The following is a 54,884-nucleotide window of genomic DNA, read 5'->3' on the forward strand; positions in this document are numbered from 1 at the left end:
CCGTGACCGGCCGCCCAGTCCAGCACCGGCCCCGACCGCGCCGTGCTCTTCGCGGTGTGGGTGCTGGTGTTGGCACTCATGGTCAGACGTTCCAGCCCTTCTCGGCCTCCGGCCCGTTGCGGGGCTCCTCGTGGCGGGCGATGTCCTGCTCGTGGACCCGGCGGAACGTCGGTCCCAGGTCCTCGGCGGTGGCCACGGCCGCGAGCAGGGCCTCGTAGATCTGCTGGAACCCGTCGGCCACCTCCTTCTCCAGCGCGAACTCGGAGTCGGAGCGCTCGGCCAGGATGCGCATGACGTTGGCCAGGGACTGCAGCGCGGTCGGGAGGGCCTCGACCATGGCGAGGATCTCCATGCAGCCGTCAGGGTCGTAGGAGGAGGCGGCCTGCTCCATCTCCGCCGCGTGCTCTTCGAAGTTGAACCCGGACACAAAACCCTCCTCGGAGGTAGGGGTGGTGGTGCGGGGAACGGGATGCTCGGGCCGGGCGGCGGTGTCGCCGATCTCCTCGACGTCCGCCTCGGCGTCGATGGCGGCCTCTTCCTCAGCCAGGGCCCTACGGATCGCGGCATCGCGCTGCTCACGCTGAGCGCGGGCGTCCCCGACCAGGCGCCGATACAGGCGGCGGCCCAGGTACATCAGCCACGGCAGGTCGAACTTCCGGCCCAGCGGGGTGGTGAACAGGCTCAGCAGCCCGATGGGCAGGACCAGCAGCGCGGCCAGCAGCCGACGCCGGTGGAACCGGGCCGCGCTACGCCGCAGCGCGGCGCGGGCCCGGCGCCGGGCCGGGGCCTTGCGCACCGCCGCCTGCTTCGCCGCGACCTGGCCCTCGGTACGCCGGTCCCACGCCGCACGCGCCCGCCGCAACAGCCCGTCGCGCAACCGCCCGGCCCGAGCCCGCAACCGGGCCAGCGCACCGCCCGGCGCGCCCTTGGCGGCGGCGCGAGCAGCAGTACGGCGGGCGGCATCAGCACGGCGCGCATCACCGCGGGCACGACGGGCCGCCGCGCCCTGCCGCCGCGCCTCACGACGCGACGGCGCAGCCCGCCGAGCCGCAGCCCGCGCGGCACGGACCTGCCCGACACGACCACCCAACCCACCGACCCGACCGGCGCGACCGGCGCGACGATCCGAACGCGCACCGACCAGGCCGCCCGAGCGCGGCGTCGATGCCGCCCCCGGCCGCGCCCCGCCGCCGCCCTTGACCAGGGACACACCCCGCCCTGTCGACGCACGACGGGCCGCGCTCCTTCCGCGGCCGACAGGTGTGGTCCCGGCCGTTTGCGCGGCGGCCGAGCGGCGGCTGGCCGCAGCCCGTACCGCGCCGCTCAGACCCGTAGCTCCCAGCGCTGAGCGAGCGGCCGAGCGGCCACGGCCGGAACGGCCGCCCAGGCGCCGCCCGGAACCAGCCCCTGCAGGCGCCCCACCGGACCGGGCACGGCGCTGGACAGGGATAGACCCTGCTCCCGCCCGTCCCCGCCTACCGGCGGTCGCGGCTCGTGCTGTGCGGGACGAGTACCCGTTGCTGCCCTTGGCCGCCTGCCCACGCGGCTGGCGCTGCGGACGGCTTGCTCGTGTAGCCCCGACGGCCGCAACAGCGGCCGTGCTGGCCGCGGCGAGGGCCGCGGCCACCGGCCCACCGATCAGGGCCGCACTACCCACCAGCGCCACCGTGCTGTTGGCCGCGGACAGCGCAAGGGGGACGGCGGGGATACCGCCGGGGGTGTGCTGCAGCTCCGGGCCGCGGTCGGGCTCCGGCGGCGGAGGTGCAGGGTCGGGAACGGCCAACGGTGGCACTGTCGGTTCGGAGACGATATCCGTCATGCTGGGGGCCTCCTTTCAAGGGAGAGGCGCCCCCGGCAGCTTTCTCAGGGCCATGCCGGGGGCGCCGTACGGGAGTTCAGAGCTGGTTGGGCTCCAGCGAGAAGAAGAGGACCGGGGCCTGGGCGTACTCGTGGTGTCGCTGGGCCGCCTGCTTGATGAGCTCCTGCAGGAGTCCGAGCCGGGTGGCTCCGGCGTGCCACATCACGACCCCGGCCCAAGTAGCGGTCCCGGCCCGCGGGGTGGGCCCGGCCAGGGTCAGGACGTACATGTACACCCCCTCCACCCCGGCGGGATTACTCGTGGTCACGGGTTCCTCCGGCGGTCAGTGGTGCATGCGGTCGTGGGTGGGGTGGGCAGCGGCGATCTCCTGCCACCGACGGCTCTCGCCCGGGTCGGTGCCGGTCACCCGGACACGGAAGGAGCAACCGGCCGCGCGACAGCGGTGGGTGGTGCCGCACAGCAGCTCGATGACCCAGCGCACCGCCGTGTAGGAGGTGGCGAAGACGGCCAGGCAGCACGCCAGCGCCGTCAAGAACGGCACGTGGGCGTCGGCCAGGTCCTGCGCGAACTGGGCGGCGGTGGCGCCGCCGGCGGTCCCGGCGATGGGGAAGGCGAAGCGACGCAAGTTCGACAGGGGGTACATGTCATCCCCCTCCGATCTGAGCCCATATGACGGTGGTCACGATGACCTCCTCTTCGAGTCGACTGGCGCGGAACCGGCCCGGCGCCCGCTCCTCGGTGGAGCGGGCGCCGAAGCCGGGGGGAAGTGATGGGGCGACGAGGTCAAGCCACCGCCACCTCGTCGGCAGCTCGGTCGCAAGGAGCGCCGTTGTCGGATGCCGGCGTGGTGTCGGTCAGGTGCTTGTAGACCTTGTGGACATAGGAGGTGGACCGGGTGGATTTCCTGGCGGCCACCGCGATCGTCTCCCCCCGCTCCCAGCAGGCACGGATCACGCGCAGGGCGTCTTCCGCGTCCAGCCGCGGCGCCTCCGGCGGCTCACCGTGGGCGTCGGTGGAGTGCGGGGGGACGGTGAGGGGATACACCTGGCGGCCACCACAGATGACCAGCCGTTCCCGGTACAGCGCGAGCTGTTTTGCCGGGGCCGGGACGGGCGGCGCGGCGGAGGTGGACGGTGGTGGAGCGGGACGGTGGACGCCGGTGTCGTCCACCACGGGGGTGTCGGTGTTCACCTGGTCGCGGAGGTAGGCGATTCGCGCCAGGATCGCACGCCGGTAATGGGTGATGGCTTCGGCGAGAACGATCAACAGGACCGGGGGGACGGAGTGGAGGACAAGTCCCGCGGGGTCGACGTGCCGGGGGACACCGAAGCCGCTTCCGGCCGGCCACAGAGACGACCAGCAGTTCATCAGCCACGTGCCGCCGCCGGCGAACCACCGCAGACCGCAGGCCCACCCTGAGGGGGTGACCCCGTGCTCCATCAGCCGCCCGTCAACGATCAGGACGGCTCCCAGGGCAACGGCCACCATGGGATCGAGCAACCAGGCGATCCACGGGGAGATGTGGTGATCGCTGGCAAATGCCGTCACGTTCGTCGCCGTGAACGCCAAAGCCACCACCGCGACCGCAACGAGCACCCGCGTCAGACCCAGCTGCAGGCGCTCCAGGGCCTCGATCTGCTGGTCGACGGTGCGGTACCGGTACGTCACGGCACCGCCTCCCGCCCAGACGGCGGGGCCATCACGCTGCCGCCACCCATTCCTCGCAGGGGACAGCGACCGTGCTCATGTCGGCGAAGACGGCGGCCTGCCGGCCGGTGAGGTGGCCGTGCTCGTCGAGGGCGGCCGCCAGCGGCAGGAGCCGGTCCCACAGGTGGGATAGGGCCGAGTCGGCCACCGCCTGCACCCGGTGATACTGCACACCGGTGGGCCCGGACGACGTGCCGTAGTGCAGCTCCCGGTCGCAGTGCTCCTTGAGCGCCTCGGCGGCCTGCTGCCGGTCGCTGCCCGCGCCGCGTTCGGCAGCCCAGGCACGCTCCGGGGTCCACAGGCCCTGCTCGCGCATCCACCGGTCCTGGGCCCGCTCCCCGGCCGCCAGCATCGCCAGGTAGGCCATGTAGGACACGGTCCACTTGCCCGTTCCCGGCTTGACCCAGGCCGCAGGCCCGTCACCGGGCTCCTTGCCCAGGTGGTTGGTCACCTGCATCTCCGCCACCGGCATGCCGAAGGCGAAGTGGAGCACGGCGTGCCCCGCCTCGTGCACGGCGATGAAGCGGCGCAAGGTCGCATCATCGAAGGCCAGGTAGTCGTAGGTGCCCAGACCGTTCTGGCCCCAGCCCGCCGGTTCCGGCTGACGGGTGTAGATCAGCTGGCCGTTGGGCTGGTCGGAGTTGATGTGCCACGTGCTCATCGGGAACCTCCCGGGAAAGCAGCACCCGGGCGGCCGGTGCGGCGCCCGTTGGTGGACGTCATGACGGGGGTGGGGGTCTCGGCGATCCGCCAGCCGCCACCGGCGCGCTTGGCCTCGTACATCGCCTCATCCGCACGCCGCAGCGCGCGCTCCAGCGGCACCGCGGGCAGCGCCTCCGCGAAGTACGCACCGATGGACGCCCTCACCTGCAGCGCGTAGCCGCAGTAAGAGACCGGCCGGCACAACGACCGGTGCAACCCGCGCAAGGCGGCCACCAGGTCGTCGGGGCAGCGGATGACGGCAGCGAACTCGTCTCCGCCCAAGCGCCCGGCGTGCCCCCCGCGCTGGTCGGCCCACCCGGCCAGGCGCGCGGCGCTGGTGGCCAGAGCGCAGTCCCCGGCGCTGTGGCCGTAGGTGTCGTTGAGCTCCTTGAACCGGTCCAGGTCCACCAGCACCACGACCGCGTCCGGCTGGCGCGTCATCTTGAGGGCGATGCGCTGGAACACCTCGCGACCGGGCAGTCCGGTGAGGGGGTCGCGGCGGGCCCGCTCGATCCGGCGGTGCAAGATCGCGGTGTGCAGCGACCAGCCGGCCACCGGCACCACCGCGGCCAGGGCGGTGAAGACCTCGTTCACGGCTCCACCTCCCCGCCGCCGACGCCGACCTCGGAGGAGGCGGGGTGGGTGTAGTCGTCCCGCACGAGGTGGGGGTCGAGGTCGAGGAACTGGTGCCGCTGTTCCGCGAGCTCCGGCCGGGCCTGGCACGCTCGCAGGTCGGCCAGCAGCAGGGCCAGCCAAATGGGCGGCGTCTCGGGAAGGTGAGTGGTCATGCGCCCACCTCCATGGCCGCGGCAGCCTGGTTGGCCAACGCCACTCGCGCGTCGAGCAGCCGCCGGCGGGCCCGGCGCAGCCGCCGGACGTCCAGCGGCCCCGCGGGGCGGTCGAGCAGCGGGATCGAGGCGTCGAGTACCTCGACCTCGGCGAGGATGACGGGCAGCTCCGCCTCGATGGCGTCGAGCTCCGCGTCGGTCGGCTCCAGGTCCGGTAAGACCCTGGGCTGATCGGGCAAGATGAACTGCATGGGTCGTGCTCCCTTCAGCAGGAACGGCCCGACAGCGGCCCCGGTGTTGCACCACCGGGGCCGCGCCGCATCGTGAACCGGGGGAACTCTGGCTTCCCTCAACCCCGCTCGTCCGACCGAAGTCGATCGGTCTGGACGAGCGGAGGAGGCAACCGGCCGCAGCGCGACGCTGCGGAAGAGAGTGCAGGGGCTTCACCAGACACTGGCCGTTGCCGTGGCCAGCCGGTCCCGAGCCCGGGATCGGGTGCGTCATCGTCACTGCTCTGACGCCAGCAGGCGGCGGCCCCTCGGGGCCTTTGGCGTGCCGCTGGACGACTTCACCCGGTCGTCACGGGGGCGATCTGTCTCATCTCGCCACATGCATGGGGCCCCGCTGTACTTCCCGCACCCGGAATGGGTGGCACCTGCCAAGTGCGTAGGGGGAAGGGACGTTCATCGCGGTGGTTTGCCCCCAGGCCCTCGCCGTAGGCACCTACCGTGACCGCCGCTTCCGCGTCAGCCCCGCATGATCGCTATTGAGTTCTCAAGGAACGGTCGCTTCCTTCGCGCCGTTTCACGGGCCCTCCGGGCGCAAGCGGTCTCGCACACCGCCGAAGCGATGCATGTATTACATGTCTCTCACCATGACAGTCGGCTTCCGCGTCGTCAACCCCTTGGTTTCTGTTGCGGGACCCGCTGCCCTGGATCAGGAGCACGACCAGCATGGCAACGCCGCGCGGGACGTTTGACTCCGCACGTGTACGACTTGCACACGACTCGCTACAGTCGAAGTCGTCCCCAGGACGTCCCAGGGGTGGAGGACGCATGGCGAACGAACGCCTGCGTGGGGCGATCGTGGCAGCTGGCCTCACGTACGAGCAGGTAGCAGCACGACTTGGCGTTTCACCGAAGACGGTGGAGCGCTGGATCTCCGAACCGAAGCGCAAGCCCTACCGGCGGTTCCAGTACGCCTTGGCCTCCATGGTGAGGCGGGATGTGTCATACCTCTGGCCGGACGAACGGACGTCCGAGGAGGTGACTGAGTCCAGCGACTCGGAGGTCTTGAAGATCTATCCGCATCGCTCCGTCGTCCCGCCGGAAGCATGGACGAAGCTCTACGCGGACGCGACGACGCACTTCGACGTGCTCGTGTACTCGGGGTTCTGGCTCACGGAAGACCCCAGGTTCCACCGACTGGTGCGCGACAAGTCAGCCGCCGGCGTTCCCGTGCGCTTCCTGATGGGCGACCCCAACAGTGAAGCCGTTGCAGTTCGGGGGGACGACGAAGGCATAGGGTCTGCCATGGCAGCCAAGATCCGGAACGCGTTACTCAACTACGCTCCACTCTTCCACCTGCCCAAGGTGGAGTTCCGGCTCCACGGAACGACGCTTTACAACTCGATCTATCGCTCGGACGACGAGCTCCTGGCCAACGGCCACGTCTACGGGATGGGCGCCTACATGGCGCCCGTTCTTCATCTCCAGCGCGTCCCCGGGGGCGAGCTCTTCGACACGTACGCCGAGAGCTTCGAGCGGGTATGGGAGTCCGCTCGTACGATCACGTCACCCACAGACTACGAAGGTGCAAGCGCATGAGCCGTATCGACTACTTCCGCGACCCGAACGCCCCCCGAGCCAACTCTGTGGTGCCATCCGTGACCGCCGTGGTACGAGACGGCGAGGGCAACATCCTGCTCATCCACAAGACCGACAACAACCTCTGGGCGCTGCCCGGTGGCGGCCACGATGTAGGGGAAAGCATCGCTCAGACCGTCGTCCGGGAGGTCGAGGAAGAGACCGGAATCTCCGTTGTCGTCGAGGACATCGTCGGGCTTTACACGGACCCGGAGCACGTCATGGCGTACGACGACGGAGAGGTCCGGCAGCAGTTCTCCATCTGCTTCCATGCCCGCCCGGTAGGCGGGGAGTTGCGCACCAGCTCGGAGTCGAAGGAGGTCCGATGGGTTTCCCCTTCGGACCTCGACAAGCTCGACATACACCCGTCGATGCGGTTGCGGATCTCGCACGGACTCGACGAGTCGCGACGGACCCCCTATATCGGCTAGCCGACCGATTCCTGTGCAGTCAACCGCTCCTCCACGCGGTGAACCGCTGCATGGATCTCCGGGGCGGCGCGCTGGATGAACCGCCCGACGATGGTGTCCGGCCCATACCGGTCCACGATCTCGGCGACGCGCGCCTCGGACGAGGTGGGGGTGCCATCCGGCGTTGTCGTCATGTCGCAGAACAGGAGCGCGTCGACCAAGTCGGCCCGCTCAACTTCGAACTCGGCCTCTAGTTCTTCGCGAAGCCCACGCTCCTCGGCCTCCAAGAGCGCGCAGGAGTGGTGCGCCACGAGGCGGACCACTCGCTCGTCCATGCCTTCGACGCCTCGGAGGAAGCGGGCTCCGTCGAGGGGGTGGAAGCCCGTGGAGGCGACCTGCGGCGAGTAGCCGATGTCGTGCAGGATCGCAGCGGCCTCCATGAGGGCGGCGTCATCTCCGAGCACCCCCGCCAGTGAACGGGCCCGTTCGGCCACGCCCTGCGAGTGTGCCCAGCGCCGCGGAAGCGGCTCGGACAGGAGCGATTCGGCGAGGCGGTGAGCCTGCTCGGTAAGACCCATGGTTCCCAAGGTTAGGGGGTGCTCAGTTCGTCGGGCAGGGCTCGCACCTGCCGTCGGCGGTTTGCACCCATCTCGATGAGCCCGCGCCCTTCGAGCTGCGCAATGGCGGACCGCACAGCTGTACGCGATACCCCGAAGCGCTGGCACAGCTCGTTCTCCGAGGGAAAGAGGTCTCCCACCGCCACCCCGTCGGCGCGCAGCAGGTCCACCACCTTGTCGACCAGCGGCCGCCGGTCCCCCGTGCCCGTCACATACCAGCCGGCGCCCTGCACGGATTCGATCACGCCCTCGGACTTCAGGGCCCGCAGGGCCCGCCCAACGGTCGACCGACCCACCCCGTAGAGGCCCATGAGCTCAGCCTCCGAGGGCAGGACCTCACTGATCTTCCCCGCCTTGATCTGCTGACGGAGGGACTCTGTGATCTGCAGGTACGTGCCTCGCGGGCTGGCCTGCTGCACCGGGCTCCCCTTCCTGGATCCGAGGCTCGCTCATGCCTCAGCTGAGTCCAGCTTCGCATAGGCGTCCCTCAGGAGTCCGGGGCAGGGAAGACCCCCACGGTTGACGCAACCATCGGGGCTCCCAGCGGGTGACGGCTGATCGCGACCTGATGGCACTGGGGGGCGGGCTCTTGCCTTCCTCAGTACCTCCTCGCGTCCGAGAGGGAGGCCGCAGCACTCCGGATGTTGTCGGCTGCGTCGTTGAGGGAAGCTGGCAGGTCTGCCACGCGCATCAAGGCCCGAGTGGCGGAGGCTAGCAAGTGGACGTTGTCTTGCAGGTGCGCGAGGTCGTCTCCCGCGTCCATCAGCAGCGGCGCGTTGTCCTGCAGATGCGCCAGGTTTCGGCTGGCCTCGTAAACCATCCAGGCCGTGTCCTCTGAAACACCAGGCGCACGTCCCTGCATGCGCTCAAGGTCCGACTTGAGGACCTTGAGGAGGGACGACAACTCCGGCACCCGGTCCGCGAGAGTGCCCAGTACCGGAGCAAGCCGATCGACGTACTGTTCCTGCGCTTCTTGGATCATCGCGACCAGTCGGGCCTCGGTCAGGCCGCTCAGCCCTGCAAGGGCGTCCTGGCCCTCGGCTTCGCGAACACGCTTCCATCCCTCAAGAATGTCAACGGTGTACTTCTCGCCGTCCACGCCGTCTACTCGCTTATGGTGCACGTTGCACAGCAGAAGCAGGTTGGCGAAGCTGTTCCTGTCTTCCACGCTCCACGAGGGGTCGTACCGCTTCCCACCCGCTTTCAGAGCGCGGATGTGGGCGATGTCCAAGTTGAGGACGGGCTTGCCGTCGATGATGCGCACCGTCGGTGCTCCGCAGCGGGGGGCGTAGCAGCCGCCCCGCGCTAGGGTCATGAGCGCGGCAATGGTGGTGTTGTCGTACTTCCTGTGAGGCTCCTCGGCCATGGGGTCCTCCTCCACTCGGCAGGCCTGCTAAGGACCATAGAGGCCGGCACTGACAATGGGCCCGCTGTGCCGGGAAGTTGGAGGCAGTCTGGTGCAACGTCGGTGGTCTCAGTCGCGGTCTCACTCGTGGCGTTTTCCAGAGCAGTCCAAGCAGGTCCCTGGGCGTTTGCCTACGGCCTGACCTGCGCACATTCAAGTCCCGAGGACACGCGTGGACGGTCCCGGACCAAGATCGGACAACTCGTAATGCGTAGGTCTCGGGTTCGAATCCCGAAGGCGGCTCGTTTGAAGCCCGGCTCGGACCTTGTCCGAGCCGGGCTTTTTCGTTCAGTGGTGGCGGCGCCGCAGCAGGCCGGTCGTGCCTGCTGCCAGGGTCCACAACAGGAGGGGGAAGGCCGCCAGGCGTTCCATGCCGCCCATGCCGAGGCCGAGGTAGTGGTCGGAGAGGAAGAGGGCGAAGGCGGCGAGTGCCGTGGCGCCCAGGAGGCCGGCGGTGCGGCGCAGCAGGGTGGGGGCGGTGTCGGACAGGGCGGATCCGGCCAGGAGGAGGCCGAGGTTGCCCGCGCCCATGACGAGGAGGGCGCCGAGGGCGTGCTGGTTCTCGTTGACGTCGGCGGGGGCCAGGCCGGCCAGGACGAAGCCGGCGCCGCCGGCGGCCAGGAGGCAGCGGGCGGTGCGGGCGGTCGCGGTCGTGCGCCACAGGGGGCCGGTGAGGAGGGCGCCGGCGGCGATGAGGGCGCCCAGGGTGATGAACGAGGTGTTCATGAGGGCGTGTTCGGGGGAGCAGATGTAGCGCGGGGTGGGATCCGGCTGGAGGGCGCAGTGGGCGTTGCCCAGGTCGCTGATGTTGTTGCGGGCCCAGCTGTAGGGCTGTGCCCATGCCGACTGGACGATCCCGTGGAAGGCGAAGAACTGCGCCACCCCCACGACCCACGCGGCGTATCCGATCCGTGCCTTCACCCGTCCGCCCCTGTTCGCGCGATTGCTGTGCGGCCCAGCCGATCATGTGCGGGCGTACGGCGGCACTCCGACGGCCCCCCGGGCCGGGGGTGGGGCAGGCCCTACCGGTGAATGTACAAAGCGGGGCCGGTCCGCGACGGGGGTGCGCGGACCGGCCCCGGGGGAGGGGAAGCCGGGAGGTTATGCGGACGGCTTCTGGAACGCCTTGATCATGGCGGCGTAGCTGTTCTTCGCGTGGCCCTGGGAGATGATCTTCTCCATCAGGTTCTGCGAGTACTTCGGCAGCTCGACGTCCACGCCCAGCGCCTCGCTCTCGTGGACGAGGTGCTTGAGGGCTTCGAGGTGGGTCTCGAGGGTGGCGTCGTTGGCGGGGAACTCGCCGTCGCCCGCGTCGATCTGGTTGGCGTAGTCGGTGGTGAACATCTTGATGGCGTCGAGCCACATGTGGGCCCACGGCAGGTACGTCTTGGCGGAGACGTCGGCGGTGCCGACGACGGCCACGCCGTGGAGGAAGGCGTTGAAGGTGCCCCACATCAGGCCGAGCAGCGAGACGTCGTACAGGGCCGGCATGCCGTAGTCGGCGCCGAGGTAGGTGGTGCCGCCGCCGAGGAGCTTGAGGGTGGGCTCGTGGGTCTTGAAGACCTCCTCGTCACCGGCGTAGAAGAGCACCGAGGTGTCGGCGCCGATGCCGGGCGGGGTGATCATGATGACGCCGTCGAGGTACTGCACGCCGAGCTTGCCGAAGCGGTCGGCGGCGGAGCGGGCCTGGTCCGAGGAGCCGGAGGTCAGGTTGACCAGGACCTTGCCCTTCAGGGCCTCGTCGAGGCCGTCCAGGACGTTGTCCATGACGTCGTAGGTGGAGACGCACACGACGAGCAGGTCGCTCGCGGCGACGGCCTCGGCCGGGGTGGCGGCGAGGACGGCGCCCTCCGAGACGAGCTTGTCGGCCTTGTCGGCCGAGCGGTTCCATACGGTGGTGGGGTGACCCGCCTTGAGGAACGCGGCGGCAAGCGCCTGCCCCATCAGGCCGAGGCCGATGACGGTCACCGGGGCGCGGTTGTCGCCCATGGGAATCCTCCAGTGCACATGATTTCGCTACGGATAGGGCGCCTGGGGTGCGGATCAGGCCCGGGCGATCGCTGCGACCGGCGCTCACTACTCGTAGGTTGACGGACGTCATTCGGGTGCCACAAGTACCCACTTTGAAGTGGGTACTTACCGGCGTGTAAGCGATCGGGACATTCCCGGTCGCGGGGTGGGTGTGGCCTACAGGAACTCGGTGTCCGGCTCCAGGCCGAGCAGGACACGCCCCTGGAGTTCGAGGTTGACATGGGGTGCGGCCAGGGCGTGCAGGGCGAAGCCCTGGATGTCGCGGTGGAAGCGCTGCAGGTCGACGCTGCGCTGGATGACCGAGCCGCCGCTGGCGTTGTAGAGGATCTCCACGGCCTCCTTGGCCAGCTGGGCCGCGAAGCCCGTCTGGCCGCGGACGATGGCCTTCTCCTCGTCGGTGGGCTGCTCGCCGGCGTCGGCGCGGGCCTGCAGGACCTGCAGCCAGCGCTGCGACAGTGCCTCGGCGGCGTCGATCTTGTTGCGGGCGGTGGCGACCTGGATCTGGGTGAGCGGGTGCTGCTTCTGGTCGGTCCAGTTGGTGTAGGTGATGCCGCGGCCGGGGAGGCGCTCCAGGAACAGCTCGTACGCACCCTGCGCGATGCCGAGGAAGACGGCGGCGCACTCGGCCATGACCATGCTCAGCAGGCCGTAGTTGCGGCCGGTGGCACCGGTGTTGGAGCGGTTGCCGGTCGCGCTGACCATGACCTCCTCGAAGGTGACCACGTGGTGTGCGGGGACGAAGACGTCCTTGGCGGTGGTCGTGGCGCTGCCGGTGGCGGTGCCGGCCGAGACGTACCAGTCGTCCGTGATGCTCAGGTCGCTCATCGGCACGACGACCATGACCTCGCCGTGCGAGCCGTCGGGGTGCTCGATCATCGCGGCGGTGAAGTTCCAGTGGGCGCCCTGGCAGCCGGAGTTGAACTTCCAGGAGCCGTTGAGGATGTAGCCGCCCTCGGTGGGCACCACGGTGCCGGTGGGGGCGAAGGCGCTGGAGATGCGGACGGTGCCGTCGGCGAAGATCTCCTCCTGGGCCTTGTCCGGGTAGAGGGTGGCCGTCCACACGCTGGAGGACCACACCATGGTCACCCAGCCGGTGGACGGGCAGCCGCGGGCGATCTCGGATATGACCTTGGCCTGCTCGGCGAGCGACAGGTCGAGGCCGCCGAAACGCTCGGGCACGGCCATGCGGAAGACGCCGGCCTTTTCGAGAAGCTCGATGTTCTCGTCGGGGATCCAGCGCCGGTCCTCGGCGTCGAGGCCATTCTTGCGGAGAATGGGGACGATGCTTTTCACCGCGTCCAATACGGATGCGAGCCTGTCGTTGGCGGCCAATTCCGGCTCCTCGTCGTTAGGTTGCCCGGGCAACCATACTGATGGCCGGTGCATATATGGACAGTTGGAGGTCATGCGCCGGTAACGCGCCGCCGATTACCGCCCGATTACCGTGCGATTCCCGCCCGATGGGCGGTCGCTTACCCCGTGGTGAGTATTGCGGCCGAAAAGCCCTGTGATGTGCGGGGATTGGGCGGAGGTGTTAATTCCGTGTGGCACCATCCGTCGCATGACGATTTCTTGGCCCGACCTCGTGACCACCGCCGCAACCGACGTCACCAGCGTGCTGGAGAAGGCCGCCGACCGGAACTGGGACGGACGCGCGGGGGAGCTGGAGTGGAGCTGCCGCGAGACGCTCTCGCACATCGCGCTCGGCGTCGTCGGCTACGCCGGCCTGCTCATCGCCCAGCCGCAGGACCGCTACATCACCCTGTTCTCCTCGATCGACCCCCAGGCCCCGATCCCGGCCGCACTCGAAGGCATCCGCATCGCCGGCACCCTTCTGGCCACCACCGTGCGCGACGCGAAGCCGGAGGTGCGCGCCTGGCACCCCTACGGTCACTCCGACGGCCCCGGTTTCGCCGCGATGGGCGTTCTGGAGCTGGTGGTGCACGGCCGCGACCTCGCCCTGGCGCACGGCATCGACTGGACGCCGTCGGACGAGCTGTGCGCGCCGGTGGTCGAGCGCCTCTTCCGGGACGCCCCCACCGGTCACGCCCCGGCGCAGACCCTGCTGTGGTGCACGGGCCGCATCGCCCTGCCCGGGCTGCCGCGGCGTACGAACTGGCGCTGGGACGGCACCGTCCGCTGACCCACAGGCTGCCGCCTGCCGCCTGCTGACGGCCGACGGCCGAGGGCCCGGACCGCCATCCCGGCGATCCGGGCCCTCACCCGTGGCCCGTGCGGATCGTGGCCCGTGCGGATCGCGGCCTGGGGCGACGGCCCGCAGTCGAAGCGCCGGGGCGCAGCGCGGCACCCCCTCTGCGGGCGCGGCGTGGCTTGTCGCGCGCACGCGGCGGCAGCCGCAGATCGACAACGCCCCGCGCCCCTTCGGGGCACCGAAGACCCGCCGGACGCGGCCTACAGGAACTCGGTGTCGGGGTCCATGCCGAGCAGGATGCGGCCCTGCACCTCCAGGTTGGCGGCCTGCTGCACGAGGGCGTGCAGGGCGAAGCCCTGGATGTCGCGGTGGAAGCGCTGCAGGTCGACGCTGCGCTGGATGACCGAACCGCCGCTGGCGTCGAAGAGGATCTCCACGGCCTCCTTGGCGAGCTGCGTGGCGAACGCGGTCTGCCCGCGCACGATCGCCTTCTCCTCGTCGGTGGGCTGCTCACCGGCGTCGGCGCGCCGCTGCAGCACCTCCAGCCAGCGCTCCGACAGCGCCTCGGCCGCGTCGATCTTGTTGCGGGCGGTGGCGACCTGGATCTGGGTGAGGGGGTGCTGCTTCTGGTCGGTCCAGTTGGTGTAGGTGATGCCGCGGCCGGGGAGGCGCTCCAGGAACAGCTCGTAGGCACCCTGCGCGATGCCGAGGAAGACCGCCGTCACCTCGGCGAGGATGAAGGCCAGCAGGCCGTAGTTGCGGCCGGTGGCGCCGGTGTTGGAGCGGTCGCCGGTCGCACAGACCATGACCTCGCCGTAGTCGACGATGTGGTGGGCGGGGATGAAGACGTTCTCGGCGGTGGTGGTGGAGCTGCCGGTGCCGGCGCCGGCGGAGACGTGCCAGTCGTCGGCGATGGTCATCTTGTCCATCGGGACGATGGCCATCACCTCGCGGTGGGAGCCGTCGGCTTCCTCGAGGACGGCGGCGGTGAAGTTCCAGTGGGCGCCGCGGCAGCCGGAGTTGAAGCGGTAGGTGCCGTTGAGCAGGTAGCCGCCCTCGGTGGGGGTGAGGGTGCCGGTGGGGGCGAAGACGATGGAGACGCGGGTGTCGCGGTCCGCGAAGATCTCCTCCTGGGCCTTGTCCGGGTAGAGGGTGGCGGCCCAGGTGCTGCTCACCCACACCATGGTGAGCCAGCCGGTGGACGGGCAGCCGCGGGCGATCTCGGCTATGACCTTGGTCTGGTCGGCCAGCGGCAGGTCCAGCCCGCCGAAGCGCTGCGGCACGGCCATGCGGAAGACGCCGGCCTCCTCGAGGAGGGTGATGTTCTCCTCGGGGATCCAGCGGCGTTCCTCGGCCTCCCGGCCGTTCTTGCGGAGAGTGGGGACGATGCTCTTGACCGCATCCAGGACGGATGCAAGGTCGCCGTTCACGGCCATGCGGGGGCTCCTCGTCGTTCCGGCTATCGGTACGGAACGCTACTGAGGAGCTCACTTCCGGTGATCAACCCGCGGTCATGGCCCGGTAATCCGGCTCGGGGTTGAGCACCTCGTGCTGCAGGCGCTGCAGTTCGGGCGAGGGCTCCAGGCCGAGTTCCTCGTCGAGGATGCGGTAGAGGTTCTGGTACGCCTTGAGGGCCTCGGCCCGCCGCCCGGCGCTGTGCAGGGCGGAGATGAGCTGGCCGTGGAACCACTCGTTGAGCGGGTAGGCGTGCACGAGCAGCCGCAGCTCGGGGATGGACTCGCGCTGCCGGCCGAGCCGGCCTTGGCCCTCGATGCGCAGTTCGAGGGCCCGGATGCGCAGTTCGTCGAGGTGGGCGATGGAGCCGGCGAGCAGGTCGCCGGAGGGGATGCTGGAGAGCACCGGGCCGCGCCACAGCCCGAGCGCCTGGTTGAGGTGCACGACGGCGGTCTCGGGGTCGCCGTCCTGCAGTTCGGCGTGGCCGCGGGCGACGAGCCGCTCGAAGACCTTGATGTCGACCTCGTCGTCGTCGACCTGGACGACGTACCCGGGGGCGCGCGTGATCAGGAGCGTACGGCCCGCGGGGGCCAGCTCCTCGCTCACGAACATCCGCCGTGCGTGGTAGATGTACGTCTGCAGCGTGGTCAGGGCGCTGCGGGGCGGCTTCTGGCCCCACAGTTCCTGGATGAGCGCGTCGGCGGTGACGATCTCGCCCGGCCGGGTCAGCAGGAGCGCCAGGGCCTGGCAGACCTTCGGGGTGCTCGGTACGTACGTCCTGCCGTCGTCGGCGACTATTTCGAACGGCCCGATGAGGTTGAACCTCACTGTGCACACTCCTGTTCCCGGCGCTGCCGATGACCCCCTGCGCCGATCACCTGAAAGGGTGATTCAGACACTAGGCACACGGGGTGAGGATTCCTACCGAGAGAACCCAAGAGTGTCAGGTTACCGGACGGTAAGTATTTTTATTGGGAAAAGCCCTCGATCCGGTCTCGATCACACCTCGAGCGGCTCCCGGCGGGCGCATCGCGCCACCCTGGATCCGGCCTCGAGCACCTGCGCACAGGCTGGGGGCGTGCTCACAGAGACGATCTCCCCCGACCTGTTCCGCGCTGCTCTCTCCCGCTGGGCCAGCGGCGTCACCGTGGTGACCACCAGCGACGCCCAGGGGCGCGGCCACGGTTTCACGGCCAGCGCCTTCTCCTCCGTGTCGCTCGACCCCGCGCTCGTTCTGGTGTGCCTGGACAACCGGGCCAACTGCTTCGAGGCGTTCCGGCAGTCGGAGGGGTTCGTGGTGCATCTGCTGGCCCAGGGGCAGCAGGACCTCGCCGGGCGTTTCGCCAGCAAGGGCGCGGACAAGTTCGCCGGTACGGACGTGCAGCTCTCCTCCCGTGGGCTGCCGCTGCTGCCGGGGGCGCTGGCGCGCCTCGAGTGTCGGACGGAGCGTCGTATTCCGGGTGGTGACCACCTGATCCTCATCGGCGAGGTGCACCACGCGCAGGACGGCGAGGGCGAGCCGCTGGTGTACTACCAGCGCGGCTTCCACGAGCTGAACCCGGTGGGCTGACCGCCGAGGAGACCTCAGGCGACGTGGCCGGCGGGCCCCGCCGGCCGGTCCTCCTGCTGCGGGCGGGTGGCCGGGAAGGCCGCCGTGCCCGCCAGGACGACGGCCAGGTGGGCCACGGAGGCGAGCGTGACGTGCCGGTGCCAGCCCTGGTAGGAGCGGCCCACGAAGTCGCGCATGCCCACCGCGTCGGCGATCCGCGCGGCGTCGCGGTCGGCGGTGTCCGTCAGCCGGGTCAGCCGCAGCAGGGTGCCCAGCGGCAGATCGGCGGAGTCCGTCAGCCACAGGCGCGGCCGTCGCCGGTCGTCGCCGGACCACTCGGCCACCAGCCGCAGCGGCCTGCGGGCCGCACCGTCGAAGCGGCTCGCGGCCTGCTCCCGTGCCGGCGCGGGCAGGTGCACCGGCAGCGTCGTGGCCAGGGTCTCGCCCCGTTCGTCGCGGGTGCGCGTCCACTCCGCCGGGCGCCGTAAGCGCCCTGCCGCCTCGGCGAGTTGTCCGGCGGTCGTGGTGCGGTCGCTGTACGCCTGCAGGACGGCCCCGTCGGGCCGCAGCCGGGTTCCGGGGTCGACGCGGAAGAGCAGGGGACCGGGGACGCCTTCGAGGTGCCGGGCGCACGCGGCGACGTCCAGCCCGGGCACGCTCACCACCACCGGCAGGCGCTGCGGCCCGGCCCCGGAGGCCGGCATCAGCTGCCGTACGCACGCCTCGGCGGTGGCGGTGTTCACCGATTCGGGGATGCTCGCGCGCTTCCTGCGCCCGGCGTCGGCCAGCCAGCTCTCGGTCAGCTGTAATCGCCAGTCGGCCGGGACGGCGTGGCTTCCGACGAGCCAGGCGCCGTACGCCTGCTGGCTGTTGACCGTCTGCCCGGTGGCCGGTACGAACCGGGGCTCGACGCCCACCGAGTGCACGCCCGCCTTCGGGATGACGGTGGGCCGCACCACCCAGGCCCGCGGCCGCAGGAGCGCCTCGACGTGGGCGGCCAGCGACTGCCGTACCGGCCGCCAGTCCCATGACGAATCGCTGATGAAGTGGTGCACGCTCTGCCGGGCCGTCGTGCCGCCGATCTGCTCGGCGATGTTGCGCAGGGTCTTGCGGCCCTCGGCGGTCAGCAGCCCGCGGACGTACTGCTGGGCGCGCAGGCGCTGGTCGCTGCGGGGCAGCGAGTCGAAGAGGACCGCGCCGATGTCGTCGATCACCTGATCGGTTGTCATCGCATCCCCCCACCGTCATGCCGGACCTGCGTCCTGCGCGAGCATGTCGATCCGCCGAGCGCTGTTCGCAGCGTTCGAGCCCGTGGCCGGGCGGGCGGAAATGCACCCGAAGCGGGTGCGAAGGCACCGCGGGTGACTACTGTTAATAAACCATACGATCGGTTTCAGCGGGTGAAAGTCTGGCCAATGATTGGTGGCGTGTCAGGAGCGCGCCTGCTGCTGCCGCAGCCGGTCCGGGCGATCGGGTGCGATGTCCAGCCGGGCCAGCACCGCCGGGACGGCGATGTTGGGCAGCAGCAGCTGGTAGAGCAGGGAGATCTCGTGCACGAGGTCCTCGCGCTGCGGCACCGCCTCGGCCATCAGCTGCACGCCCGTCCACGACGCCACCAGCAGGCGGGCCGTCTCGTGCGGGTCCACGTGCGCCAGGACCTCGCCGCGCTCCTTGGCCTCCGCCAGCAGCCCCTCCGCCACGCCGATCCAGTCCGGCCAGCGCGTACCGAACAGCGCCCGGGCCCGCTGGTCCACCGACAGCCGCAGCGCGGCCCTGAGCATGGGCTCCTTCGGCAGCCGGTCCGCCAGCAACAGGGAGGCGTCGGCCAGTTCCTGGAGCTTGAACTGCTGCGGAACGACCCCTTCCGTCGTCACCGCCAGGTCGAGCACGCCCCGCGCCAGGTCCTCCTTGGAACTGAAATGGAAGTACAGCGCCCCCCTGGTCACATCGGCGAGGGCCAGGATCTGGGAAATCGTCGCCGCCTCGTAGCCGCACTCGTCGAAGACGGTTCCGGCGGCCTCGAGAATGGCGAGCCGGGTGCGCCTGGCGCGCTCCTGCTGGGCCATGGAATCCCCCTCCTCATGTCCTGCCCGGTGGTACCCGGAATTCCGAAATCGTACGGTCCGTGGGGCGGGAGAATTCCCGGTGCGGCGGGCGGGGACGCGTCTTCTTTCCGCGAGCCGCCCCGACCGCCGCCGCACCGGCGGCCGCAGGCCGGCCGTCACTGGTTGACGAAACCGCCGTCCACCGGCATCACGACGCCCGTCAGGAACGGGGAACGGTCGCTGAGCAGCCAGGCCGCCGCCTCCGCGATCTCCTCCGGGGCCGCGGTGCGCCCCTGCGGCGTCATCGCGTTGACCATCTCCTCCAGGCCCGGGTTGCGCCCGAACCAGTCGGCCGTGATCTCGCTGCGGGTGGTGCCGGGGGCCACGGCGTTGACCCGGATGCCCTGCCGGGCGTACTCGTCGGCCGCGGCCCGCGTCAGGCCCACCACGGCGTGCTTGGCGGCGACGTACGGCGCGGCGGCGGGGATGGCCACCAGGCCGCCGACACTGCTGTTGTTGACGATGCTGCCGCCGCCGGTCGCCAGCATCGCGGCGATCTCGTGGCGCAGGCAGTTCCACACGCCGCGGACGTTGGTGTCCATGATGCCGTCGTAGACGTCGTCGTCCATGAGGTGCAACGGCGTGCGGTCGCCGCCTGTGCCGGCGTTGTTGAACGCGGCGTCGAGCCGGCCGTGGCGTTCGACGGCGAACTCGACGGCGCGGCGCGCGTCGCCGGTGCGTATGACGTCCGCGACGACGTACGAGGCGTCGGCGCCGGCACCGCGGAGCTCCTCCGCGAGGGCGGCGAGCCGCTCCTCGCGGCGGGCCGCGAGGACGACGACGGCGCCCTCGCGGGCGAAGACGCGGGCTGCGGCGGCGCCGATACCGCTGCTGGCGCCGGTGACGAGGGTGACTTTGCCGGGGAGAAGTTTCTCGTTCATGATCGCGAGTGTGGCACCGGGGGCTCGCGCCCCCGGCTGCCGGTCCGTCAGGGGCGGGGGAAGTGGCCGACCTCCACGAAGAAGCCGACGTACTTCTCGAACAGCTCCCGGGTCAGGGGCGGGCAGTTGATCGGTGTGCCCGACAGGGCCGCCTCCGTCTCCGTCGTGTCGATCGGCGGATAGAACGCGTCCGTGTCCGAGGTCATCATCTCGAACGCGTGCAGCAGCGGGTACAGCGCGTTCTCCCGGTCGGCGCGCACCGACCCGCTCCACTCGCCCCACTCCCGCTCGCCCAGCGCGTACCCCATGCCGCGCAGGTACTCCACGCACGTGGCGAGCGACAGCGAGCTCTGGTTGAACAGGTGGAACGTGCCGCCCGTGTGCTCCGCCCCCCGCGAGATCCCGAGGATCGCCGCACTGACGTAGTCCACCGGCAGCAGGTGGAAGCGGCCGCCGCCGGTCGCCGGCACCGCACCCGCCTGCAGCAGGCCCTTGAGGCTGAGCCAGACGAAGTCGGCCGTCTGGCAGGCGCCGTGCTCCTGGTCGCCGGAGATGACGTCGACCCGGTAGACGGACACCGGCAGCCCGCGCTCGCGCGCGATGCCGATGATCTGCTCGGCCACCCACTTGCTCTGCAGGTAGCCGCTCGGCAGCGCCTCGGCCGGCCCGGTCGGGTCGGTGACCTTCAGCGGCACGCCCTCCTCCACCGCGCCGTCGAAGACGCCGACGGTGGAGACGTAGTGCACCGGCACCGTCCGGTGCCGCGCGGCCAGGCGCAGCACCTCCTGGGTGCCGAGGACGTTGGGCGCCCTGAGCGTGGTGTACGGGTGGAGCCAGTGCACGTGGGCGCCGTTGTGGTAGACCACGTCGACCGTGCGCGCCAGCTCGTCGTACGCCTCCGGGGCCAGCCCGAGGCCCGGCTCCGCCAGGTCGCCGAGGACGAGCACGAGCCGCGAGGCGTCGACGTCGTCCCAGACCCGGTAGTACTCCAGGCTCTCCCGCAGCCGCGCCAGCGCCGCCTCGCGGTCGGCACCGCGGACGAGGCAGTGGACGCGGGCCGTCGTCGTACGCATCAGGTCCCGCAGCAGGAACGCGCCGAGGAAGCCGGTCGCGCCGGTCAGGAGCACCTCGCGCGGGTCGTCCGCCGAGCGCACCACCTCCTCCGCGGGGCGGATGTCGTCCGGGAGCACGATCTCGGCGGCGAAGTCGACGCCGGCCTGCCCGGCCGACCCGCCCGCGCCCCCGCCCGCCGTCAGCGCCTCCGTGAGGAGGAACGCGGCCAGCCGCTCGGGCGTGGGATGGTCGAAGACCACCGTCGGCGGCAGCTTGACGCCGGCCGCGGCACCGAGCCGGTTGCGCAGCTCGACCGAGGTCAGGGAGTCGAAGCCGAGCGAGGGGAAGGACTGCCCGGCGTCGACCTCGCCCGTGCCCGAGTGCCCCAGCACCCCGCCGACCTCGGCGACGACCATGGCCAGCACCGCCTGCCGCTGCTCGTCCGGGGCCAGCCCCGCCAGGCGGTCGGCCAGCGAACCGTCCACGACGTCCGAGTTACGTGCCGTACGCCGCACGGGGGTGCGGACCAGGGCGCTCAGCACGACCGGCGCCTGCGCGGGCTGGGCGCGCAGCGGGGCGAGGTCCAGCGGCGTGGCGACCAGCGCCGGCTCGCCCAGGCCCAGCGCGGCGTCCAGCAGCGCGGTGCCCTGCGCGGCCGTGACCGGACGGAAGCCGCTGCGCGCGATGCGCTTGAGGTCGACCTCGTCCAGGTGGCCGCTCATGCCGCTGTCCTGCTCCCACAGGCCCCACGCCAGCGACGTGGCCGGCAGGCCGTGCGCCGCCCGGTGCTGGGCGAGGGCGTCGAGGAAGACGTTCGCTGCGGCGTAGTTGGCCTGGCCGGGGCCGCCGACGACACCGGCGATGGACGAGAACAGCACGAACGCGGCGAGGTCGAGGTCCTTCGTCAGCTCGTGCAGATGCCAGGCCGCGTCCGCCTTCGGCCGCAGGACGGCGGCCAGACGCTCGGGGGTGAGCGAGGTGATCAGACCGTCGTCCAGAACGCCTGCGGTGTGCACGACGGCCGTCAGGGGGTGTTCGGCGGGAATCTGCGCCAGCAGCTGCGCGAGGGCGGTGCGGTCGCTCGCGTCGCAGGCCGCCACGGTGACGGTCGCGCCGAGGGCGCGCAGCTCGGCGGCCACCTTCTCCGCGCCGGGGGCGGCCGGGCCGCGGCGGCTGGTGAGGAGGAGGTGACGGACGCCGTGCGACTGCACGAGGTGCCGTGCGAAGAGGGCGCCGAGGTTGCCGGTGCCGCCGGTTATGAGGGCGGTGCCGTTCTCGCGGAGCGGTGCGTTGTCCGGTGCGGGCCGGTGGGTGGGCGCAGCCGCGCGGGCGAGGCGCGGTACCAAGGTCTTGCCGTTGCGGAGGGCCAGTTGCGGTTCGCCCGTGAGGGCTGCCGCGGCTGCCTGCGCCTCGGTCGCGCCGTCCACCAGGACGATCCTGCCCGCGTGTTCGGACTGGGCCGAGCGCAGGAGGCCCCAGACCGTGGCGGCCGCGAGGTTCGTGACGTCCTCGCCCGGCGCCGTGGCCACCGCGCCGGTCGTGACCACGGTCAGCGGTACGTCGGACAGGCGGTCCTCGGCCAGCCATTCCTGGACCAGGCCCAGCGTGCGCAGGGCCGTGGCGTGGACGTGGGCCGGGACGTCGGTGGTGGGTTCGGCCGGCAGGGGGAGCAGGACGGTGTCGTAGCGGTGCGCGGCGGCGGCCGCCGCCGCGAGGTCCGGGCGGTCGGGGTCGAGCACCGTCCACCGGGCGTCGCCGGTGGACGGCAGGGCGACCGGTGTCCACTCCATCCGGAACAGCGCGTCGTGCGGCCGGACGAGGGCTTCGGTGACGTCGGCCGCCGCGTACGTCCCCGTGCGGATCCGTTCCACCGCGGCGACGGGCTGTCCGCCGAGGTCGGCGAGGTGCAGGCGGAAGCCGCCGTCGGCGGCGGGGGCGAGGCGGGCGCGCAGGGCGGTGGCGCCGGTGGCGTACAGCCGGACGCCTTCCCAGTGGACGGCGGGGCCGGCGGCCAGCGGGTGCAGGGCGGCGTCCAGCAGGGCGGGGTGCAGGCCGAACCCGGCCGGGTCGGTGCCGGCGTCGGGGCGGATCTCGGCGTGGAGCTCGTCGCCGCGGCGCCAGGCGGCGGCCAGGCCGTGGAAGGCGGGGCCGTACGCGAGGCCGGCCGCGGCCAGTGCCGCGTACGCCTCCTCAGGGGCGTACGGCGTCGCGTCCTGCGGGGGCCAGGCGGTCAGGTCGAAGGAGCCGTCCTCGGACTCGCCGGCGGCCAGCAGGCCGTGTGCGTGCAGGGTCCAGGGCGCGTCGGGGCCCTCGGGCCGGGCGTGGACGGTCACCTCGCGGCGCCCGCCGGTGCCGGGCGCGGCGACGCGGACCTGGAGCTGGACGGAGCCCTTCTCCGGCACCGCGAGCGGGGCGTCGACGGCGAACTCGGCGAGGACGTCCGTGCCCACCTCGTCGCCCGCGCGCAGCGCGAGTTCGACGAGGGCGGCCGCGGGGACGACGGCGGTGCCGTGGACGCGGTGGTCGGCGAGCCAGGGGTGGGTGCGCAGGGAGATGCGGCCGGCGAAGAGGGCCTCGTCGGCGCCGGCGACGGGCAGGGCGGCGCCGAGCAGCGGGTGGGCGGCGGGGGCGAGGCCCAGCCCGGTGGCGTCGGTGGTGACGGTGGCGGACTCGACCCAGTAGCGGCGGTGCTGGAAGGCGTACGTGGGCAGGTCGACCTGCCGGGCGCCGGTGCCGGCGAAGAAGGCGCGCCAGTCGACGGGGACGCCGTGGGCGTGGAGCCGGCCCAGCCCCTCGACGAGGGCCGCGGGTTCGGCGGGGCCGCGGCGCAGCAGGGCGACGGCCGTGCCGGTGTCGGTGGTCTCCTGGGCGAGGGCGGTCAGGACGCCGCCGGGTCCGGCTTCGGCGTAGGCGGTGACGCCCTGGGCGGCGAGGGCGCGCACGGCGTCGGCGAAGCGGACGGGTTCGCGCACGTGGCGCACCCAGTAGTCGGGGGTGGCGAGTTCGGCGGGGTCGGCCAGGGCGCCGGTGAGCCCGGAGACGACGGGGATCTCGGGCTGGTGGTAGGTGAGGCTCTCGGCGACCTTGCGGAAGCGGGGCAGCATGGGCTGCATGTGCGGGGAGTGGAAGGCGTGGCTGACGGTGAGTCGCGTGGTCTTGCGGCCGCGCTCGCGCAGCTGCTCGGCGATCTCCTCGGCGGCGTCCGCGTCGCCCGCGAGGACCACGGAGGCGGGGCCGTTGACGGCGGCGACGGCCACCTGCTCCTCGTACCCGGCCAGCAGCGGCAGCACCTCCTCCTCCGCGGCCTGGACGGCGATCATCGCGCCGCCGGGCGGCAGTTCCTGCATCAGCCGGCCGCGGGCGGCGACCAGCTTCGCGGCGTCCTCCAGGGAGAACACGCCGGCGACGTGGGCCGCCGCGATCTCGCCGATGGAGTGCCCGGCCAGGTAGTCGGGCCGTACGCCCCAGGACTGCAGGAGCCGGAAGAGGGCGACCTCGACGGCGAACAGCGCGGGCTGGGTCCAGGCGGTGTCGTCCAGGCCCTCGCCGCTGTCGATCACCTCGCGCAGCGGCTGTCCCAGCAGCGGGTCGAGGGCGGCGGCGACGGCGTCGAAAGCCTCGGCGAAGACCGGGTACGCCGCGTACAGCTCGCTGCCCATGCCCGCGCGCTGGGCGCCCTGCCCGGTGAAGAGCACGGCGGCCTTGCCGGGTGCCCGGGTGCCGCGCACGACGGCGGCGTGCTGCTCGCCGGCCGCCAGCGCGGCGAGGCCGGCCAGCAGGTCGTCGCGGGTGGTGCCGGTGACGACGGCCCGGTGCTCCAGCGCGGAACGCCCGGTGGCGAGGGAGTACGCGACATCCAGGGCAGAAGCCTCGCCCGCGCCCTCCAGCAGCCGCTGCGCCTGGGCGGACAGCGCCTCGGCGCTGCGGGCGGACAGCAGCCACGGCAGAACGGGCGGGGTGACCGTCGCCGGTTCCGCGGTGCTCTCCTCGACCGGCGGCTGTTCGAGGATGACGTGGGCGTTGGTGCCGCTGACGCCGAAGGCGGAGACGGCCGCCCGGCGCGGGCGCCCGGTCCCGGGCCAGGGGCGGGCCTCGGTGAGCAGTTCGACGGAGCCGGCGCTCCAGTCGACCATCGGGCTCGGTGCGTCGACGTGGAGGGTGCGCGGCAGGACGCCGTGCTCCATGGCCTGGATCATCTTGATGACGCCGCCGACGCCGGCGGCGGCCACGGTGTGGCCGATGTTGGACTTCAGCGACCCCAGGTACAGCGGCCGCCCGCCGTCGCGGCCCTGGCCGTAGGTGGCCAGCAGCGCCTGGGCCTCGATGGGGTCGCCGAGGCGGGTGCCGGTGCCGTGGGCCTCGACGGCGTCGACGTCGGCGGGGGTGAGGCGGGCGTCGGCGAGGGCGGCGCGGATGACGCGTTCCTGGGACGGGCCGTTGGGCGCGGTCAGTCCGTTGGAGGCGCCGTCCTGGTTGACGGCCGAGCCGCGTACGACGGCGAGGACGCGGTGGCCGTTGCGGCGTGCGTCGGAGAGCTTCTCGACGAGCAGCAGGCCGGCGCCCTCCGACCAGGAGGTGCCGTCCGCGGCGGCCGCGAAGGACTTGATGCGGCCGTCGGGCGCGAGCCCGCTCTGCCGGGAGAAGTCCACGAACCCGCCCGGGGTGGCGGTGACGGTGGCGCCGCCGGCCAGCGCCAGCACCGACTCGCCCTGCCGTACCGACTGCACGGCCAGGTGCAGGGCGACCAGCGACGACGAGCAGGCGGTGTCCACCGACAGCGCCGGGCCCTCGAAGCCGAAGGTGTAGGCGATGCGGCCGGAGGCGACCGAGCTGAGCTTGCTGGTGAGCAGGTAGCCCTCGAACTCCTCCGGCCCGTCCAGGCCCAGGTAGCTCTGCTCGATCACGCCCGCGAAGACGCCCACCCGCTGCCCGCGCAGGGCGGCCGGGTCGATGCCGGCCTGCTCGAACGTCTCCCACGCCGTCTCCAGCAGCACCCGCTGCTGCGGGTCCATGGCCTGGGCCTCGCGCGGGGAGATGCCGAAGAACGCCGCGTCGAAGTCCCCCGCCCCGTCGAGGAAGCCGCCCTCGCGGGTGTAGGAGGTGCCGGGCGTGGCCGGGTCCGGGTCGTAGAGCCTGTCCAGGTCCCAGCCGCGGTCGGCGGGGAACGGCGAGATGCCGTCCACCCCGCCCTCGACCATGCGCCACAGGTCCGCGGGGGAGGCCACGCCGCCGGGGAAGCGGCAGGCCATGCCCACGATCGCGACGGGCTCCTCGGTGCCCGCCTCCAGCTCGGCGAGCCGGGCCCGGGCCTTCTTCAGGTCGGCCGTCACCCACTTGAGGTACTCGACCAGCTTCTCTTCATTGGGACTGGACATCAGGGATCGTCTCTCCTGGGCGATGGGGGAAGGCGAGGGCTCCGGCCGCGCGTGCCGTCAGCCGCCGGAGCGGCCGAGCTCGTTGTCGATGAAGCTGAAGATGTCCTCGGCCGAGGCCGCCTCCAGCCGGTCGGTCACGTCCTCCTGCTCCTCCTGCGCCGCGCTCTCGTTGAGCTTGGCCAGCAGCGTCTGCAGGCGGACGGAGACGCCCGCGCGCAGCGGGTCGTCGGGGGCGAGGCCCGGCAGCAGCTCTTCGAGCCGGTCCAGGGCGGCCGGTACCGGGTGCGGGGCCCCGGCGCCGCCGGGCGCGAGCTCGCGGTGCAGGAAGGCGGCGAGCGCGGCGGACGTGGGGTGGTCGAAGACCAGCGTCGCGGGCAGCCGCGTCCCCGCGGCGACGGTCAGGCGGTTGCGCAGCTCGACCGCGGTGAGCGAGTCGAAGCCCAGCTCCTGGAAGGGCCGTTCGGGCTCGATGCGGGCCGCGTCCGTGTGGCCGAGCGTGGCCGCGACGGCGGTGCGGACGACGTCGAGAAGCAGCGCCTCCTGCTCCGGGGCCGTGCGGTCCGCCAGCCGTTCGGCGAGCGACTCGGTCCGCCCGTCCTGCGACTGCGCGGCGGGCCGGGGCGCCGCCGGGGTCACCAGGGCGCGCAGCAGGGCGGGGACGCGCTCCCGGGCCCGTACGGCCGCCGCCCCCACGGGGGTGCCGACCAGGGCCGCGCTGTCGTGGGCGAGGGCCCGGTCGAACAGCGCGTGGCCCTCGACGCGGGCGATGGGCCGGAAGCCGTCGCGGGCGAAGCGGTTGAGGTCGGCCTCGTCCAGGTCCTTGTTGATGCCGCCCGGCACCGACCACAGGCCCCAGGCCAGGGACGTGCCGGGCAGGCCGGCGGCCCGGCGGTGCTCGGCGAGGGCGTCGAGGAAGGCGTTGGCGGCGGCGTAGTCGGCCTGGCCGGGGCTGCCGAGGACGCCGGCGGCCGAGGAGAACAGCACGAACGCGGCGAGGTCGAGGTCCTTCGTCAGCTCGTGCAGGTGCCAGGCCGCGTCCGCCTTGGGCCGCAGCACGGCCGAGAGCCGCCCGGGGGTGAGGGAGGGCAGCAGGCCGTTGTCGAGGACGCCCGCGGTGTGCACGACGCCGGTCAGCGGGTGCTCGGCGGGGATGCCCGTCAGCAGTGCGGCCAGCGCCTCGCGGTCGGCGACGTCGCAGGAGGCGACGGTGACCTCGGCGCCCAGGGACTGCAGGTCGGTGACGACCTCGGCCAGGCCCTCCGTCCGTGCGCCGCTGCGGGAGGCCAGCAGCACCCGGGAGATGCCGTGCTCGGCCACCAGGTGCCGGGCGAACACCGCGCCGAGCGCGCCGGTGCCGGTGATCAGCACCGTGCCGTCGGTCCGCCACGCGGGGCGGGGCGGCTTGAACTCGGGCGCGAGCAGGCGCTGCAGCCGGGGCAGCAGCAGCCGGCCGCCGCGGACGGCGGCCTGCGGCTCGCCGGAGGCGAGGAGCGCGGCCAGCAGCCCGGGGGTGTGGCTGCCGTCGGTGTCGGCGACCACGATCCGGTCGGGGGACTCGGACTGCGCGGAGCGCACGAGGCCCCACAGGGCGGCCGCGGCGAGGTCGGTGACGTCCTCGCCGGGGGCGGTGGAGACGGCGCCGCGGGTGAGGACGACCAGGGGGGTGGCGGCGAGGCGGTCCTCGGCCAGCCAGCGCTGGAGCAGTTCGAGGCCGTGGGCCGTCCCGGTGTGGAGGGCCGCGGGCAGGGGGCTGCCCGACGGAGCCCACGGCGCGAGCATGGCGTCCAGCGGGGCGCCGGACTCGATCGCCGTGGCCGCCTGGGCCGGGTCGAGGAAGCGCTGGGCCGCCAGGTCGTCGTCCGTCTCACCGAGGCCGGTGTCACCGAGGTTCGTCGCGCCGAGGTTCGTGGCACCGAGATCCGTGGCGCCGAAATCCGTGGCGCCGAGCGTGCCCCACAGCGGGCTCTCCTCGGCCGCGGGGAGCCGGGCGGGGATCCAGTCGACGCGCAGCAGCGAGTCGCGGCCGGTGCTGTCGACGTGCGGGGTGAACTGGCCGCTGGGGATGTCGCGGAAGACGATCGACTCGACGGTGGCGACCGGTTCGCCCGCCATGTCGGTCAGCTCCAGCGCGACGCTGTTCGCGTCCAGCTCGGTGACCCGCGCCTGCACGGCCGTCGCGCCGGTGGCGTGCAGCCGCACGCCGTACCAGTCGGCGGGTACGGGCACGGTGCCGCCGACCGGGTCGGCGGCCCGGACGGGCACGGCCGCGTTCAGCAGGACGGGGTGCAGGCCGTAGCGGCCGGCCTCCTCGTGCAGCTCCTCCGGCAGCCGGTACTCGATCGTCCTGCCCGTGCCCTGCGGCCGCTCGGCGGGCTCGGCGGTCCCGGGCAGGTAGTAGCCCTCCGCGTGCATGGTCCAGGGCGCGTCGGAGGAGTCGGGCCGCGAGTACAGGCACAGGCAGCGGCGCTCGGAGTCGTCGTGCGTGCCCGCGCGCACCTGCAGCTGCAGCGTCCCGTCCTCGGGGAGCACGAGCGGCACCTGCAGATTGAGCTCGTCGATCACCGGGTAGCCGATCATGTCGCCGGCGTGGACGGCCAGTTCGACCAGCGCGGAGGCCGGCAGCACGGGCGAGCCGAGGACGACGTGGTCGGCGAGCCAGGGGTGGGTCTTCAGCGACAGGCGGCTGGCGAACAGCAGCTGGTTCGCCCCGGCCACGGTGATCGGCGAGCCCAGCACCGGGTGCTGCTTGCCGTCGGTGCCGGCCGCGACGCCGAACGGGTCGGTCGCCACGGGCAGCTGCTCCAGCCAGAAGCGCTGGTGCTGGAAGGCGTACGTGGGCAGGTCCACCCGGCGCGCGCCGGTGCCGGAGAACAGGCCGGCCCAGTCGACGGCCGTGCCCCGGGCGTGCAGCTGCCCGAGGGCGGCGACGGCCGTGGCCGCCTCCGCACGCCCGGCGCGCAGCACGGGAACGGCCGCGGTGGCCTCGCCGGCACTCTCGCGGACCATCGCCGACAGCACCGGGTCGGGGCCCAGCTCCAGCAGAGTGGTGACGCCCTCCGCCTCCAGGGTGCGGGCCGCGTCCGCGAAGCGGACGGTGCCGCGCACCTGGTCGGCCCAGTAGCCGGCGCTGCGCAGCTCCTCGCCGGTGGCGACGCGGCCGGTCAGGGTGGAGACGACGGGGATTTCGGGCGCGTGGTGGGTCAGCGAGGCCGCGACCGCGCGGAACTCCTCCAGCATCCCGTCCATGTGGGGGGAGTGGAAGGCGTGGCTGACGGTCAGGCGCTTGGTCTTGCGGCCCTGCTCCTTGAGCCGGGCGGCGACCTCCTCGGCGGCGTCCGCGTCACCGGAGATCACCACGGCCTGCGGCCCGTTGACGGCGGCGACGGCCAGCCGGTCCGCGTACCCGGCCAGCAGCGGCAGCACCTCCTCCTCGGCCGCCTGGACGGCGACCATCGCGCCGCCGCCCGGCAGGGCCTGCATCAGCCGGGCCCGGGCGGCGACGAGCCGGGCAGCGTCGGCCAGGGAGAGGACGCCGGCGACGTGGGCGGCGGCGATCTCGCCGATGGAGTGCCCGGCCACGTAGTCGGGGCGTACGCCCCAGGACTCGACGAGGCGGAAGAGGGCGACCTCCAGGGCGAACAGGGCGGGCTGGGTGAAGCCGGTCGTGTCCAGCAGCGCCGCCTCCTCGCCGCCCGCCCCGGCGAACATCACCTCGCGCAGCGGCCGGCCCAGGAGCGGGTCGAGTTCGGCGCACACCGCGTCCAGGGCCGCGGCGAAGGCGGGGAACGCCGCGTACAGCTCACGGCCCGCGCCCGCGCGCTGGGCGCCCTGGCCGGTGAACAGGAAGCCGGTACGGCCCGTGCCGCGCACCCCGCTCACCACACCCGCCCCCGGCGTGCCGTCGGCCAGCGAGGCGAGCCCGGCGAGCAGCCCGGCCCGGTCGGTGGCCGTGACCACGGCCCGGTGCTCCAGTGCCGAGCGGCCGGTGGCCAGGGACAGGCCCACGTCGGTGGGGGACAGCCCCGGATCGGCCTCGACGCGCTCCAGCAGCCGGCGGGCCTGCTCGCGCAGGGCCTCGGGCGTGTGCCCGGAGACGGGCCAGGGCACGGCGGGCAGTTCGGTGGTGACGGCGGGGGCGGCGGGGGCGTGGGCCTCCTCGCCCTCGGCCGGCTCCTCGGCGGAGGGCTGCTCGATGATGACGTGCGCGTTGGTGCCGCCGAAGCCGAAGGAGGACACCGCGGCGCGGCGCGGGCGGCCCGTCTCGGGCCACTTGCGCTCCTCGATGAGCAGCTCCACGGCCCCCGACTCCCAGTCCACGTGCGGGGAGGGCTCCTCCAGGTGGAGGGTGCGCGGCAGCAGGCCGTGGTCCATGGCCTGGATCATCTTGATGACGCCGCCGACGCCGGCCGCCGCTTGGGCGTGTCCGATGTTGGACTTGAGGGAGCCGAGGTAGAGGGGGCGGTCGTCGGGCCGGTCCTGGCCGTAGGTGGCGAGCAGGGCCTGCGCCTCGATGGGGTCGCCCAGGGTCGTACCGGTGCCGTGCGCCTCCACGGCGTCGACGTCGGAGGGGTGGAGCCCGGCACTGGCCAGGGCCTGGCGGATGACGCGTTCCTGCGCCGGGCCGTTGGGGGCGGTCAGGCCGTTGGACGCACCGTCCTGGTTGACCGCCGAGCCGCGCAGGACTGCCAGGACGTGGTGGCCGTTGCGGCGGGCGTCGGAGAGACGCTCGACCAGGAGCAGGCCCACGCCTTCCGCCCAGCCCGTGCCGTCCGCATCAGCAGAGAACGACTTGCAGCGGCCGTCCTTCGCCAGCCCCCGCAGCCGGGAGAACTCGATGAACGCCACCGGCGTCGACATCACCGTCGCCCCGCCCGCCAGCGCCAGGTCGCACTCCCCGCGCCGCAGCGCGTTCGCCGCCAGGTGCAGCGTGACCAGCGACGAGGAGCACGCGGTGTCCACGGTCACCGCCGGGCCCTCCAGCCCGTAGGTGTAGGCGAGCCGGCCGGAGGCGATGGACCCGGCGCTGCCGCTGAACAGGTAGCCCTCGAAGCCCTCCGGCGGCAGGTTCGGCCGGGAACCGTAGTCGTTGTACATCACGCCCGTGAACACGCCCGTCCGGCTGCCCCGCAGCCCCTCCGGGTCGATGCCGGCCCGCTCGAACGTCTCCCACGCCGTCTCCAGCAGCAGCCGCTGCTGCGGGTCGGCGGCCAGCGCCTCGCGCGGCGACATCCCGAAGAAGGCGGGGTCGAACAGGTCGGCGTCGTGCAGGAAGCCGCCCTCGCGGGAGTACGACGTGCCGACCCGGTCGGGGTCCGGGTCGTGCAGGGCGTCCACGTCCCAGCCGCGGTTCTCCGGGAACTCGGTCACGGCGTCCACACCACCCGCGACCAGACGCCACAGGTCCTCGGGCGAGGCGACCCCGCCCGGGTAGCGGCAGGCCATGCCGACGATCGCGATCGGCTCCTGGTCCTTGCCCTCCACTTCGCGCAGGCGCTTGCGGGCGTCCCGGGCGTCGGCGATGGCCCGCTTGAGGTACTCGCGGAGTTTTACCTCGTCAGCCACGTTTCGTTCAGCTCCTGGTGGTGTGCGGATGGGTGGGATGGGTGGGATGGGTGGGTCACTCGAGGCCGTCGAAGAGCGCGAAGAGCTCCTCGTCGCTCGCCTCGTCGAGGTCGGCGTTGTCGTCCGGCTCCTCCTCGGCCGCGGGCGCACCGCCCGCGGCCTCGGCCGCCGCCAGCAGCTCCCGCAGCCGTACGGTGATGCGTTCGCGCTCGTCGCCGCCGGTCGCGGCCGCCGCCTCGATCGCCGTGCGCAGCCCGTCGAGGCCGTCGAGCACGGGGTCGGCGGCGGACACCGGCCGGATGTCGAGGCGGCCTTCGAGGTGCGCGGCCAGCGCGGCCGGGCTGGGATGGTCGAAGACCAGCGTCGTCGGCAGCCGCAGCCCGGTGGCCTTGTTGAGCAGGTTGCGCAGCTCGACCGCCGTCAGCGAGTCGAAGCCCAGCTCCTGGAAGGGCCGTTCGGCACTGATGCCGGACGGGTCGGCGTGCCCGAGCACCTGGGCCACCTGCGCCCGGACGAGGTCGGTCAGGGCCCGGCCCCGCTCGGCCGGCGACAGGGCGGCCAGCCGCTCGGACAGCGACACCCCGTCCTGCGCCTCGGCGCCTCCCGCCGCAGCGCTGCGCCGGGCGGGTGCCGTACGGACCAGGCCGCGCAGCAGCGGCAGCGGCTCCCCGCGGCGCAGGGCGGCCGTGTCCAGGCGGGTGACCGCGAGGACCGCCTCACCGGTGGCCGGAGCGGCGTCGAACAGCTCCATGGCCTCCTTCGTCTGCAGCGGCAGCAGCCCGACCCGGGCCAGGCGGCGCAGGTCCGCCTCGCCCAGGTGCCCGGCGATCGACCCCGTGTCCGCCCACAGGCCCCAGGCCAAGGAGACCGCGGGCAGCCCCATGGCCCGGCGATGGGCGGCCAGGGCGTCGAGGAACGCATTGCCGGCCGCGTAGTTCGACTGCCCGGCCGTACCGAGGAGACCGGCGACGGAGGAGTACAGCACGAACGCCGTCAGCGGCAGATGCGCCGTGAGCTCGTGCAGGTGCCAGGCGGCGTCGACCTTCGGCCGCAGCACGGACGACAGCTGATCCGGCGTCATCTGCGCCAGCACGCCGTCGTCGAGGACACCGGCGGTGTGCACGACGGCCGTCAGCGGATGCTCGGCCGGTACGCCCGCGACCACGGCGGCCAGCGCGTCGCGGTCGGTCACGTCGACGGCCTCGACGCTCACCTGCGCGCCCAGCTCGGTGAGCTCGGCGCTCAGCTCCGCCGCGCCGGGCGCCTCGATGCCGCGGCGGCTGAGCAGCAGCAGACGGCGGGCGCCGTGCTGCGTGACCAGATGCCGGGCCAGGATCCCGCCGAGAGCGCCCGTGGCGCCGGTGACCAGCACCGTGCCCGAGTCCCAGGCGGGGGCCTCCTCCCCGGTGCCGGTGCGCTCGGCGCGGGCCAGGCGGGGGACGAGGACGGTGCCGTTGCGCACGGCGGCCTGGGGCTCGCCGGAGGCGACGGCGGCCGCCAGGTGCTCGGCCGTGGCCGCCTCGTCGAGGTCGACCAGGGCGATACGGCCGGGGTTCTCGTTCTGCGCGGAGCGCAGCAGGCCCCACAGGCCCGCGTGGGCGAGGTCGAGGACGTCCTCGGTGCCGGCGGCCACGGCGCGGTGGGTGGTGACGACGAGGCGGGAGTCCGCGAAGCGGTCGTCCTTGAGCCAGGTCTGGACGAGGTCCATTGCGCTGTGCAGCGCGGCGTGGGCGGCGGTGACGCTGTCGCCGTCGGCCCCGGGGGCCTGGACGACCACGGTGGTCGGCGCCTGTGCACCGGCGTCGACCGCCGCGCGGAGTGCGGCGAGGTCGTCGTACGACGGGGTTTCGTCGCCGGGTGCGGCCCGGTGGGTGGGTTGTGCCCACCCTCCCCCAGCTACCGCTGGGAGGTGCCCCCACCGCCCAGCGGGACGATTGCCCACAACCAGCGGCGCCCACGTCACCTTGAACAGGCCGTCCGGGGACGTGTTCGTCGTCAGGGCCTCCTTGGAGAGGGGGCGCAGGGTGAGGGTGTCGATCGTGGCCACCGGGGTGCCCGTGGTGTCGGTCACCGTGAGGGAGGCCAGGAGGGTGGTGGGGTCGGGCCGGTCGAGGGCCAGGCGGACGCGCAGCACCGTGGCGCCCGTGGCGTGGACCGTGGCGCCCGCCCACGAGAACGGCAGCCACGAGGGCCCGTCCTCGTCCGTCACGCCCGGCAGCAGCGGGTGCAGTGCGGCGTCGAGCAGGGCGGGGTGCAGGGCGAACGACGCGGCGTCGGTGCGCAGGTCGTCGGCGAGGGCGACCTCGGCGAACAGTTCGCCCTCGCCCCGCCACAGGCGACGCAGGCCGCGGAACGCCGGCCCGTACGCGTAGCCGCCCTCCGCGAGCCGCTCGTACGCGCCCTCCAGCGGGACCTCCGTCGCCCCGGCGGGCGGCCACGCCGCAAGCCCCTGCCCGGTGGCGCGGCCGGGGGCGAGGGTGCCGGTGGCGTGCAGGACCCACGGCCGGTCGTCGTCGCCGTCGTCGGGCCGGGAGTGGACGGTGACGGTGCGGCGCCCGTCGTCCTCGGCGGCACCGACGGCCAGCTGGAGCCGGACGGCGCCGCGTTCGGGCAGGACGAGCGGTGCGGCGAGGGTGAGGTCCTCGACGGAGTCGCAGCCGGCCTGTTCGCCGGCGCGCAGGGCCATCTCCAGCAGGCCGGTGCCCGGCAGCAGCACCGCGCCGAGGACGGCGTGGTCGGCGAGCCAGGGGTGGGTGCGGCGCGAGACGCGCCCGGTGAAGAGGTACTCGTCGCGCTCGGCGAGCTGGACGGCAGCCCCCAGCAGCGGGTGCCCGGCCGCGCCCAGGCCGAGGCCCTCCGCGCCGGCCCCGGCCGTGGCGGGGGCGTCGAGCCAGTACCGCCGGTGCCGGAAGGCGTACGTGGGCAGCGGCACCCGGCGGGCGCCGGGGAAGACGGCGTCCCAGTCGGTGCGCACGCCGCGGGCGGCCAGCAGGGCGAAGGCCGCCTCGGCCGTACGGTCCTCCGGCCGGCCCCGGCGCAGGGCGGGGGCGAGCGAGCCGGCCTCACCGCTCAGGCTCTCCTCGACGAGGGCGGTGAGCACGCCGTCGGGGCCGAGTTCGAGCCAGTCGGTGACGCCCTGCTCCTCCAGGTACCGCACGCCGTCGAGGAAGCGGACGGCGCCGCGGATGTGGCGCGCCCAGTAGTCGGGCGAGGTGAGGTCCTCGGTGGTGGCGAGGGTGCCGGTGACGTTGGAGACGACGGGGATGCGCGGGGCGTGGAAGGTGAGCCCGGCGGCGACGGCCCGGAACTCCTCCAGGACGTCGTCCATGTGCGGGGAGTGGAAGGCGTGGCTGACCGACAGCCGCCTGGTCTTGGCGCCGCGCTCGCGCCACAGGGCGACGAGGGCGTCGACGGCGTCCTCGTCGCCGGAGACGACGACGGAACGGGGGCCGTTGACGCCGGCGACGGCGACGCGCTCGTCGTCGGCGTAGGCCGCGAGCGTCGCGACGACGTCGTCCTCGCTCGCCCGGATCGCGGCCATGGCGCCGCCGTCGCGCGCGGCCTGCATCAGCCGGCCGCGCTCGGCGACGAGGTGGCAGGCGTCGGGCAGGTCCAGGACGCCGGCCAGGTGGGCGGCGGTGACCTCGCCGATCGAGTGCCCCAGCAGGTAGTCGGGGACGAGCCCGCGGTGCTCGGCGAGACGGAACAGCGCGGTCTCCACGGCGAACAGGGCCGCCTGCGTGAACACCGTCATGTCCAGCAGCGCCGCGTCGGGCGAGCCCTCGGCCGCGAAGAGCACGCTCTTCAGCGGGCGCGGCAGCTCGCTGTCCAGGTGGGCGCACACCGCGTCGAGCGCGGCGGCGAAGACCGGCGAGGCCGCGTACAGCTCGCGGCCCATGCCCAGCCGCTGCGAGCCCTGCCCCGTGAACAGGAACGCGGTCTTCCCCCGCCCCGAACCGGTGGCGCGCACCACGGCCGGCGACGACTCGCCGCGCGCCAGCGCCTCCAGCCCGGCCAGCAGCTCGGCGCGGTCGGCACCGACGACGGCCGCCCGGTGCTCGTGCAGCGCCCGGGTGGTGGCCAGCGCGTGGCCGATGTCGACCGGGTCGGCCTGCGGGTGGGCGGTGACGTGGGCGTGCAGGCGCTCGGCCTGGGCCCGCAGCGCCTCCTCGCCGCGGCCGGACAGCAGCCACGGCAGGACGCCGCCGGCCGCGGGACGCTCGCCGGCGGGTTCCCCGACGGCGGGTTCCTCGACGGGGGGCTGCTCGATGATGACGTGCGCGTTGGTGCCGCTGATGCCGAAGGAGGAGACCGCCGCGCGGCGCGGGCGGCCCGCGTCGGGCCACGCCCGCTCCTCGGTGAGCAGCTCGATGGCGCCCGCCTCCCAGTCGACGTGCGGCGAGCGCTCGTCGGCGTGCAGGGTGCGCGGCAGGACGCCGTGGTCCATGGCCTGGATCATCTTGATGATCCCGCCGACGCCGGCGGCGGCCTGGGCGTGTCCGATGTTGGATTTGAGGGAGCCGAGGTAGAGGGGGCGGTCGTCGGGCCGGTCCTGGCCGTAGGTGGCGAGGAGTGCCTGGGCCTCGATGGGGTCGCCGAGGGTGGTGCCGGTGCCGTGGGCTTCGACGGCGTCGACGTCGGAGGGGTGGAGTCCGGCGCTGGCGAGGGCCTGGCGGATGACGCGTTCCTGGGCGGGGCCGTTGGGGGCGGTCAGGCCGTTGGAAGCGCCGTCCTGGTTGACGGCCGAGCCGCGCAGGACGGCGAGGACGTGGTGGCCGTTGCGGCGGGCGTCGGAGAGACGCTCGACGAGCAGCAGGCCCACGCCTTCCGCCCAGCCCGTGCCGTCCGCATCAGCGGAGAACGACTTGCAGCGGCCGTCGGACGACAGCCCGCGCTGCCGGCTGAACTCGATGAACACGTGCGGGCCGGCCATCACCGTCACACCGCCCGCCAGCGCCAGGTCGCACTCGCCCGACCGCAGCGCGTTCGCCGCCAGGTGCAGGGCCACGAGGGAGGACGAGCAGGCGGTGTCCACGGTCACCGCCGGGCCCTCCAGCCCGTACGTGTACGACAGCCGGCCCGAGACGACGCTGGAGAGGTTGCCCGCGAGCAGGAAGCCCTCGAACTCCTCCGGCGTGCCCGCCAGCCGCGAGGCGTAGTCGTCGTACATGGCGCCGGTGAACACACCGGTGTTGGAACCCCGCACGGCAGCCGGGTCGATGCCCGCGCTCTCGAACGTCTCCCACGCCGTCTCCAGCAGCAACCGGTGCTGCGGATCGGTCGCGGTCGCCTCGCGCGGCGAGATCCCGAAGAACTCCCGGTCGAACTGGTCGGCGTCGTGCAGGAAACCGCCGTGACGGACGTACGAGCTGCCGGTCCGCTCCGGGTCCGGGTCGTACAGCGCGTCCAGGTCCCAGCCGCGGTTGACGGGGAACTCGCTGATCGCGTCCACGCCGCCCGCCACCAGACGCCACAGGTCCTCGGGGGAGGCGACGCCGCCGGGATAGCGGCAGGCCATGCCTACGATGGCGATCGGCTCGTCGCTGCTCGCCCGTACGGCCGGTACGGCGCTCTTGGGACCGCTGTCCGCCACCTTGGAGAGCAGGTACGCGGCCAGCGCGGCGGGGGAGGGGTGGTCGAAGACGACCGTGGTCGGCAGCCGCAGACCGGTGGCCGCGTTCAGGCGATTGCGCAGCTCGACGCCGGAGAGGGAATCGAAACCGAGCTCCTTGAAAGCCCGCTCCGGATCGATGCCCGTGGGCGTGGCATGACCCAGGACGCCCGCCACGACGCCGCGCACCAGATCGGTGACCGCCGCCGCGCGCTCCTCCTGCGGCAGCGCCGCCATCGACTGCGCCCAACCGCCGGCCGGAGCGGCCGCCGACTGCGCGGTACGGCGGGCGGGCCGCGCCCGCACCAGGCCGCGCAGCAGCGCGGGCGGGGCCTCGGCGAACGCGGCGAGATTCAGCGAAGCCGGCACGTACAGGGCCTCGTTGCCCGCGAGGGCGGCGTCGAACAGGGCCAGGCCCTGCGCCGGAGTCAGCGGCGCGACACCGGCGCGCGTCCAGCGCGCGAGGTCGGCGGCGCCGAGCGTGCCGCCCATGCCGTGCGTGGCGTCCCACAGGCCCCAGGCGAGCGACGTGGCGGCCAGACCGTTCGCCCGGCGGTGGGCGGACAGAGCGTCCAGGTAAGTGTTGGCAGCGGCGTAGTTGGCCTGGCCGGCGGTGCCGGTGATGCCGGAGACGGAAGAGAAGAGGACGAAGGCGGCGAGATCCAGGTCGCGGGTGAGCTCGTGCAGATGCCGGGCGGCATCCACCTTCGGCCGCAGCACGGCGTCCACCTGCTCCTCGGTCAACGCCTCGACAGTGGCGTCGTCCAGCACACCGGCGGTGTGCACGACCGCGGTGAGCGGGTGCGCGCCGTCGACACGGGCGAGCAGCGCCTCGACGTCACCGCGGACGGCGGCGTCGGCCGCGACGACGGTGACGCGCGCGCCGAGACCTTCGAGCTCGGCGACGAGCTCGACGGCCCCGGGGGCGTCGACGCCCCGCCGACTGGAGAGCAACAGATGCCGGATGCCGTACGCGGTGACGAGGTGCCGCGCGAAGAGCGCCCCGAGCCCACCGGTGCCGCCGGTGACGAGGACGGTGCCGTCGGGATCGAGGGCCCGGCCCTCGCCGACGCCGCGGCCCGCGCTGCGCGCGGCGGGGCCGCCGGTGGCGGGCGTCTCGTCGCCGGGTGCGGCCCGGTGGCCCGGTTGTGCCCACCCGTCCCGCCCAGCGGGACGATTGCCCACAACCGGTGCGGCCGAGTCCGGCGCACTGCCTGCCGCGCTCCGCGCGGCTGCGGCCGGCGTACCGCTTGCCGCGCTTTGCGCGGCTGCGGCGCCCGTGGCCGGGGTGCGGGGCGGAGCCCCGGGGACCTCGGCCTCGGGGGCCGGGGCGGAGCCCCGGGTTCGGGAAGGGGCGGGGTGGGGGAGATCTCCCGCCCGCACCAGCCGCGGCACCCGCAGCCCCCCACCCCGCACCGCCAGTTGCGGTTCGTCCGTGGTGAGGGCCGCCGCCAGGAGTCCGCGGTCCGGGAGGGCGGGCGCGTCGATCAGTACGAAGCGCCCGGGGTGCTCCGACTGGGCCGCGCGTACCAGGCCCCAGACCGGGGCCGACGCCAGGTCGGTGACGTCCTCGTCCGGGCCCGCCGCCACCGCGCCCCGCGTGACGAACACCAGCCGTGCGCCGTCCAGGCGCTCGTCGGCCAGGAACGCCTGGATCAGGCGCAGTGCGCGCCGCGTCGCGGTGCGGGCGTCCTGTTCGGCGGCGGCTGCGGCTGCGGCTGCGTCTGCGGCTGCGGTCGCGACGACGACCTGCGGTGCCGGGCCGTCGAACGCCGGGAGTTCGTCGCCGTGTGCCTCGGCCCAGGTGACGGCGGCGCCGTCGGGGGCAGGTACGGGCTGCCAGGTCACCGTGTAGAGGGAGTCGGTCTGCGGCGTGGCGCCCAGACGTGCCTTGTCCACCGGGCGCAGGGTGAGCGCGCCCACGGATGCGACGGGCGCGCCTGTCGCGTCGGCGAGGTCGAGGGAGACGGTGTCGGTGCCCGCCGGGGCGATGCGGACCCGCAGGGCCGTGGCTCCTGCGGCGTGCAGGGTCACGTCGGTCCAGGCGAAGGGGAGCCGGATCCGCTCGGGGGCCGAGGGGTCGGCGGTGGCCAGGACGAGCGGGTGGAGGACGGCGTCGAAGAGGGCGGGGTGGAGGGCGTAGGAGCCTGCCGTCTCCGCCTGTTCCGCGGGCAGGGCCACTTCCGCGTACGTCTCCTCGCCTGCGCGCCACACGGCGCGCAGGCCCTGGAAGGCGGGCCCGTAGCCGTAGCCGAGGGCGGCGAGCCGGTCGTAGACGTCGGTGAGGGGTTCGGCGACGGCGCCGGCGGGGGGCCAGGTGGTGGTGCCGGTGACGGCGGGGGCGGGGGCGGGGGTCGCCGCGAGGGTGCCGGCGGCGTGCAGGGTCCAGGGCGCGTCGGTGCCGTCGGGCCCGTCGGGGCGGGCGTGGACGGTGAAGGTGCGGCTGCCGCCGGGGTCGGGTGCGGTGACGGCGACCTGGATGCGGACGGCGCCGCGTTCGGGCAGGACCAGGGGGGCGCGCAGGGTGAGTTCTTCGATGGGGCCGGCGCCGGCGCGGTCGGCGGCGGCGACGGCGAGTTCGAGGAAGGCGGTGGCGGGGACCAGGACGGTGCCGTCGATGGTGTGGTCGGCGAGCCAGGGGTGGGTGGTGAGGGCGAGGCGGCTGGTGAGGAGGAGTTCGTCGCGGTCGGCGAGGTCGACGGCGGTGGCGAGGAGGGGGTGTCCGGCGACGTCGAGGCCGAGGCTGCGGGCGTCGCCGGCCGGTCGGGCGGTGAGCCAGTAGTGCTCGCGCCGGAAGGCGTAGGTGGGCAGGTCGACGATCCGGGCGCCGGGGTGGAAGGTGGCGGTGTCGAGGGGTGCGCCGGCGACGTGGGCGGCGGCGGCGCCGCCCGCGAACTGCTCGGTCTCCGGCCGCCCGGTGCGCAGCAGGGCGACGGTGGTGGCGCCGTCGTCGTCGCCGAGGGTGGCGCGTGTCATGGCGGTGAGCACCGGGTCGGGGCCGACCTCGACGAACACGGTGGTGCCGGCGTCGCGCAGGGCCCGTACGGCGTCGGCGAAGCGGACGGCTTCGCGGATCTGGCCGGTCCAGTAGTCCGGCGAGGTGAGCTGTTCGGGGTCCGCCACTGTTCCGGTGACGGTGGAGACGAGCGGGATGCGCGGGGCGTGGAAGGTGAGTCCGGCGGCGACGGCGCGGAATTCCTCCAGGACGTCGTCCATGTGGGGCGAGTGGAAGGCGTGGCTGACCGACAGCCGCTTGGTCCTGGCGCCGCGCTCGCGCCACGCCGCCGCGACGGCTTCGCAGGCGTCCTCGTCGCCGGAGATCACCACGGCGTCGGGGCCGTTGACGGCGGCCAGGGAGACGGCGCCCTCGTGGCCGGTGAGCGAGGCGGCGACGTCGGCCTCGGCGGCCTGGATGGCGATCATTGCGCCGCCGGCGCGTGCGGACTGCATGAGGCGGCCGCGGGCGGCGACGAGGGTGGCGGCGTCGGCCAGGGACAGGACGCCGGCGACGTGGGCGGCGGCGAGTTCGCCGATGGAGTGGCCGGCGACGAGGTCGGGGGTCAGCCCGTGGTGTTCGAGGAGCCGGTGGAGGGCGACTTCGAGGGCGAAGAGCGCGGGCTGGGTGTACCGGGTCTCGTCGAGGCCCTCGCCGGTGTCGATCACCTCGCGCAGGGGCCGGTCCAGCAGGGGGTCGAGGGCGGCGGCGACGGCGTCGAAGGCGGCGGCGAAGGCGGGGTGGGCGGCGTACAGTTCGCGGCCCATGCCGGGGCGTTGGGCGCCCTGGCCGGTGAAGAGGAACGCGGTGCGGCCGGCGCGGGCGGCGCTGCCGGTGACGAGGTGCGGCGCGCTGCCGCCGGTCGCGAGGGCGTCGAGGCCGGCGAGGAACTCCTCGGTCGTGCGGCCGGTGACGGCGGCCCGCTGGTCGAGGAGGCTGCGGCCGGTGGCCAGGGTGAGGCCGACGTCGGCGGGGTGGAGGCCGCGAGCGGCGACGTGGTCGCGCAGCCGTGCGGCCTGCTCGCGCAGGGCGTCGTCGTCGCGGGCGGAGAGCACCCAGGGGGCGGGTGCGGGCAGGTCGTCGTCCGTGCGGGGGGTGGGCGCGGGGTCGCCTTGTTCGAGGACGACGTGGGCGTTGGTGCCGCTGATGCCGAAGGAGGAGACGGCGGCGCGGCGCGGCCGGTCGACGGCCGGCCAGGCGCGCTCGGTGGTCAGGAGCTGCAGGGCGCCGGCGTTCCAGTCGATGTGGCTGGTGGGGGTGTCGGCGTGGAGGGTGCGCGGCAGGATGCCGTGCTCCATGGCCTGGATCATCTTGATGACGCCGCCGACGCCGGCGGCGGCCTGGGTGTGGCCGATGTTGGACTTGAGGGAGCCGAGGTGGACGGGCTCGTCGCGGTCGCGGCCGTAGGTGGCCTGGAGCGCCTCGGCCTCGATGGGGTCGCCGAGGCGGGTTCCGGTGCCGTGGGCCTCGACGGCGTCGACGTCGGCCGGCTGCAGGCCGGCGTCGGCGAGGGCGGCGCGGATGACGCGCTGCTGGGAGGGGCCGTTGGGGGCGGTGAGGCCGTTGGAGGCGCCGTCCTGGTTGACGGCGGAGCCCCGGATGACGGCGAGGACGCGGTGGCCGTTGCGGCGGGCGTCGGAGAGGCGTTCGACGAGGAGCAGGCCGACGCCCTCGGCCCAGGAGGTGCCGTCGGCGTCCTCGGCGAAGGACTTGGAGCGGCCGTCGGGGGCCAGGCCGCGCTGCCGGGAGAACTCGACGAACATGCCGGGCGAGGACATCACCGTCGCGCCGCCCGCGAGGGCGAGCGTGGTCTCGCCGGAGCGCAGCGACCGTACGGCCAGGTGCAGTGCCACCAGTGACGAGGAGCAGGCGGTGTCGACGGTGACGGCGGGGCCGACGAGGCCGAGCTGGTAGGCGATGCGACCGGACATGACGCTGGGGGTGGTGCCGGTGAGCAGGTGGCCTTCGACGCTTTCGGGTGCGTCGTGCATGCGCGGCCCGTAGTCGAGGGGGGTGGCACCGACGAAGACGCCGGTGCGGGTGCCCTTGAGGCGGGCGGCGTCGATGCCGGCGCGTTCGACGGCCTCCCAGGCGGTCTCCAGCAGGAGGCGCTGCTGGGGGTCCATGGCGAGGGCTTCGCGGGGGGAGATGCCGAAGAAGGCGGCGTCGAAGCGTGCGGCGTCGTGCAGGAAGCCGCCTTCGCGCACGGTGGACTTGCCGGTGCGGGCGGGGTCGGGGTCGTACAGCTCCTCGTCCCAGCCGCGGTCGGTGGGGAAGCCGCCGACGGCGTCGACGCCGTCCGCGACCAGGCGCCACAAATCCTCGGGGGAGGTGACGCCGCCGGGGTAGCGGCAGGCCATGCCGATGACGGCGATGGGCTCGTCGTGGTCGCCGGCGGCATGCGCGATGTCGTCGGAACCGTCGGCGAGGCCGGTGAGTTCGGCTTCCAGGTACGTGGCGAGGGCGGCCGGGGTGGGGTGGTCGAAGAGCAGGCCGCTGGGCAGGCGCAGGCCGGTGGCCTCGGCGAGGTTGCCGCGCAGCTCGACGGACATCAGGGAGTCGAAGCCGAGTTCCTTGAAGGGCGCGCCGGTGTCGACGGCCTGCCCGGGCCCGTACTCCAGGACGGCGGCGACGTGCGTGCCGACCAGGTCGGCGACGGCGCGGGCGCGCTCGGCGGGCGGCATCCCGGCGAGGCGGCTCCCGAGCGCGCCGCGGGGCGCGGCCGGGGCGGCCGGCGTGGCGGTGCGGGCGGGCAGGGCGGCGGCGGTGCGGCCGGTGCCGCCGTCGATCCAGTGCCGTTCGCGCTGGAAGGCGTACGTGGGCAGGGGCACCCGGCCGGTGGGGGTGCCGGCGAAGGCGGTGGCCAGGTCGACGGCGGCGCCGCGCACGAAGAGGGTGGCCAGGGCGGTGAGCAGGGTGCGCGTCTCGCCGCGGCCGGTGCGCAGGGCGGGTACGGCGGCTGCGGCGCCGGCGTCGCGCAGGGAGCCGGTGACCATGGCGGAGCACACGCCGTCGGGGCCGAGTTCGAGGAAGGTGGTGACGCCGGCGTCCTCCAGGGCGCGGGTGGCGTCGGCGAAGCGCACGGGGCGGGCGACGTGGTCGACCCAGTAGCCGGGGGTGGTCCACTGGTCGTCGGTGACGACCTCGCCGGTCACGGTGGAGACGGCGGCGATGCGCGGGGTGCGGAAGTCCAGGCCCGCGACGACTGCGCGGAACTCCTCCAGCATGGGGCGCATGAGGGGCGAGTGGAAGGCGTGGCTGACGGTCAGGCGCTTGGTCTTGCGGCCCTGCTCCTTCAGCCGGGCGGCGATCTCCTCGGCGGCGGCCTCGGTGCCGCCGACGACGACGGACCGCGGGCCGTTGACGGCGGCGACGGCCACCTCGTCCTCGCGGCCGGCGAGCAGCGGCAGCACCTCGTCCTCGGTGGCCTCGACGGCGATCATCGCGCCGCCGGCCGGCAGGGCCTGCATCAGCCGGCCGCGGGCGGTGACGAGCGCGGCGGCGTCGGCCAGGGAGAGGACGCCGGCGACGTGGGCGGCGGCGATCTCGCCGATGGAGTGCCCGGCCACGTAGTCGGGGCGTACGCCCCAGGACTCGACGAGGCGGAAGAGGGCGACCTCGACGGCGAAGAGGGCGGGCTGGGTCCAGGCGGTGTCGTCCAGGCCCTCGCCGCCGGCGATCACCTCGCGCAGGGGCCGGGGCAGGTGGGCGTCGAGGGCGGCGCAGGCTTCGTCGTAGGCGGCGGCGAAGGCGGGGAACGCGGCGTGCAGTTCCTCGCCCATGCCGGCGCGCTGGGCGCCCTGTCCGGTGAAGACCACGCCCAGCAGGCCGGGCTGGACGGTGCCGGTGACCACGTTGGGGGCGGGGGTGCCGGCGGCGAGCGCGCCGAGGCCGGCGAGCAGGTCGGCGCGGTCCTCGCCGAGGACCACGGCGCGGTGGTCGAAGACGGTGCGGGTGGTCAGGAGCGCGTGCCCGATGCCGGCGGGGGAGGCGGTGGCGTCGGCGGCGACGTGGTCCTGCAGCTTCCCGGCCTGGGCGGCGAGGGCGTCGCGGGTGCGGGCGGAGACCGCCCAGGGGGTCACGGCCGGCCCGGGGCCGGCCTCGGGGCGGGGCGCGGGGGCGGGGGCGGAGGTGAGGACGACGTGGGCGTTGGTGCCGCCCATGCCGAAGGAGGAGACGCCGGCGATGCGCTCGGCGTCGTCGCCGCCCGGCCAGTCGGTGAGCTCGCGCTGGACGGCGAGGCCGAGTTCGGCGAGCGGGATGCGGGGGTTGGGGGTGGCGAAGTTGAGGCTGGGCGGCAGCTGGCCGTGGTCGAGGGCGAGGAGCGTCTTGAGCAGGCCGACGATGCCGGCGGCGCCTTCGAGGTGGCCGACGTTGGTCTTGGCGGAGCCGACGAGCAGCGGGGTGCCGCAGGTGCGGCCGGTGCCGGCGACGGCGCCGAGGGCGGCGGCCTCGATGGGGTCGCCGACGGGGGTGCCGGTGCCGTGGAGTTCGACGTACTGCACGCGGGCCGGTTCGATGCCGGCCTTCTGGTAGGCCTCGCGCAGCACGTGTTCCTGGGCGGTCTGGCTGGGCACGGTCAGGCCGGGGGTGGTGCCGTCGTTGTTGACGGCGCTGCCACGGATGACGCCGTAGACGTGGTCGCCGTCGGCGAGGGCGGCGGCGAGCGGCTTGAGGACGACGACGCCGCCGCCCTCGCCGCGCACGAAGCCGTTGGCGCGGGCGTCGAAGGTGTAGGCGGTGCCGTCGGGGGAGAGCCCGCCGAAGCGCTCCTCGGTGACGGCCGACTCGGCGAGGATGTTGAGGTTGACGCCGGCGGCCAGGGCCATGGTCGACTCGCCGCCGCGCAGTGACTCGCAGGCCAGGTGGACGGCGACGAGCGAGGAGGACTGGGCGGCGTCGACGGTCAGGCTCGGCCCGCGCAGCCCCAGGTGGTACGAGACGCGGTTCGCGATGACGCCGCGGTTGACGCCGGTCATCGTGTGCTGGGTGAGGGCCGCTTCGCCGTGCTGGTGCAGCAGGGAGGCGTAGTCGTCGCGCAGCGTGCCGACGAAGACGGCGGTGCGGCTGCCCTCGAGTTCGCCGGGGACGATGCCGGCGTCCTCCAGCGCCTCCCAGGCCAGTTCGAGGACGAGCCGCTGCTGCGGATCCATGGTGGCGGCCTCGCGGGGCGAGATGCCGAAGAAGGCGGCGTCGAAGGTGTCGACGCGGTCGAGGAAGCCGCCGCGGCGCACGCCGCCGGCCGGCCGCTCGGCGGTGTCCTGTCCGTCGAGGACGGAGACCCAGCGGTCCTCGGGTACGTCGGTGATGGCGCTGGAGGCGCTGCGCAGCAGCTCCCAGAAGGCGGCCGCGTCGGGCGCCTGGGGGAGCCGGCAGGACAGGCCGACCACCGCGACGGCTTCGGGATCGTGCTTCTTCGTCATCGCGCTCGACAGCCCTTTCTCGGCAGAATTCCGCAACCGCACAAAGGCGTTTAGGGAAACGTGGAAAGCGCAACGATCGTAGGTGCGGGGTCTCCAGCGGAACTTCTGCGTGCGGTCACGGCACGGTAATCGGGCTTGATTGCAAGGGGCGGTGGGTCCGCCGTGACCCGGCGGTGAGCGTTTGGCGGAATGCGTCCCGTTATTGTCCGACTGCGATTTCCCGCACCGGTTGCGGAACTCGTCCCTACCCCATAGAAGTTGGGAGCAGTCTCGCCATGACGCAGCTCACGAATGACGTCGAAAAGCACACCGCGCTGTATGTGGAGGCGTTCAATGCGGGTGACGCCGACGCGGTCAACGCCTTCTACACCGAGGACGCCGTCGCGGTGTGGGAGCCCGGTCAGCCGCTGACCGGCCAGGCCCGCATCGACTCCGTCAAGGAATTCCTCGCCCACCGCCCGAAGATGACGGCCGTGCCGCGGCAGTCCTTCGTCACCGGTGACACCGCGCTGCTCATCGTCGACTGGCAGATCGACACCGTGGACGAGGACGGCAACCCCGAGCACCTGGAGGGCGTGGGCGTGGACGTGCTGCGCAAGGGTGCCGACGGCCACTGGCGCTACGCGGTCGACGACCCGTACGGCCAGGCCGAGTAGCGCGCGCCGACGGCAGGGCCGTCCCGCCCGCGCGGCCCCGCTGTCCGTCCCCGGCTCCGTGAGCCCGGGACCCGTGACCCCGTGACCCCGTCCGTCCTCAAGAGCTCGTCCCGTCCGGCATCGCCCACCGCGGTCCCGGGCCTTCGCCTAGGGGGAAGCACCTCGTGAACACTGAACGCCTCGCCGCCCGCCGGCTGTCCCGCCGTACGGTCCTCAAGGCCGGCGGCGCCGCCGCGCTCGCGGCCTCCGCCGCCACGACCCTGGCCGGGCCGGCGCACGCCGCGGAGGACGGCACCGACAGCGTCCCCCTGGACTTCATCGTCGTCGGGGCGGGCTTCGCGGGCATCACCGCGGCCCGTGAGCTGCGGGCCCGGGGCTACCGGGTGACGATCCTGGAGGCGCGCGGCCGCATCGGCGGCCGTACCTGGACGGACACCTTCGCCGGTCAGCAGGTGGAGATCGGCGGCACGTGGGTGGAGGCCACCCAGCCCAACATCGGCCGGGAGCTGCAGCGCTACAAGCTGGAGCTGGAGACGGACGAGCCGCTGGACCGGATGATGCTGCCGACGCCCACCGGCCCGAAGTCGTTCACGCCGGACGACGGCAATGCCCGGATGGGTGCGGTGATGTCGAAGCTGTTCGACGGTTCGCGGCAGTACTTCGAGAAGCCGTTCCAGCCGCTGGCCCGCCAGGACCTGCTGCAGAAGCTCGACCGGCTCTCGCTGCGCGACCGCTTCACCGAGCTGAAGCTCAGCCCCGAGGAGGAGATGCTCTTCAACGGGCAGACGGCCATCTACTCGGGCGGCTCCAGCACACAGGGCGCGCTGACGATGTTCGCCCAGTGGTGGGCGCTGTGCGGCTGGAACGTGGACGGCTGGGCGAACACCACCTGCTTCCGCTTCAAGACCGGTTCGGTGAGCCTGCTGTCGGCGATGCTGGCGGAGGCCAAGCCGACGCTGATGCTCAACACCCCGGTCACGGCGATCACCGACGACGGCAAGTGGGCCCGGGTGACCACCAAGTCCGGCAAGACCTATTCGGCGCGCGGCGTGGTCGTGGCCCTGCCGGTCAACGCCTGGAACACGATCAAGTTCTCGCCCGGTCTGCCCGCGGCCCACACGGCGGCCACCACCCAGGGCATAGCGGTGAAGAACGCGGTCAAGCTGTGGATCCACGCCAAGGGCGGCCAGGGCCGGGTCTACGGCCAGGCCGCCGAGGGCGGCTCGCCCATCCCGCTGATCATCCCCAACAAGAAGACCGCCGAGGGCCAGCTCTACATCGGCTTCAGCGTCGACCCGGCCCTCGACCCGAACAACGTGACGCAGGTGCGCGACGCGGTGCGCAAGCTCGGCGTCGACCTGGACATCATCGGCATCCGGGCGCACAACTGGGGCGCCGACGAATGGGCGCGCGGCGGCTGGGCCTTCCGCAAACCGGGCCAGCTGACCTCGCTGTACCCGGCCGTGCTCAACCAGGCGACCAGCCGGATCACCTTCGCCAGCGGTGACATCGCCGAGGGCTGGAGCGGCTTCATCGACGGCGCGATCGAGTCGGGCATGCGCGCGGCCCAGCTGGCCGCCGGCGAGATGTGACGCATCCGCCGGCACACCCCCTTAAGGCACCACCCCCAAAACAGAGAGGCAATGCCGTCATGACGACGTTCACCGTTCCTTTCGACCCGGAGAAGCCGGACCTCACCGACGACACCTGGACCCAGAACGAGATCTTCCTCCAGGTCTTCAACTCCGGTGACGGCGCGCTGTTCAACAGCCTGTACCGGGAGGACTCCATCTCCAACTTCTCCGGCGAGCCGCTGACCGGCGAGGCCCGGCTGAAGTTCTTCCAGGAGTTCCTGGCGAACAAGCCGAAGCTGGAGGCCAAGGTCACCCACTCGTACGTGGCGGGCGACGTGGCCCTGATCGGCGTGGAGTACGCCATCGACACCACCGGCCCCGACGGCGAGCCGCTGCGCCTGGAGGGCAACTGCACCGACGTCCTGGTGCGGGTGGAGGACGGCCGCTGGCTGATGGCGATCGACCGTCCCGTCGCCAAGAGCGGCCTGGTGGCCTGACGCGAGGGCCGGCCGGGCCCCGCCGCCGTGTCCTTCCCACGGCGGCGGGGCCTTCGTGTGCCCGCCGTCCGTCCGCCGCACAAAAACAAGCAGGGCAAAAACAAGCGGGGCAAAGACGAGCAGGGCAAAAACAAACCGTTTATGCGGTATGGTTCGGCTTTGGAAAGCGGTGGGGACAGCGGGATATGGGGTAGGGGAGTGGGCATGGCACAGCAGTTGTCGCAGTCGTTCACCTGCGGTCTGGTTGCGGCCCTCAACGTCATAGGCGGCAAGTGGAAGCCGCTGATCATCACCGAGCTGCACCGCCACCCCCTGCGCTTCGGCGAGCTCAGGCGGGCGATACCCGGCGTCAGCGAGAAGGTGCTCAGCCAGCAGTTGCGGGAGATGGAGCTCGACGGCGTGGTCAACCGCGAGGTGTGCCACCAGATCCTGCCCAGGGCCGTGGAGTACTCCCTGACCGAGCTGGGTATCGCCCTGCACGAGAGCCTGCAGCCGCTGGCCGCCTGGGGCGCGGACCACGAGATGCGCGCCCTGCGCCCCTCCGGCTGAGAGCCGGGCCCGCCGGCCCCGGTCCGCACACCCTCCCGACGGGACCTCGAACGGACCTCGAGAGAACCTCAAGGGTGCCCCAATAGGGCGTGGTTAGCCTGCGCGGGTGCGGTTTCGAATGCTAGGTCCCCTGGAACTCGTCGACCACGACCGGCCCCTGGCCCTCGGTGGCATCAAGCAGCGTGCCACCCTGGCCTTCCTGCTGTTGCACGCCAACCGGGTGGTGGCCACCAGCCAGCTGCTCAAGGCCCTGTGGCCGACCGACGAAGCACCCACTTCCGCCCGCAAGATCCTGCAGAACGCCGTGTGGGGTCTGCGCGGCGTGCTCACGGCCGAGGACGGCGCGCCGTCGGCCCCCGCCCTGCTCACCCAGGCCCCCGGCTACGTCCTGCGGGTCGACCCCGAGGACGTCGACCTGCACCGTTTCGTGCGCCAGGTCGAGCAGGGCCGCTCCCGCCTCGCCTCCGGCGCCCCGCAGGAGGCCGCCGCCGTGCTGCGCGAGGCCCTCACCCTCTGGCAGGGCCCGGCCCTGTCCGACCTGGTGGAGACCGGCATCGCCTGGCCCGAGCTGGCGGCGGTGGAGAAGGGCCGGCTCGATGCCATGGAGGACTACTTCGAGGCGGAGCTGGCCAGTGGCCGGCACCGGGCCGTCCTCGGCGAGCTGGAGACGATGGTCGCCACCGAGCCCCTGCGGGAACGTTCCTGCGGGCAGCTGATGCTCGCCCTGTACCGCTGCGGCCGCCAGGCCGACGCCCTGGCCGTCTACGACCGGGTGCGCTCGACCCTCGTCGAGGAACTGGGCCTCGAACCGGGCCGCTCGCTGCGCAGCCTGCAGCACGCGATCCTCACCCACGACCCCGAGCTCTCCCCGGTCTTCCCCCCGGCCCCCGCCGAGCCGTACACGGTGATCCGCGAGCCCGGGCCCGTACGCGGGGCGCCGGTACGCCCCGAGCCGGAGCCGCCCGCCGCGCGGCCCCCGCTCACCCCCGTCCCGGCCGGCGGCCCCGGCGAGCGGGAGGCCACGGTGACCGAGCGCACCCAGGTCAGCGTCGCCCTCATCGCCACCGAACTGGAATGCGGCGAGGAGGGGACGCCCGGCGGCGTCTGCGAGACGACCGACACCGCCCTGGAGTCCGTGGCCGCGGCCATCCAGGAGAAGGCCGAGTACTTCGGCGGCACCGTCGTGGCCACCATCGGCCCGGTCTCCCTCGTCGCCTTCGGCGTGCACGACGACGACCGGCACGCCGCGGATGCCGCCGAACGCGCCGTCCACGCCGGCCTGGCCGTGCGCGCCGCGCTCGGCTCCGCCGCGTACGCCGCCGTACGCCCCGCCCGCCGTCCGGCCGTCCGCGCCGCGGTGGTCACCGGCGAGGCCCTCGTGCGCCACCGGCCCGACGACCCCGCCGCACCGCCCACCATGATCGGCTCGCTCCTCCACAACGGCCAGGCGCTGCTCTCCCGCGTACCGGCCGGCGAGATCCGCGTGTGCGCCACCACCCGGCAGCGGACCGAGGGTGCCATCGTCGTCTCCTCGGCGGGCGACCCCGTCGGCGGCTGGGAGGTGCGCGGCACCCGCCGCGAGTACCCGGGCGAGCGGACGGTCCCCATCGTCGACCGCGACTGCGAGCTCGACCTGCTCGGCGGCCTCCTCGGCCGCACCCGGCACCGCGCCGTGCCGCACCTGGTGACCGTGCTGGGCGACCCCGGCATCGGCAAGACGCGCCTGGTGGCGGAGTTCGAGCGGATCGTTTCCGAGGAGGCCGAGCCGCCCCTGTTCCTGGTGGGCCGCACCCCGTCCTTCCCGCAGGACAACGCGCTCGCCGTGCACGGCGAGGTCCTCGCCGCGGCCTGCGGCATCGTGCCCGGCGAGAGCGACGAGCGGGCCCTGGGCCGGCTCGCCGCCACCGTCGGCGGGGCCGTCGCCGACCCGGCGCAGGCGCACTCCCTGGTGGAGCTGCTGACCCCGCTGGTCACCCCCGGGGCCGGCGACTGGCGGCGCACGGGCCCCGAACGGGCCCGGTTGCTGCACGCCTGGCGGCACCTCCTGGTCGCCCTGGCCGCCCGCCGTCCCCTCGTGCTCGTCGTCGACGACCTGCACCGGGCCGAGGACGCGCTGCTGGACTGCGTCGAGGAACTGGTCGAATCGGCCGCCGCCGTGCCGCTGCTGGTCGTCGCCGCCGCCCGGCCCGAGCTGCTGCAGCGCCGCCCCGGCTGGGGCGCGGGCCGGCGGCACGCCACCACCATCGGCCTCGACCCGCTCTCGGACGCGGCCATCGACCGGCTCGTGGAGTTCCTGCTCGCCGGCGACGACAGCCTGCGCGATGCCATCGAGGCCATCGACGCCGTCGGCGACGAGACCGCCGCCCGCCGCCGCCACCTGCGCAAGCTGCTGGCCTCGGGGGCGCCCACCGGCACCCTGCACCACCTGTACGGGCGCCTGCGCCGCCCGCTCGCGCTGGCCGCCCAGCCGCCCCTGGCGGTCTGAGGGCGCTTCGGGGGCGGTTCGAGGGCCCGATCGGCTCCGGTACCGGGCGGGTACGTTGAGGGACGTACCCGCCCGGTACCGGCACATCTCACGCCGGGAGCGCCGGGAGCAGCAGCCGCTCGCCGTCCTGGGCGCGCAGGATCGCGCACACGTCCCGCAGGCCGGTCTCCAGCCGGGCGATCTCCTCGTCCGTCAGGTACACCGACGGCTCGAAGCGCAGCGTGTGCACCGCGCTCGCCGTGGGGAACGTCCGCACCCGGTGCTCGCGCAGCAGGTAGCCGGCCACCAGGTAGCCGAAGGTGCCGGCGTTCTCGCGCAGGGCCTGCGAGGCGGCCTGCGTCTGGTCGCGGAACTCCAGGCCGAGCATGAGCCCCTCGCCCCGGATGTCCTCGACCACGTCCGGGAATTCCTGCCGCAGGGTCTCGAACACGTCCTTGAGCGCCTGCCCGCGCTCGGCCGCCAGCCGGTAGACCCGGCCGCCGTCCGCCTCCATCAGCTCCAGCACCTTCAGCGCGATGTGGCAGGAGAAGGCGTCCTTGGCGAACGTCGAGCTGTGCACCAGCTCGAACTCCGGGCGGTAGCGGGAGCGGCGCACCAGCATCACGGACGCCTTCGCGATGCCGCCGCCCAGGCTCTTGGCGAGGGCGTAGTAGTCGCCGCGCAGCCCGACGCGGGAGGAGGCGAAGAACGAGCCGCTGCGGCCCATGCCGCTCTGCACCTCGTCGACGATCACCGGGCAGTCGACGGCGGCGCAGACCCGCTGGATCTCCTCGGCGAACTCCCGCCCGAGGACCCGGATGCCGCCCTCGCCCTGGATGGGCTCCAGCACGAAGGCGCAGAACACCGGCGCCGCGTGCCGCACGAGCACGGCGGTGCCGTCCTCGACGGCGAGGCCCAGCAGCTCGGCCCGCTCGGCCTCGACGACCTCCTTGAGCACCTCGGGACGGTCCCGCGGCACGAACCGGGCCTGCGCGGCCAGCGCGGCGAACGGCGCCCGGTAGCCCTCGTTGTGGGTCAGCTGCACGGAGCCGACGAGCTTGCCGTGGAAGCCGCCCTCAAGAGCCAGGAACACCGGAGTCCGCTGCCGCACGGCGTCGTTGCGCCGCGTGATCTCGTCGGCCACCACCTCGACCCCGGCCCCGGCCGGCAGCCCCAGCGCCGCCACGACCGCGGCCCCCACCCCGGCCCCGGCGGCCTGCGCCGCGGCCACCTGCGCGGAGGCCGTGGCGTACGCGGCGTCCATCCGCATCCGCCGGTCCAGCTCGGCGTGCTTGACGGCCGCCTCGACGGCCTCGGCACCGGTGTTGGCGAAGATGGCCGAGTACTCCTCGGCGTCGTCCCCGAGTTCGCGCCGCAGGATCGCGTTCAGCGCCTGCGCGAGATCATTGGCGTACGGGTGCCGGGAGAACTGCGCGTGCACGGGAATTCCGCCGTCCAGCAGCGATTTCGCGTACGCGTTGATCTCCGGGTGATTGTGCCCGAGCATGAGCGAGCCGTATCCGCCGGCAAAGTCGGCGACGGGTATGTCCCGGCCCTCGGAATCACGGTAGTAGAGGGTGTTCCCCTCGCCCCGGACGTATTCCACGTCGAGCCCGACGGAAGCGAGCCACCCGAGCAGATACGGCTCCGCGAGGTCATGGGTTTCAACGGATGCACCATTCATGCCGCGGACGATACGGAGCAGCCACTAACGCCCGGGTCATTGCCGGTTCTTTGGTTTGTGGGGGCTGTGCCGCCTTCAGCCCGTCCGGCGTTTGAGGGCCGGGGGTCCGGGGGCGGAGCCCCCGGGAAACGGAGAAAGGGCGGGGCTGGGGCTCAGCCCGCCGCAGGCGCCAACACCAGCGCCTCGGCCACCACCTCGGCAACAGCCCCCACATGATGGTCCAAGTAGAAGTGCCCCCCGGAGAACACCCGCACATCCGTCCGCCCCGCCGAGAACCCCGCCCACTCCTCCGCCTCGACGACCGTCACCACCGGATCGCTGTCCCCCACCAGCACCGTGAACGGCATGCTCAGCGGCGCCCCCGGCGTCCACGCGTATCCGCCGATCGCCCGGTAGTCGGCCCGCAGGGCCGGCATGACCATGGCCAGCAGGTCGGGGTCCTGGAAGACGCCGCCCGTCGTCCCGCCGAGCCGTCGGATCGCCGCGAGGACGTGCGCGTCGGTGCGCACCTGGTCGTGCGGGTTGGGCAGGGCCCGCGGGGCGCCGCGCCCGGAGAGGAAGAGCCGTTCGGGCCCGGGCAGGGAGCGTTGTTCGAGGCGCCGGGCCGTCTCGTAGGCGAGGACGGCGCCCATGCTGTGCCCGAAGAAGGCGTAGGGGCGCCCGTCGCCGACGACGGCGGTGGCTACCTCCTGGGCCAGCCGGTCGGCGAGTCGTCCGATGTCGTCCACGGCCGGTTCCTGGTGCCGGTCCTGGCGCCCGGGGTATTGGACGGCCAGGACGTCGACGGCCGGTGCCAGGGCGCGCGAGAGCGCGACGTAGGCGCTGGCCGCGCCTCCGGCGTGCGGGAAGCACACGAGCCGGGGGCCGTCCTGCGGGGTTGTTGCCCCGGCCGCGGCCGGACCGTAGCGTCGGAACCATTCACTGCCCACTGCGCCCACTCCTTGCCTGCTCCAACCTGCGGATGGTGACGGCGCATTGTGGACGCCTGCGCTCGAGGCTGGCACGAGCCGCGCACGAGACGGCCGTGGGAGAAGGTGAATTACCCGTCGGTGGGCGGCGAGTACGAACTCCCCGGTTAGCGTCGCGTCGTCCCGAGGGACATGAAGCAACACGTAGTGGGGGGATTGCGATGGAGACCGCCGTTCCGGCCTCGACCGCCTCTTCGGGCACGTCCGCGGCCGTCCTGGGACGCGACTTCGCCCGCGCCCTGACCGAGGGGCTGGCCCGGGCGGCCACCACGACCCTGGAACGCCGCCCGGCACCCGCGGCGCCCGCGGACCCCGGTCCGGAACCGTTACCGCCGGCGGCCCTGCCCGCCGCCGCCGACGAGCACGCCGACTGCCGCTGGCACGAGCGCCGCCGCGTGGCCCGTGACCTGCACGACCACATCGGCGGCGCCCTGGCCACCGCCCGTCGGCTGATCGCCGAGTGCGCTCCGGAGGTACGCGATCCGGAGCGGCTGGCGGCGGCGGTGACGTTCCTGAGCGAGGCCGAGGGGCATCTGCGCGGGCTGCTGGGCGAGCTGGTCACGGCGACGGAGCTGCCGCCGCTGCGCGAGGCCGTCGAGGGTTTCGCCGCGGAGGCGGCCCCGCCCGGGGTGGAGGTGACGGTCAAGGTCACGGGCAATGAGCGCCTGGTGGCCACGGCCCACCGCCGTGCGCTGTTCCTGTCGGTGCGCGAGGCGCTGCGCAACAGCTTCGAGCACGCGGGCGCGCGCCGCGTCGCCGTGTCCGTACGGACGACGCGCTGGTGGGTGCATGCCGCCGTGGAGGACGACGGCTGCGGCTTCGACCCGGCGCGGGCGGGCGCCGGCATCGCCTCGATGCAGCAGCGCGTCGAGGAGATCGGCGGCCGGCTGGCCGTCGAGAGCTCCCCCGTGGACGGTACGCGTGTCGACCTGCACGTGCCGTTGCGTCCCCGTTGACCCATCCATGCCGCTTAGTTGAGGAAGTGCT

General features: G+C 73.4%; 34 protein-coding genes and 1 pseudogene (1 of these 35 only partly in view). 10 read left to right on the forward strand and 25 right to left on the reverse strand.

Going from position 1 to position 54,884, the window contains the following annotated elements; translation table 11 throughout:
- From AC27L3_RS23345 to AC27L3_RS23385, 9 genes are all read right to left on the reverse strand, one after another.
- Positions 1–80, reverse strand: the 5' end (the start) of a protein-coding gene (locus tag AC27L3_RS23345) for a hypothetical protein (RefSeq protein WP_487236005.1). Its footprint begins 2,050 nt before the window's first position; only the first 80 of its 2,130 coding nucleotides appear in the window; the start codon lies at positions 78–80; its stop codon lies beyond the left edge, outside the window.
- Positions 81–82: 2 nt separating this feature from the next.
- Positions 83–898: a hypothetical protein gene (locus AC27L3_RS23350; RefSeq protein ID WP_487236006.1), complete on the reverse strand. Its 816-nt coding sequence runs from the start codon at positions 896–898 to the stop codon at positions 83–85.
- Positions 899–1,895: 997 nt separating this feature from the next.
- A complete protein-coding gene (locus tag AC27L3_RS23355) occupies positions 1,896–2,126 on the reverse strand; it encodes a hypothetical protein (RefSeq protein WP_487236007.1) in 231 nt (76 codons plus the stop codon).
- Between the two features lie 15 nt (positions 2,127–2,141).
- Positions 2,142–2,462, reverse strand: coding sequence for a hypothetical protein (locus AC27L3_RS23360; RefSeq protein ID WP_487236008.1), 321 nt, complete (start codon positions 2,460–2,462; stop codon positions 2,142–2,144).
- 140 nt (positions 2,463–2,602) lie between these two features.
- Complete coding sequence (locus tag AC27L3_RS23365) at positions 2,603–3,487, reverse strand: hypothetical protein (protein ID WP_487236009.1); 885 nt, start codon at positions 3,485–3,487, stop codon at positions 2,603–2,605.
- A gap of 31 nt (positions 3,488–3,518) precedes the next feature.
- Positions 3,519–4,187, reverse strand: a complete 669-nt coding sequence (locus tag AC27L3_RS23370; RefSeq protein ID WP_487236010.1) for a hypothetical protein — start codon at positions 4,185–4,187, stop codon at positions 3,519–3,521.
- Entirely contained in the window at positions 4,184–4,822 is a 639-nt protein-coding gene (locus tag AC27L3_RS23375; protein WP_487236011.1) for a GGDEF domain-containing protein, read from the reverse strand. The genes AC27L3_RS23370 and AC27L3_RS23375 overlap by 4 nt, the downstream gene beginning before the upstream one ends.
- Positions 4,819–5,016, reverse strand: coding sequence for a hypothetical protein (locus AC27L3_RS23380; RefSeq protein ID WP_487236012.1), 198 nt, complete (start codon positions 5,014–5,016; stop codon positions 4,819–4,821). The genes AC27L3_RS23375 and AC27L3_RS23380 overlap by 4 nt, the downstream gene beginning before the upstream one ends.
- The gene (locus AC27L3_RS23385) at positions 5,013–5,267 is read right to left on the reverse strand and encodes a DUF6284 family protein (RefSeq protein ID WP_487236013.1); all 255 of its coding nucleotides are present in this window, start codon (positions 5,265–5,267) and stop codon (positions 5,013–5,015) included. The genes AC27L3_RS23380 and AC27L3_RS23385 overlap by 4 nt, the downstream gene beginning before the upstream one ends.
- Before the next feature lie 804 nt (positions 5,268–6,071).
- Here AC27L3_RS23385 and AC27L3_RS23390 point away from each other — a divergent pair.
- Both AC27L3_RS23390 and AC27L3_RS23395 read left to right on the forward strand, forming a co-directional pair.
- Positions 6,072–6,842 (forward strand): helix-turn-helix transcriptional regulator, encoded by a 771-nt coding sequence (locus AC27L3_RS23390; RefSeq protein ID WP_487236014.1) that lies wholly within the window; start codon positions 6,072–6,074, stop codon positions 6,840–6,842.
- On the forward strand, positions 6,839–7,312 hold the full coding sequence (locus AC27L3_RS23395) for an NUDIX hydrolase (protein ID WP_487236015.1): 474 nt from the start codon (positions 6,839–6,841) through the stop codon (positions 7,310–7,312). The genes AC27L3_RS23390 and AC27L3_RS23395 overlap by 4 nt, the downstream gene beginning before the upstream one ends.
- Here AC27L3_RS23395 and AC27L3_RS23400 read toward each other — a convergent pair.
- The 6 genes from AC27L3_RS23400 to AC27L3_RS23425 form a co-directional block, all read right to left on the reverse strand.
- Positions 7,309–7,869 carry an HD domain-containing protein gene (locus AC27L3_RS23400; protein WP_487236016.1) on the reverse strand — a complete coding sequence of 187 codons (561 nt, stop codon included), beginning with the start codon at positions 7,867–7,869 and terminating at the stop codon, positions 7,309–7,311. The two genes, AC27L3_RS23395 and AC27L3_RS23400, sit on opposite strands and share 4 nt — an antisense overlap.
- 11 nt (positions 7,870–7,880) lie before the next feature.
- The gene (locus tag AC27L3_RS23405) at positions 7,881–8,327 is read right to left on the reverse strand and encodes a FadR/GntR family transcriptional regulator (RefSeq protein ID WP_487236017.1); all 447 of its coding nucleotides are present in this window, start codon (positions 8,325–8,327) and stop codon (positions 7,881–7,883) included.
- A 179-nt stretch (positions 8,328–8,506) separates the two neighbouring features.
- Positions 8,507–9,274, reverse strand: coding sequence for a hypothetical protein (locus AC27L3_RS23410; protein WP_487236018.1), 768 nt, complete (start codon positions 9,272–9,274; stop codon positions 8,507–8,509).
- A gap of 327 nt (positions 9,275–9,601) precedes the next feature.
- Positions 9,602–10,234, reverse strand: a complete 633-nt coding sequence (locus AC27L3_RS23415) for a DUF998 domain-containing protein (RefSeq protein ID WP_487236019.1) — start codon at positions 10,232–10,234, stop codon at positions 9,602–9,604.
- Positions 10,235–10,414: 180 nt separating this feature from the next.
- On the reverse strand, positions 10,415–11,302 hold the full coding sequence (locus AC27L3_RS23420) for an NAD(P)-dependent oxidoreductase (protein WP_487236020.1): 888 nt from the start codon (positions 11,300–11,302) through the stop codon (positions 10,415–10,417).
- Between the two features lie 198 nt (positions 11,303–11,500).
- Positions 11,501–12,676 (reverse strand): acyl-CoA dehydrogenase family protein, encoded by a 1,176-nt coding sequence (locus tag AC27L3_RS23425; RefSeq protein WP_487236021.1) that lies wholly within the window; start codon positions 12,674–12,676, stop codon positions 11,501–11,503.
- A 229-nt stretch (positions 12,677–12,905) separates the two neighbouring features.
- On the opposite strand from AC27L3_RS23425, the gene AC27L3_RS23430 reads away from it, so the two are divergent.
- Positions 12,906–13,487, forward strand: a complete 582-nt coding sequence (locus AC27L3_RS23430; protein WP_487236022.1) for a maleylpyruvate isomerase N-terminal domain-containing protein — start codon at positions 12,906–12,908, stop codon at positions 13,485–13,487.
- A 269-nt stretch (positions 13,488–13,756) separates the two neighbouring features.
- Here the strand turns inward: AC27L3_RS23430 and AC27L3_RS23435 are convergent, their stop codons facing one another.
- Positions 13,757–14,932 (reverse strand): acyl-CoA dehydrogenase family protein, encoded by a 1,176-nt coding sequence (locus tag AC27L3_RS23435; RefSeq protein WP_487236023.1) that lies wholly within the window; start codon positions 14,930–14,932, stop codon positions 13,757–13,759.
- Between the two features lie 64 nt (positions 14,933–14,996).
- Positions 14,997–15,779, reverse strand: coding sequence for an AfsR/SARP family transcriptional regulator (locus AC27L3_RS23440; protein WP_365969445.1), 783 nt, complete (start codon positions 15,777–15,779; stop codon positions 14,997–14,999).
- Positions 15,780–16,029: 250 nt separating this feature from the next.
- On the opposite strand from AC27L3_RS23440, the gene AC27L3_RS23445 reads away from it, so the two are divergent.
- Complete coding sequence (locus AC27L3_RS23445) at positions 16,030–16,521, forward strand: flavin reductase family protein (RefSeq protein WP_344433248.1); 492 nt, start codon at positions 16,030–16,032, stop codon at positions 16,519–16,521.
- A 14-nt stretch (positions 16,522–16,535) separates the two neighbouring features.
- Here AC27L3_RS23445 and AC27L3_RS23450 read toward each other — a convergent pair whose 3' ends face one another.
- From AC27L3_RS23450 to AC27L3_RS23475, 6 genes and pseudogenes are all read right to left on the reverse strand, one after another.
- A complete protein-coding gene (locus AC27L3_RS23450; RefSeq protein WP_487236024.1) occupies positions 16,536–17,729 on the reverse strand; it encodes an IS701 family transposase in 1,194 nt (397 codons plus the stop codon).
- Between the two features lie 201 nt (positions 17,730–17,930).
- Positions 17,931–18,566 (reverse strand): ScbR family autoregulator-binding transcription factor, encoded by a 636-nt coding sequence (locus AC27L3_RS23455; protein ID WP_487236025.1) that lies wholly within the window; start codon positions 18,564–18,566, stop codon positions 17,931–17,933.
- A 155-nt stretch (positions 18,567–18,721) separates the two neighbouring features.
- A complete protein-coding gene (locus tag AC27L3_RS23460) occupies positions 18,722–19,486 on the reverse strand; it encodes a glucose 1-dehydrogenase (protein ID WP_487236026.1) in 765 nt (254 codons plus the stop codon).
- A 47-nt stretch (positions 19,487–19,533) separates the two neighbouring features.
- Positions 19,534–25,917 carry a thioester reductase domain-containing protein gene (locus tag AC27L3_RS23465; protein WP_487236035.1) on the reverse strand — a complete coding sequence of 2,128 codons (6,384 nt, stop codon included), beginning with the start codon at positions 25,915–25,917 and terminating at the stop codon, positions 19,534–19,536.
- Between the two features lie 54 nt (positions 25,918–25,971).
- Positions 25,972–31,458, reverse strand: a pseudogene (locus tag AC27L3_RS23470) (SDR family NAD(P)-dependent oxidoreductase); the annotation flags it as partial.
- Between the two features lie 73 nt (positions 31,459–31,531).
- Positions 31,532–45,505 carry a type I polyketide synthase gene (locus AC27L3_RS23475; protein ID WP_487236027.1) on the reverse strand — a complete coding sequence of 4,658 codons (13,974 nt, stop codon included), beginning with the start codon at positions 45,503–45,505 and terminating at the stop codon, positions 31,532–31,534.
- A gap of 275 nt (positions 45,506–45,780) precedes the next feature.
- Here AC27L3_RS23475 and AC27L3_RS23480 point away from each other — a divergent pair, with 275 nt between their 5' ends.
- The 5 genes from AC27L3_RS23480 to AC27L3_RS23500 all read left to right on the forward strand — a co-directional run bounded on the left by AC27L3_RS23480 (position 45,781) and on the right by AC27L3_RS23500 (position 51,266).
- Entirely contained in the window at positions 45,781–46,161 is a 381-nt protein-coding gene (locus AC27L3_RS23480) for a YybH family protein (protein ID WP_365969437.1), read from the forward strand.
- Between the two features lie 164 nt (positions 46,162–46,325).
- Entirely contained in the window at positions 46,326–47,753 is a 1,428-nt protein-coding gene (locus tag AC27L3_RS23485; RefSeq protein WP_487236028.1) for a flavin monoamine oxidase family protein, read from the forward strand.
- A gap of 59 nt (positions 47,754–47,812) precedes the next feature.
- A complete protein-coding gene (locus tag AC27L3_RS23490) occupies positions 47,813–48,232 on the forward strand; it encodes a YybH family protein (RefSeq protein ID WP_344433257.1) in 420 nt (139 codons plus the stop codon).
- 204 nt (positions 48,233–48,436) lie between these two features.
- The gene (locus AC27L3_RS23495) at positions 48,437–48,781 is read left to right on the forward strand and encodes a winged helix-turn-helix transcriptional regulator (RefSeq protein ID WP_487236029.1); all 345 of its coding nucleotides are present in this window, start codon (positions 48,437–48,439) and stop codon (positions 48,779–48,781) included.
- Positions 48,782–48,899: 118 nt separating this feature from the next.
- Positions 48,900–51,266: an ATP-binding protein gene (locus AC27L3_RS23500; RefSeq protein WP_487236030.1), complete on the forward strand. Its 2,367-nt coding sequence runs from the start codon at positions 48,900–48,902 to the stop codon at positions 51,264–51,266.
- Between the two features lie 88 nt (positions 51,267–51,354).
- Here the strand turns inward: AC27L3_RS23500 and AC27L3_RS23505 are convergent, their stop codons facing one another.
- Both AC27L3_RS23505 and AC27L3_RS23510 read right to left on the reverse strand, forming a co-directional pair.
- The gene (locus AC27L3_RS23505; protein ID WP_487236031.1) at positions 51,355–52,929 is read right to left on the reverse strand and encodes an aspartate aminotransferase family protein; all 1,575 of its coding nucleotides are present in this window, start codon (positions 52,927–52,929) and stop codon (positions 51,355–51,357) included.
- Positions 52,930–53,081: 152 nt separating this feature from the next.
- Complete coding sequence (locus AC27L3_RS23510) at positions 53,082–53,858, reverse strand: thioesterase II family protein (RefSeq protein WP_487236032.1); 777 nt, start codon at positions 53,856–53,858, stop codon at positions 53,082–53,084.
- 200 nt (positions 53,859–54,058) lie between these two features.
- Between AC27L3_RS23510 and AC27L3_RS23515 the strand changes: the two genes are divergently transcribed.
- A complete protein-coding gene (locus AC27L3_RS23515) occupies positions 54,059–54,853 on the forward strand; it encodes a sensor histidine kinase (protein WP_487236033.1) in 795 nt (264 codons plus the stop codon).
- Positions 54,854–54,884 lie beyond the last annotated feature (31 nt).

Source organism: Streptomyces sp. PKA51 (assembly GCF_057552455.1).

What these genes read in the sequence shown, in the direction of transcription:
- AC27L3_RS23400 (WP_487236016.1), bottom strand. Translation starts at nt 7,869, where the DNA reads ATGGGTCTTACCGAGCAGGCTCACCGCCTCGCCGAATCGCTCCTGTCC.
- AC27L3_RS23495 (WP_487236029.1), top strand. Translation starts at nt 48,437, where the DNA reads ATGGCACAGCAGTTGTCGCAGTCGTTCACCTGCGGTCTGGTTGCGGCC.
- AC27L3_RS23475 (WP_487236027.1), bottom strand. Translation starts at nt 45,505, where the DNA reads ATGACGAAGAAGCACGATCCCGAAGCCGTCGCGGTGGTCGGCCTGTCC.
- AC27L3_RS23370 (WP_487236010.1), bottom strand. Translation starts at nt 4,187, where the DNA reads ATGAGCACGTGGCACATCAACTCCGACCAGCCCAACGGCCAGCTGATC.
- AC27L3_RS23420 (WP_487236020.1), bottom strand. Translation starts at nt 11,302, where the DNA reads ATGGGCGACAACCGCGCCCCGGTGACCGTCATCGGCCTCGGCCTGATG.
- AC27L3_RS23390 (WP_487236014.1), top strand. Translation starts at nt 6,072, where the DNA reads ATGGCGAACGAACGCCTGCGTGGGGCGATCGTGGCAGCTGGCCTCACG.
- AC27L3_RS23430 (WP_487236022.1), top strand. Translation starts at nt 12,906, where the DNA reads ATGACGATTTCTTGGCCCGACCTCGTGACCACCGCCGCAACCGACGTC.
- AC27L3_RS23455 (WP_487236025.1), bottom strand. Translation starts at nt 18,566, where the DNA reads ATGGCCCAGCAGGAGCGCGCCAGGCGCACCCGGCTCGCCATTCTCGAG.
- AC27L3_RS23500 (WP_487236030.1), top strand. Translation starts at nt 48,900, where the DNA reads ATGCTAGGTCCCCTGGAACTCGTCGACCACGACCGGCCCCTGGCCCTC.
- AC27L3_RS23385 (WP_487236013.1), bottom strand. Translation starts at nt 5,267, where the DNA reads ATGCAGTTCATCTTGCCCGATCAGCCCAGGGTCTTACCGGACCTGGAG.
- AC27L3_RS23490 (WP_344433257.1), top strand. Translation starts at nt 47,813, where the DNA reads ATGACGACGTTCACCGTTCCTTTCGACCCGGAGAAGCCGGACCTCACC.
- AC27L3_RS23460 (WP_487236026.1), bottom strand. Translation starts at nt 19,486, where the DNA reads ATGAACGAGAAACTTCTCCCCGGCAAAGTCACCCTCGTCACCGGCGCC.
- AC27L3_RS23410 (WP_487236018.1), bottom strand. Translation starts at nt 9,274, where the DNA reads ATGGCCGAGGAGCCTCACAGGAAGTACGACAACACCACCATTGCCGCG.
- AC27L3_RS23480 (WP_365969437.1), top strand. Translation starts at nt 45,781, where the DNA reads ATGACGCAGCTCACGAATGACGTCGAAAAGCACACCGCGCTGTATGTG.
- AC27L3_RS23505 (WP_487236031.1), bottom strand. Translation starts at nt 52,929, where the DNA reads ATGAATGGTGCATCCGTTGAAACCCATGACCTCGCGGAGCCGTATCTG.
- AC27L3_RS23360 (WP_487236008.1), bottom strand. Translation starts at nt 2,462, where the DNA reads ATGTACCCCCTGTCGAACTTGCGTCGCTTCGCCTTCCCCATCGCCGGG.
- AC27L3_RS23450 (WP_487236024.1), bottom strand. Translation starts at nt 17,729, where the DNA reads ATGACAACCGATCAGGTGATCGACGACATCGGCGCGGTCCTCTTCGAC.
- AC27L3_RS23435 (WP_487236023.1), bottom strand. Translation starts at nt 14,932, where the DNA reads ATGGCCGTGAACGGCGACCTTGCATCCGTCCTGGATGCGGTCAAGAGC.
- AC27L3_RS23380 (WP_487236012.1), bottom strand. Translation starts at nt 5,016, where the DNA reads ATGACCACTCACCTTCCCGAGACGCCGCCCATTTGGCTGGCCCTGCTG.
- AC27L3_RS23515 (WP_487236033.1), top strand. Translation starts at nt 54,059, where the DNA reads ATGGAGACCGCCGTTCCGGCCTCGACCGCCTCTTCGGGCACGTCCGCG.
- AC27L3_RS23395 (WP_487236015.1), top strand. Translation starts at nt 6,839, where the DNA reads ATGAGCCGTATCGACTACTTCCGCGACCCGAACGCCCCCCGAGCCAAC.